This is a genomic window from Metallibacterium sp. (assembly GCF_054637675.1).
Window position 1 is genome coordinate 1 of record NZ_JBTSRB010000013.1, and the last position, 57,482, is coordinate 57,482.

Genomic DNA, 57,482 nt, shown 5'->3' on the forward strand with positions numbered 1-57,482 from the left:
GCCCGGCGGCAATTTTCCCGGTTCGTCCAAACAGGTGAATCATCATGACTCCACGCTTCGGCCCCGTTCTGAGCTTGATCGTGCTGCTGCTTTCCGTTGCAGCCCATCCTGCGGGGGCTGCCACGGCTCGGCCCAAGGTGCAAAGCCTGCATCCGACCACGGTCAAGCTGGTTGGCGTGCACGGACCGATTGGCTTCGACGACATCCGCTACCTTTCGCGACTGCGGCGGATCGTGGTACCCGCCGGACGCACCGGCAAACTGGTGCTGATCAATCCGGCCAACGGCAAACAGCGGGTAATCCCCGTGCTCAAACCGGTCGCCGCGCATCCGGGCAGTGGCGACCTCGGCACCACCTCGGTGGCCTACGCCGACGGCTACTTCATTGCCAGCGACCACCAGGACCAACAACTGGTCGTGGTCAACGCACGCACTGGCGCCGTCGTCGATCGGGTGCCACTGGCCGCAGGCCCGGACTATGTCCGCAATGTGGCGCCACTGCACGAAATCTGGGTCAGTGAACCGCGCGCTGCCCAGATTCAGCGATTCGCCATACACACCGGCCCGCACACGCTGACCCTGTCGCCCGTCGGCATGGTCGCCGTTCCCAAAGGCCCCGAATCCCTGATCATCGATGCCACCAACAATCGCGCCTACACCAACCAGTGGCGCGGGAAGACGGTTGCAATCAACCTGCGATCAGGCCGCATCGTGGCCCAATATGCCAACACCTGCCATGGCGCCAGTGGCTTGGCACTGGCGGCGAAACGGGGGCTGCTGTTTGTCGGCTGCAAGGAAGGCCGGGTCGTCGCCTTGGACCTGGATCACCAAGGCAAGATCGTGGCCAGTGCGCCGACCGGACATGGCGTGGACATCATCGCCTGGAACCCCGTGCTTGCACAGTTGGCCGTTCCAGCTTGGGGCAGTGCAAACTTGACGGTACTCGGCCTCGGTGCGGATGACCGTCTCTCGGTGCTGGCCCGCGGGCCAGCCGAGCACGGCTCACATTGCGTTGCCGTGGCCCCGACGACCGGCGCGATCTACGTGTGCGATCCGCATCAGGGCACGCTGCTGCGTTACCACATCCGAAACTAATCGCCTGGTTTTCAACTATCTAATAAGTGCCAAGCTCATGTGTGCGAAGAAAGCCGTGATCATGGTGATGGATTCCTTTGGCATCGGTGCTACTGAAGATGCATTTCGATACGGTGACGAAGGGGCTGATACGTTGGGCCACATCGTTGAATGCGCTCATGCGGGGCGTGCGGAAGGATTGATGAATGGCCGCCACGGCGATCTTAGGCTGCCTTGTCTCGACTCCATGGGTCTATCAAAGGCAGCATGCCTGAGTCGAGGTGGACGCTGTTTAGCGTCATCCCTGAGCTCGGAAAAAAAGCTGATGGGAGCGTATGGTTATGCGGTACCGCGGAGCGTTCCCAAGGACAGCACTGCGGGCCATTGGGAGATTGCTGGGCTGCCAACGCTCGTCGATTGGGGTTACTTATGTACGCAAGGAGAAAAAACGTTCCCCAAAGCTCTGACTGAAGCACTGATTCAACAAGGCGGATTGCCTGGGTTGATCGAATGTGGCCATGCTTCCGGGACCGAAGTAATCAAGCAGTTTGGCGAAGAACACATCAAAACTGGTAAACCAATTGCATATACTTCGGCAGATAGTGTTTTCCAAATAGCTGCGCATGAGGATACTTTTGGCTTGGATCGGCTGTATGAATTGTGTGGAATCGCCCGCAAGCTGGTTGACAGATACCAGATAGCACGTGTTATTGCACGACCTTTTGTTGGCACTTTGGCTGAAGATTTCAGTAGAACACATAATCGAAGAGATTTCTCAATGCCGCCAAACGATGAGACGTTGCTCGATGCTTTATCTACGAGCGGTGTGCAAGTGATTGGCATCGGCAAGATATCGGATCTTTTTGCGGGGCAAGGCATAAGTAATTCAATAGATTCCACAGAATTAGATTTGGTGGTGGATGCGGTTATAGAGAACTTGAGTCGGGTGAACGATACATCACTAATATTTGCAAATCTAACCGATTTTGATTCCAAATATGGCCATCGCCGCGACGTTATTGGTTACGCCACTGAATTGGAGCGTTTCGACCGGCGCCTGCCTGAAATCATCAATGCTCTAGGTAAGAATGATATTTTAATCATAACGGGCGACCATGGCTGTGATCCGACGTATAAGGGCACTGATCATACTCGCGAACACGTCCCTGTTCTAGTTGCAGGCAATGGGGTTGCCAATCGTTGCATGGGCCAGTTTGCATCATTCACTGAAATTGGCAAGTTGGCGGCAGTTCATTTGGGTATGACAGCCCGAGATTTGGATAAATTCTTCGAGATGAAATGAAATGAGTGTTGATGACAAGAGGCAGTATCATACAGGCCTTGAACGTTCTCAGATCGGCAATGCAGAGTTTGCCATACTACCGGGGGATCCCGGTAGGGTTCCGGAACTTGCCAAAGCGCTTGACAAGAATGCCAGAGCAATTCACATGCATCGGGAATACAATTCGTGGATGGTGATCGTTGATAGTGTTCCGGTTTTGGTATGCTCAACTGGCATCGGTGGCCCGTCTACCGCGATTGCGGTTGAGGAATTAGCGCAACTTGGCGTCAAGAATTTCATTAGGGTCGGCACGACTGGATCAATACAAAAGGATATTGAATTCGGTGACATTGTGATCAGCTTGGCGGCAGTTCGCCTAGACGGGGCATCGACACATTATGCGCCCATTGAATACCCTGCCGTGGCTTCGCTGTGGCTAACGAATGCCTTAGTTAACGCAGCTGAGAAATTGAAAATCCCCTTTCATGTCGGAATTACAGCGTCATCGGATACATTTTGGCCAGGACAAGAGAGGTATGACAACTATTCAGGTTACGTGTTACGCCGATTCCAAGGCTCTGTTGAGGAGTGGCGTAAGCTAAATGTCACTAATTTCGAGATGGAAGCAGCAACCCTGTTTACAATGTGCAGTGCCTTCGGGCTTTCAGCGGCATGCCTCTGTGGTGTGATTGCGAAGAGAACGGAGTCAGAAGAGGTAAATCTTGAAGCTTACGCGGTGGCGTTTAGTCGGTTGGCAAAAATTATTAGAGGTGCAATCATAAATCATCCTGATTACCCATAAGTCGCATCCGCAGTTGGCAGCTGCTACGGCAGCGGCGAGGTGTGGGTGCGGCATTGATCAGGCGCGGAATCAGCTCCTCAAGCGTGATGCGGTGATTGAAGCGGTCTCTTTGGGGGACTGCCGTTGCTCGTAGCAGAACTCGTAGAGGTAGCAATGCAGGTATTTCGGCTTGAGCGCGTGGCAGGTGCCATACAAGGCATCCTTGACGCCGCCGAGCGCGGTGTGGACTCGTTTGGAGGTGGGCTCCGCTGGCGGGGTTGCCAACAGAAACCAGACACCGTTCGTCTTACCCGACTGCGCCGCCGCCTGCTGGCCTCACATCAACCGGAACACGGCCACCCGTTTACCGGAATATGCAATGATCATTGCGCCATCGCGATTGCGCTTTGCGTTTAGCGTGTTGGCGTAATCTCCACGGAAGCCCGATCCGCGTATGAAAACCACCAAGCTGCGCCTCGTCGTCATGAACTTCCTGGAGTTCTTTGTCTGGGGATCCTGGCTGACTACCCTCGGTGCGTACTGGTTTCTCACCAAACACTGGTCGGCCAGCGATTTCGGTGCGGTGTTCTCAACCATGGGCATCGCCTCGCTGTTCATGCCCTCGCTGATGGGCATCGTCGCCGACAAGTGGATCAACGCCGAACGCCTGTACGGCATCTTGCATCTGCTCGGTGCCTGCATGCTGTTCGTGGTGCCGCTAATCGACAATCCCACGACGTTGTTCTGGGTGATGCTGCTCAATGTGTGCTTCTACATGCCGACCATCTCCTTGTCGATCACGGTGTCCTACAACGCGCTGAAGAACGATGGTGCGGACGTGGTCAGGGATTTCCCGCCGATTCGCGTGTGGGGCACGATCGGCTTCATCGTCGCCATGTGGACCATCAGCTTGCTGCACATTGAGAAGAGCGCCAGCCAGTTCTACGTGGCCGGCATATCCGCCGTGCTGCTCGGCCTGTACTCGTTTAGCCTGCCGCGTTGCCCGCCTCGCGACGTGCGTCGCGATTCGCTGATCGATGCCTTGGGCCTGCGCGCGTTCAAGTTGCTGAAGAACTACAACATGGCCGTGTTCTTCCTGTTCGCCATGGCGCTGGGGGCCTCGCTGCAGCTGACCAATGCTTATGGTGATACCTTCCTGCACAGCTTCGCCAACGTACCCGCCTATCGCGGCCTGCTCACCGTGCGCTACCCGAACATCGTGCTGTCGATCTCGCAGATGTCGGAAACCGCGTTCATCCTGACCATCCCCTTCTTTCTCAGACGCTTCGGCATCAAGACTGTGATGCTGATGAGCATGTTTGCCTGGGTGCTGCGTTTCGGCCTGTTCGCCTACGGCAACCCCGACGGACTGCTGTGGATGATCGTTCTGTCCAACCTTGTCTACGGCATGGCCTTCGATTTTTTCAACATCTCCGGTTCACTGTTCATCGAAGGACAGGCCGATCCCAGTATCCGCGCCAGCGCGCAGGGACTGTTCATGATGATGACAAATGGCTTCGGCGCAGTGCTCGGCAGCTCGATCAGCGGGCTGCTCATCAGCCGTTACTTCACGCTAGCTGATGGCCAACTCGATTGGCATGGCATCTGGCTGACGTTCGCCGCCTACTCCCTGGTCGTGGCGGTGTTGTTCGCAATCCTGTTCCGCTACAAGCATGTGCGAAATGACCTGGCTAAGACTGTCGACCTTTAAGACATTAGCAAGCTGTCAGAGAGCTCCACGGGTGCGCTGTGATCATAGATGACGCGGATCGTGGAGGCGTGGAATCGATGCGCAGTGTGGACGTGCAGCAGATGGGGATGTTTGCGTATATATCGGTGGAGGATCGGGTACCCCCGAGCGCGATCATCCGATCCGCGAGTTGCGCGTGTTGGTGGACACGATCCGGGCGAATTGGGTGACGTGTGGGCCGCCTATATGGTGGGTGGACGGGGCCATTTCATTTCTTGAGAGGAAGGAGCTTCCTCGACAGTCTGTCAGCTTGGACGCTTGAAAAAAGATTACTGCTCGAAAATAGAAATGGTCAGAGTAGATAAATTCATTTTGATGAGTCAGCTTGTGTAACAAACAACAGTTAAAGGACAAGGCCCGTGACAGCATTACATCTGAACGCGGCAAGCGGTGATATTGCTCCGTTAGTTTTCTTGCTAGGAGATCCGATAAGGGCAAAGAGAATGGCGAGTATGCTTTCTGGAGCGAGAGAAGTTTCAAATATTCGTGCAATGCCATGTTTTACAGGAATGCTGCACAATGGAATGGAAGTTTCTGTGCAGGCAACAGGCATGGGCATACCGTCACTGCTGATCTATGCAAATGAATTAATTGACAGCTATTGTGCAAAAACGTTGATCAGGGTGGGCACATGCGGCACGACAAATGAACATGTGGCTCTGGGTGATTTATTGGTCCCAACCAGTGCGGTGTCAGACTCAGGTATTCTGCCAGCCCCAGCACCCGCTTTTGTCACTCCATCTGCCCATGAGTTGGTTGCAAAAATCTATTCCTGTGCAAAAATGATGACTGATAAAACTCCATCACGTGTTCACAAAGGGAAAGTTTTTTCTACGGATTTGTTTTATAAATGGGATGACAAAGAGATGCTGGACTTTGATAGCGATGTCCTTGGAATAGAGATGGAGTCTGCCGGATTGTTCTGGTTAGGGAACATAAAAAACGTATCGACAGCAGCATTGTTAACAGTCACGGATAAAATAAATGTAAATGAACATTGGCCACCAGCCATGCGTGCAACCGGTGTAGACACAATGCTTGCTATTGCGTTAGAGGTTGCTTCTTCTGTCTAATCAGGTCTTCTATTGGGTGGAGGTCAGATTCAACCATGTCTCGATACCAGAGGCCAATGTTCGTCCTGATTACCCAGATGCTGCAGCCCGTGACATGCGCGGGTCGTAGCGTGCAACCGTCTGCAACGAGCAGTTTGAAGAACCCGTTTTGAATCCACCGCACGCAGTTTGATCAAGTTCGTGGCTCGGCGCGTCGGTAGTTGGCCCCAAGTTCCGCAATTCACACGCTAATTTTGATGAGTTGGGCGTGCGAGGGTCTGTGAAATCAAAGAATTGGCGTGATCGGAAGGGCCGATCACCCAAGTTCGACATGACTTCAGCGTGATTGCGCGCGGTATAGTGCGGGATCAAGGGGTTACCTGATTCGCGTCGAAGTTCAGCAGCAAAGGCCCCTCCCCCGCCGGGAGAGGGGTTGCGGGTGAGGGTTCGGCGGTTCAATCCTCACTATGAATTTGGCAACGCCATGCTCCGTCCCGTCCCCTTGTATGTTTTTGCAGTTGTCGTTGCTGAAGTTGTAGTGGTGCCCGGTGCAGCCGCAGGCCGTCAACCCTCTGCACGCGCTGTGGCACAAGCTGGCGAGCGCCTGGTGCATGGACCCGCTACGACTTTGCTGTAGCACCGATCAGGTTCCTTCATTGGCTTCATAACTGGCGATGGTCACCCTATGGGCTTGGGCATAGCGATGCAAATAGGCCATGAAATGGTCGTAGCTCCTGACCCCTTTGCTCGCGATCCACTCCTGCTTCAACTGCTCAGGACCACTGACCTTGAGCAGCGAAGTGGGGGTGTAAGCATTTTTCTGCACGACGGGGGCCAGATGTCGACCATGGGCATCCGTATGCGCCTTGAGCCAGGCGGGGGTAAGGATATGGCCTGTGGCTCCCGCCTCCCGGCGCAGGAGGAAATGCTCCGTACACTTGCCTATGTTGAAGGCCACGGGTACACGGATGGGCAGTACGGTTGGCGTCAGCGCGAAGTCAGGATGGTTGGTCCAGACCCCTGAGAGCACCGCTGCGCTCTCGTCCCACTGGGACATGGGCGGCAGCCCTAGGGTTGCCTCGATGGTCTTGACGATGTTGACCTGAGAGTAGAGGTGGGTTTCCAAAGCCCCCTTTTTGACCCAGGGACCCATGGCCAGTGCCAAGGTCCGATGCGCATTGATGTGATCCGCCCCCGACTGGGCATCGTCCTCAGTCAGAAAGACCACCATGTGCTTCCATTCCGGGGTGGTGGACAGATAATGGATGAACGTCGCCGTCGCATAGTCATTGTTGGCGACGAAATAATCAGGCGTGTAATAACAAGGAGCCAGTCCCGCAGTGTGGTCATCCGGCAACCAGATGTACACAAAATGCGGGAACTTAGCGCCCGGATGCTTCTTGAGCCAGTCGATGGCCAGCTTGGCGCGGTCGGTGTCAAGAATCATACGATCCCATGATGGATAGCTCTTGGCAACGTGCGACTTGAGGACTGAGCGGATCACCCCATCTCTGGCACGAGTGGTGTCCTCTCCAAAATCCTCGAAACTTACTTGGTTTTGCAGGAGATTATTGAAGAGATAGAGTCGTTCCGGATAGCTGATCCATGGATTAGTGAAGTCGCCCAACTTTTCGTAATAATGGTGGGGATTGTGGGCACCTGGCGCTTGGGGCTTCAAAGAAGCTGATCCGCCGGGTCCGGCATTCCAGAGCAGGCCCCGATTGGAGTAATACTCAGGCCACAGACGCTGAACAACATCAGAGTCGGAGGCACCGTCCACCCATTGATGCCCTTGAGCAGTTACTTCCCCATCAGCCATGAAGTTGACGAAGAGCGCATAGTGATGGGCGAGGCTGTAGAGATTAGGCAGTTCTTTCTGGTTATAGAGATCAAAGTGGGAGTCCGCCCACTTCCCGGCCGCTGAGTAATCTCCGAGATCCTCATCGAAGGACTTGTTCTCCCGCAGGATGAAGACCACATAGCGGATATGTTTTTTAAGAAAGGTGGTAGTTCGGGCATCCTGCGTGTGCCGCGCCGTACGCTGCGCCTGGGTGAATCCATCGTTGTGAAGGGATTCCTGGGTCCACTGAGCGAGATGCCTTGGGAGTTCAGACAGATTCACCTTTTGCAGAACCCCATGCATCATGTTGCCAATATACTGCCACTGCAGGTTGGGACCGGAACCCAGGCCCTTGGCGCAAGTTACATAGAGGGCGCCATCGTTTACTGCCAGTGCTGTGGGATACCAGGCGGTGGGGATCAGTCCCAAACGCTCGCCGGTATGAACGTCGTAAACGGCAACATCATTGTTCCCGGAATTGGCAACGAAGAGTTCGCCGTCGGCGATGGCGAGAGCGTCGGGATAGCTGCCGGGCGGGGCGTTGTGGTAAGGACTATCATCGATGACACGCAAAGGCTGCATCGTCTGGGTATCCACTTCCACGACTTTGTCTACATTGGCGTCGGCGACAAAGACGTCAGGGCTATCGGGCAAGACGGTCATGGCGGTGGGGTGCACTCCGGCCGCAATCGTTGCGGGATCTTCGGCGGGCCCGGTGGCGATGTGACCAATGACGTGGAAGGTGGCGCGGTCCAATACCGTGACGCCATTGCCGCCCCAGTCGCTCACGACGAGTCGCTGTCGCTGATCCGCGAGCATTACCGCAAAGGGATACGCGCCCACATTGACATAATCGGTCTCGCCCGTGGCGATATTGACGCGAGCCAGGCTATTGGACAGCATACCCGTGACGTATAGGTGATGATTCGACGGACCCACCACCACGGAGTCTGGGTAAAAAAGATGCTTCTTTTGGTGATCGCCCTGATACTGGTAGGGATATTGATCCTTGGGAAAAGATTGCCACTGCAGCGTGTACTGATGGAGTACCTGCACCTTGCCATGCACGCCGCGCAGGGCGACGACGTTGTCGGAATCGCCGCCTGTGGCATAGAAGATGCCGTCAGTTCCCGCTGTGAGGCCTTGAAATAAATCACTGTGCGAAAGCAGAGCCGTCGGAATCGGATTCGGATTGCTCTCGACTGCCAACGTGGCTTTGGCCTGCCTGATTTTCAAAGCAGCATTTTCCTTCGGTACATACACAACCCCCGCCGCTCCAGCATGCTCGGGATTCAAGGCGGTGCCATTACCACCCGAAGTAGCCCAGGCCATCGGCTTGGTGGGCGCCACCTTGGCGAAGGCAGCAAGGCGATCTAATCGTTCTAGACTGTTACGACTGTAAAACGTGATCGTTTGGAAGGGGGTCGCGCCATTGGCCAGAACAGCTATGAAGCCACCCTGTGCAGCCACCATGGTGGGGAAATTGGGGGTACCGTTAATTACACCGACCGGCGTCACTATGCGGCCCGTGGGCAAGGTGGCCGTGTAATTTGCTACATTTTGTGAATCAAGTTGAACCGAACTCAAAACATGTCGATTCAGGGGCATGGCCAGAGCCGAAGGTAAGTAGCACAATGATCCTGCAGCTATGGCGCTGGTAACTGCCTTTCTAATCATATTATTCATTGATCTGACTCCTAAAAACGCAGATTGGCCGAAACGAATACCTGAAACTCGCTACAACGCATCCGTCGCAGCAACGAAGACTGCATGTCCATCAGAACGCGTGCTGGCGCGACTTCCTGCCGCTGGTTGCTGAGATTCGAGGCTGATCGGGTCGTCCCTTGGGGACTTCCGTTGATCGTGCGTCAGGTGGCCACTTTTGCGTGGATCGCGATCCCCGGTGCGCATCGATTGGCCGGAACATCGCCCACGGCACGATCGTGTTCAGCGCCACCGGTGGATCACCTAGCGCCTGCAGCTTGCGCGGCCGAATTTCCTGATCGAACAATCCCAGCGGGCGAGCAGTCATCCGGCAACTCCAAGCGGGTCACTGCACTTCGACACCGGCAACGAGCGGAGGTTTCGCAAACTGCTTCGTGCAGCGACGCGACAGGAACCCTCGCGTCTTCTCGCGAACGCGCAAACCCCGCTTTTTTCCGGAACAAGGCGCACATCAGGGCATTCCTGGATTGCGCTTTCCGACCTGCTCGGATTCGATGCAACTGGATTGGCTCAACTCGCTTTGAGTTTGAATGCCACTCCGTTGTCCGCCTAACTATTGGACCTTCGGATCTGCTGGCACCCATGGCTTGCGGCAAGTTTTGCATGAACCAGCCGGCCGGCCGGCCATTTGGGGGTTACTTGAATGCTGACGCCTTTCACCGTCGTCAACACCAAGTCGCAAGCCCGCACAAACTCACCGAAGAGCACGCCTGTATCTGCAGGCAGCGCCGTGTCGAGATAACCTGCCATTCTGCTTTCTATTTTGTAAAGTGCGCTGGCTTCGATCTTGCTTCAATCTCCGGATCGCGCCCACTTGGGCGAATGACTTGGTCTTCGCCCGCCGTGAACCACTGGACCGCTGCCATCGATCCTATTCTCAGTCGTGCGCTGAAGGCGCACGATGCATCCATCGCGGAGCATTGCGATCGCGTCGCGTCGCTGGCCGTCCTGCTCGGGAAGGCTGTCGGTCTTCTGCAGCACGATCTCGCCGTGCTCACTCTGTCCGCGCACCTGCACGATATCGGAAAGATGGACATCCCTGATGCCATCCTGCGCAAAGCGGGGCCGCTGGATGCCATGGAGCGGGCTGTCATGCAGACCCACAGCGTCCGCGGCGAGGGGATCATCCTGGCGCACCGCGATCTTTCCTTTCGCAAGGAAATTGCAACCGTGGTTCGACATCATCATGAGCACTGGAATGGGGGTGGCTATCCCGATGGCCTGCGAACCGGGGCGATCCCTTTGCTCAGTCGAATCTTGTCAGTGATCGACAGCTACGACGCGATGACTTCCCCGCGTCCCTACCATCGGGTCAGAACCCATGCGGCAGCTCTTTCCACGCTCGATGCTGAGCGTGGCGTCAAACACGACCCCGCCCTCCTGGATGCCTTCCTGGCGTGCAGATTCAAGTAGGGGTTGCGCTGTACGCGCTCAGCGCGGTCGCCTGGCGGGTTTGCCCAGCTTCACCGATACCACCACCACGAGCAGCACCAGCAGCAGCGGCAGCAGCATGCCGAGGCCGAACACCAGCACCTCGGGGCTGCGCACGCTGGCCACGGCCACTGGATAGGCCACCGTGGCCAGCAGCAGCAGGGCCTGGGGCAACAGCAGCCGGCGCCAGCGCCAAGCCATGCCCAGCAACAGCAGCATGCCGGCGAGGTAGGCCGGGCCGTGCCACCACGGTGTCCAGCCGATCATGCTGATGCCGAGGAAAAAACCGGCCCATGCCGAGATCACCACCCCGGCGAACAAACCGATCGCCAGATGCGTGGCGGGCGCAGACGAGGGCGTGGTACTCACACCTGCTCGTATCCGCCCATATACGGGCGCAGCACCTCGGGCACGGCGATGCTGCCATCGCCGTTCTGGTAGTTCTCCAGCACCGCGACCAGCGCGCGACCCACGGCTACGCCGGAGCCGTTGAGCGTGTGCACCAGTTCGGGCTTGCCGGTGTCTGGATTGCGCCAGCGCGCCTGCATGCGCCGCGCCTGGAAATCGGTGCAGTTGGAGCAGGAGCTGATCTCGCGATAGGTGTTCTGCGAGGGCAGCCACACTTCCAGGTCGTAGGTCTTGGCGGCGGCGAAGCCCATGTCGCCGGTGCACAGCAGCAGGCGCCGGTAGGGCAGACCGAGTTGTTCCAGCACCACCTCGGCGCAGCGTGTCATGCGCTCGTGCTCGGCGGCGCTGTCGGTCGCGCGCACGATGCTGACCAGCTCGACTTTCTCGAACTGGTGCTGGCGGATCATGCCGCGCAGGTCGCGTCCACCGCTGCCGGCCTCGGCGCGAAAGCACGGCGTATGCGCGACCATGCGCAGCGGCAGCGTGTCAGCCTCGACGATGGACTCGCGCACCAGATTGGTCAGCGCGACTTCGGCGGTGGGGATCAGATAGCGCCGCGTGTCGCCGACCTGTGTCGCGAATAGATCCTCCTCGAACTTGGGCAACTGCCCGGTGCCCTGCATCACCTCGGGGTTGACCAGCAGCGGCACGTTGCATTCGAGGTAGCCGTGCTCGCCGGTGTGCAGATCGAGCATGAACTGCGCCAGCGCGCGGTGCAGGCGCGCGATGCCGCCGCGCAGCACGGTGAAGCGCGCGCCTGACAGTTTCGCGCCAGCCTCGCCATCGAGGCCGCCATCGCGCGCGCCGATCTCGACGTGGTCGCGCACGGCAAAATCAAACCCGCGGGGCGTACCCCAGCGGCGTTGCTCGACATTCGCGGTTTCGTCCTTGCCGTCCGGCACCGAAGCCTCGGGCAGATTGGGGATGCCCAAGGCGATCCCGGCCAGCCGATTCTGGATATTGGTGAGGCGCTGCTCGTTGTCCTTGAGTTGATCGCCCAACCCGGCGACCTCGGCCATCAGCGCCTCGACGCTCTCACCCCTTGCCTTGGCCTGGCCGATGGCCTTGGAGCGCGTGTTGCGCAGGTTCTGCAGCTCCTGCGTGGCGGTCTGCACCTGCTTGCGCTCGACTTCCAATGCGCCCAGCACCGCGGTTTCCAGCGCAAAGCCGCGCCGTGCGAGCTGCGCCGCTGTGGCATCAAGCTGCGCACGCAGCAGTACCGGATCAAGCATGGAATCTCCGAATCAGAACGGTGGCGCCCGCACGGAACACCTTGCGGGTTTCGTCATGCCCGCGCAGGCGAGCATCCAGAAGCGTCCTGCGACTGGCTTCCCGCCCTGCGCGGGAGTGATGGCTGCAGGCCTCTCGCGTCGATTATCGCGAGCGCCGCCCGCGCAGCGCAAACCTCAAGCCAATGCAAGATGCCGCGGGCGCACCCAGAACAGCAGCAGCAGCGCCGCCAGCAGCGCGCAGCCGGAACTGAATCCGAACGCCACCAGCGGCGCCAGGTGCTGCCACAGCCAGCCGAACAGCACCGAGGCCGGCAGCAGCATCAGACCCACCACGAGGTTGTACCAGCCGTAGGCGGTGCCGCCGCGCTCGCGCTGCGCCAGGTCGCCCACCAGCGCTTTCTCGGCGCCTTCGGTCGCGGCCAGGAACAGTCCGTAGAACGCGAACATCGGCCACAGCAGGATGGGGTGTGCCGGCAGCAGGCCGAACAGCAGGTAGAAGCCGGCGTAGATCACCCAGCCGGCACCGATCACGCGGGTGCGCCCCAGCCGATCGGACAGGCTGGACAAGTGCGTGGAAAATAGCGCCGCCACGCCCGACATCAGCGCCCACAGCAGCGGGATCTGCACGTCGCTGACGCCCAGATCGTGCGCGCGCAGCAGCAGAAACATGTTCGAGGAATTACCCAGGGTGAACAGCGCCAGCACCAGCAGATACCGGCGCAGCGCCGGGCTTTGCTCGCGCAGGCGCCAGTCGAACGGCACCGACTTGAGCGCCGGCTTCATGTCCGGCTCGGGAATAGCCAGCGCCAGCGCGATCACTACCAGCGCGGGGATGATGGCGAGATAGAAAATGTGCGCGATCGGCATGCCCAGCGCCAGCAGTCCAGCCGCCGCCAGCGGGCCGATCACCGCGCCCAGATTGTCCATGGCGCGATGAAAACCGAACGCCAGGCCGCGCTGCGATGGCGCCACGCTGGCGTTGAGCAAGGCATCGCGCGGCGCGCTGCGCAGGCCCTTGCCCAGACGATCGGCAAAGCGCAGCACTAGCACGCCTGGCCAGCTCGTGGCCAGGCCCAGCAGCGGACGCGCGACGGCCGCTAGGCTGTAGCCACCGACGACCCAAATGCGCATGCGCCGCATGCGATCCGCCAACACGCCTGCGACCAGTTTGACCAGGCTGCTGACCGCCTCGGCCACGCCCTCGATCAAGCCCAGCGCGCGCGGCCCGGCCATCAGCACCGTGGCCAGATACAGCGGCACCAGCGGATACACCAGCTCGCCGGCGCTATCGTTGAACAGGCTGATCAAGCTCAGCAGCAGCACGGTGCGCGGCAGCGCGCGCAACAGCTTCCTCATGCCTTGTCCCCGCCGCGTGCCTGGGCACGCGCCGCGCGCAGGGCATCGAGTTTTTCCTTGATGCGCAATTCAAGACCACGCTCGACCGGCGTGTATAGTTGCAACCCGTCCAGCGCGTCGGGCAGGCATTGCTGATCCAGCGCCACGCCGCCGGCGCGATCGTGGTCGTACTGATAGCCCTTGCCGTAACCCAGCTCCTTCATCAACTTGGTGGGCGCGTTGCGCAGATGCATCGGCACCTCCAGCGTGCCGGTTTCGGCGACCACGCGCCGCGCCTCGCCCAGCGCGCGATACACCGCGTTGCTCTTCGGCGCCACGGCCAGATACACCACCAGTTCGGCTAGGCCCAACTCGCCCTCGGGGCTGCCGAGGCGCTCGTAGGTATCCCACGCATCCAGCGCCATGCGCCATGCACGCGGATCGGCCAGACCGATGTCCTCGACGGTCATGCGCAGCGTGCGCCGCGCCAGATACAGCGGATCACAGCCGCCATCGAGCATGCGCGTCAGCCAGTACAGCGCGGCATCGGGATCGGAGCTGCGCACCGACTTGTGCAGCGCCGAGATCTGGTCGTAGAACTGCTCGCCACCCTTGTCGAAGCGGCGCGTACGCTCGGCCAGCACGCGCGTCAGCGTATCGCGGTCGATCACGCCCGCGCGCGCCAGTTCGCTGGCGATTTCCAGAAAGGTCAGCGCGCGGCGCACATCACCGTCGCCGGCCTGCGCGATCGCCTGCAGCGCGTCATCGTGCAACTTGAGATGCAATGCGCCGAGGCCGCGTTCGTCATCGTCCAGCGCCTGCTGCAGCGCGACCACGATGTCATCGGCCGAGATCGCCTCCAGCACATGCACGCGGCAGCGCGAGAGCAGCGCCGAGTTCAGCTCGAAGGACGGGTTCTCGGTGGTGGCGCCGATGAACACGATGATGCCGCGCTCGATCGCGGGCAGGAATGCGTCCTGCTGCGCCTTGTTGAAACGGTGCACCTCGTCCACGAACAGCACGCTGCGCAAACCCTGCGCGTAGCGCGCCTCGGCCAGCGCCAGCGCGGCGCGCACCTCGGCCACGCCGGATAGCACCGCGGAAATCGCCACGAATTCGGCTTCGGCGTAGTGCGCCACCAGCCGCGCCAGCGTGGTCTTGCCGCAACCGGGCGGCCCCCACAGCACCATCGAGTACACCTTGCCCGCCTCCAGCGCCTGGCGCAACGGCGCATCCGGCGCCAGCAGACGGCGCTGGCCCACCATTTGCTCCAGGCGTCGCGGGCGCATGCGCTCAGCCAGCGGCTGCAACGCGGTGGACTCGGGCAGCAGCGAGGGTGTGACGGGGGAAGGCTTGCGCGGCATCGGGCGATGATAAGGCCGCGGCCATCTCTGTTGGGCGGTTTGAAAAACCGCTCCGGCACAATGATGTGCCGCCGCGATGAGCGCGTCCGCGCTTGTCGCGACAAAAGTGGCGCAGCTTCGCCGCGACCGTTTGCTTGCACATAATCGTTTTGAATCAGGTGGCAGGATGCCCGGTTTTGCAAATTGAGTTAGTTCTTGAGCGGGTAGGCCTCGGCCGTCGGCACATCGCCGATCACATCGGCACCGGGCGGCGGGGTGAAGCGGAACGTATCGGCGGGCAGCTTCGCGTTACGTTGCCAGTCGCTGAAACGGATGGTGGTGCGATCGCCCAGCAAATCCTCGAATACCATGGTCTGCAACTGGTTGTCGGCAAAACCCAGCTCGGCGTACTTGAACTCGGCGTGGTCGTTGTTCGGGCGCAGCTTCAGCCACGCCTGGCCGTCGTGCGCGCCGTCCTCGCTGACCTTGAACTGGCGGTCGAGCAATTTGAGATCGGTGAGCACGTTGAGCGGGCTGTGCGCCTCGGCGCTGTTTTGCGCGCGCACCGTCACCTGTTGCAAATCGGGGTCGTACACCCACACGCGCTTGCCGTCGGCGACGATGATCTGGTGGTAGGGACTGCTGACCTGCCAGCGGAACAGTCGTGGCGCGGCCAGTTGCAGCGTGCCGGTGGCGTTGCGCCCGGGATTGCCGTTGGCATCCACACTCATCTGGCTGAAATGCGCGCTGACCGATTGCAGACCCGCCGCGAAGGCATCGAGCTGCGCGCGCGCGCTACCCGCGGCCTGCGCCAGCGCCGGCAAGGACAAAACCGCCACGCACAGCATCACGAGGATGCGGTGAATACGGGCATGACGTGAAGCATGGGAATTCTGAATGTTCATGCAAACCGTGGAGGAATAGTTGAACTGGACTGCACGCAGCATGCCGTCACCTCGCTGCATCGCGATGAAATGGCGAAACCGGGTTACTCCCGCGGCGCTGGCGCCAGCACGCTGCGGTTGCCATTGTGCTCGGGCGGGCTGACGATGCCCTGTTGCTCCATCATCTCGATCAGGCGCGCGGCGCGGTTGTAGCCGATGCGCAGGTGCCGCTGCACGCCCGAGATCGAGGCGCGGCGGCTGCGCACCACGATATCCACGGCCTTGTCGAACAGCGCGTTGTCGCTGCCACCCTCGCCTTCGGCATCCTCGGGCAGGCCGGATTCACCGATCACCTTGCCATCGCCCAGCACCTGCACTTCTTCCAGCACACCGGCGATGAAATCGGGGCGGCCCTGCGCGCGCAGCCAATCGACCACGCGGTGCACCTCGGCATCATCGACGAAGGCGCCATGCACGCGCTCCGGCGTGGCGGTGCCCGGCGGCAGGTACAACATGTCGCCGTGACCGAGCAGGGTTTCCGCGCCGGACTGATCGAGAATGGTGCGCGAGTCGATCTTGCTGGATACCTGAAACGCGATGCGCGTGGGGATGTTGGCCTTGATCAGGCCGGTGATCACGTCCACCGAGGGCCGCTGCGTGGCCAGCACCAGATGCACGCCGGCGGCGCGCGCCTTCTGCGCAAGCCGCGCGATGAGCTCCTCGACCTTCTTGCCGACGATCATCATCATGTCGGCGAATTCGTCGATCATCACGACGATGGAATACAGTGTCTGCAACTGCGGCGGCGGCGCGTTGGGCGCGCTGGCATCGGGCTTGAACAGCGGGTCCAGCAGCGGCTGCCCGGCGGCCCGTGCCTCGCGTACCTTCTTGTTGAAACCGGCCAGATTGCGCACACCCAGCGCCGACATCAGCTTGTAGCGCCGCTCCATCTCGGCCACGCACCAGCGCAGCGCGTTGGCGGCTTCCTTCATGTCGGTGACCACCGGCGCGAGCAGATGCGGGATGCTCTGATAGACCGAAAGCTCCAGCATCTTCGGATCGATCATGATCATGCGCACATCGCTGGGCGCGGCCTTGTACAGCAGGCTCAGCACCATCGCGTTCAGCGCCACCGACTTGCCCGAGCCGGTGGTGCCGGCGACCAGCAGATGCGGCATCTTGGCCAGGTCCACCACCGCGGGGCGTCCGCCGATGTCCTTGCCCAGCGCCAGCGCCAAGGGTGACTTCTGCGCGTCGTACTCCTTGGAGCGCAGGATCTCGGACAGATACACGATTTCGCGGTGCGCGTTGGGGATCTCGATGCCGATCACGCTCTTGCCGGGGATCACATCGACCACGCGCACGCTCTGCACCGACAGTCCGCGCGCGATGTCCTTGTCGAGGCTGGAGATCTGGCTGCCGCGCACGCCGGCGGCGGGTTCCATCTCGAAGCGCGTGATCACCGGGCCGGGAAACACGCTGACCACGCTGGCCTCGATGCGAAAATCGCGCAGCTTGGCGGTGAGTTGCTCGGACAGCACCTTGAGCATTTCCTGCGACCAGCCCTTGTTGATGGACGGCTTGGCCTCATCCAGCAGCGACAGCGGCGGCAGTTGCCCCGGCATGGTCGGGCCGACGAACAGCGGGATCTGGTTCTCGCGCGTGGCGCGATCGCTTTTCTCGACCATGGGCGCCGGCGGCGGCTCGATGCGCACCGGCTCGCGCTCGGACTTGCGCTTGCTTTCGATGCGGCGCACTTCCTCGCGCTCGATGCGCTGGCCGCGCGCGGCCAGCACCTCGGGCGCGCGCTTGAGGTGCGCGCGCAGCCAGTCACCGACGATCAGGGTCAGGCGTCCGGTGCGGTCCATCACCGCGAACCAGGACAGGCCCGTGGCCAGGGTCACGCTGACCAGAAACACCGCGAACAGCAACAGCGTGGCGCCGGGCAGACCGAAGCCGCCTTGCAGCGGATGCCCGATCAGGCGTCCGAGGATGCCGCCGTAACCGGCGGCGAGGTCCGTCGCGGTGCCCAAACGCAGCGCCGCCAGCGCCGCGCTCGAGGCCACGAAGCCGACGAAACCGATCAGGCGCAGCGTGGGCTCCAGCGGCGAGCGCGGCACGCTCGCGCGCTCACGCAGCACATGCAGCGCCAGCGCCGCCAGCAATACGGGAAACGCGTACGCGGTGATGCCGAAAAACCACAGCAGCGCATCGGACAGATACGCGCCGATCAAACCGCCCCAATTGGCCACGCCCAGTTGCGGACCGGAGTGCGACCACGACGGATCGTCGCGGTTGTGCGTGAGCAGGCACACCAGCACATACAAAGCGATGGGAAACAGCAGCAGCGCGCCGGCTTCGCGCAGCAGGCGCCGCGCGCCCTCGCTGAGCGCGATCTTGCCGTTCGTGCTGCTCGTCTTGCCGTTGGCCGCCACCGTCATCCTGCTTGCCGAAATCCTGCGGCAGATTACACCAGCAAGTGCTCGCGCTGGCATCGGGAACCAGTGGCGCGCAGCGCTCGGGCGCTCGGCAGCGCATGATCCGCCCGCGGCAAATCATCAACGCACCGCCTCACCCCGGCGCAATGGACAGCAGCGAAGCGCGCGATGCCCCTCAGACCACGCCCTGCAGCGCCGGATGCACGATCTTGCCGGCCTCGATGTTGATGCCGACGCGCAGCGGCTCGTGCCTGCGCCACTCGGCGCTTGCCGCCAGACGCTGCACGTATGGCAGGATCGCGGCCGAAATCGCATGCGATGAAGTCTGCGGCACGGCGCCCGGCATGTTGGTCACGGCGAAGTGGGTGACGCCGTGCACGCTGTAGGTGGGTTCCTTCCACGTGGTTGGACGCGAGGTCTCGAAGCAGCCACCCTGATCGATGGAAATATCCACCAGCACGCTGCCCTTCTCCATCGACTTGACCATGGCCTCGGTGACCACGCGCGGCGCCTTGGCGCTGGGGATCAGCACCGCGCCGACGACGATGTCGGCGCTGGCGACTTCCTCGGCCACCAGCGACTCGTAGGCATACAGCGCGGTGACGTTGGCGCCCATGGCCATCATTTCGGCCAGGCGATCGGGGCGTTTGTCGAACACCACCACGTTGGCGCCGGCGGCGGCGGCCAGCGCGGCGGCGTTGCTGCCCGCGGCGCCAGCGCCCAGCACCACCACCTTGCCGCGCGGCGTGGCCGGCAGGCCGCCCAGCAGCTTGCCCTTGCCGCCTTGCGGCTGGTGCAGCAGCGTGGTGCCCACCTGCGTGGCGATGCGTCCGGCGATCACCGACATCGGCAGCAACAGCGGCAGGCCGCCATTGTCCTCGACCGACTCGAAAGCCACGCCGGTCAGGCCGATCTCCAGCAGTTTGCGCGTCAGCTCCGGCTCGGCGGCCAGATGCAGATAACAGAACAGCAGGTGGTGTTTTTTCAGCAGCGCCAGATCGCCGGCGATGGGCTCCTTGACCTTGACGATCAGCTCGCCCTTTTCGTACAGCGCCGCGGCATCGGGAACGATGTGCACGCCGATACGCGTGTAGGCGTCATCGCTGAAGCCGCTCTTGAGTCCGGCACCGGACTGCAGATGAACCTCGTGGCCGTGCCGCACCAGATCGGCGCAGGCAGCGGGCACCAAGGCCACACGGCCTTCGAGCGTCTTGGTTTCTGAAGGAATGCCGATACGCATGGGGAATGACCTCGCAGGGGATGAGTGTATTCGTCGCGCGGCTTGATTCGAGCATCCGCCGTCCCCATGCTGCGGCACTTCAGGCCTGTCGCGATGGGCGCGTCCAGCGACGCGTGGCAGGCCGCGTTTTCGCCGCAACCAACTGGAAATGATACATGAGCCCCCCTCGCCACAGCCGCGTGCTGATCCTCGGTTCCGGCCCTGCCGGCTACAGCGCCGCGGTCTATGCCGCGCGCGCCAACCTCAAACCGCTGCTGATCACCGGGCTGCAGGCCGGCGGCCAGCTCACCACCACCACCGATGTCGATAACTGGCCTGGCGACGTGCAGGGCGTGCAAGGCCCCGAGCTGATGGAACGCATGCAGCAGCACGCCGCGCGCTTCGCTACCGAGGTCGTGTTCGACCACATCCACGAGGCGCGCCTGGGCTGCCGCCCATTTCGCCTCGTCGGCGACAGCGGCGAATACACCTGCGACGCGCTGATCATCGCCACCGGCGCCAGCGCCAAGTACCTGGGCCTGCCCTCCGAGCAGGCGTTCGCCGGCAAGGGCGTGTCGGCCTGCGCCACCTGCGACGGATTTTTCTATCGCGGCAAGGACGTGGCGGTGATTGGCGGCGGCAACACCGCGGTCGAGGAGGCGCTGTACCTGGCCAACATCTGCAGCAAGGTCACGCTGGTGCATCGGCGCGACAGCCTACGCGCGGAAAAAATCATGCAGGACAAGCTGTTCGAAAAGCAGCGCGCGGGCAAGATCGAGATTGTCTGGAACAGCGGTGTCGACGAGGTGCTGGGCGATGCCAGCGGCGTCACCGGCCTGCGCATCAAGAGCACGCAGGACGGCAGCACGCGCGAAATCGCCGTGCATGGCGTGTTCATCGCCATCGGCCATAGCCCCAACACCGCTATCTTCAAGGACGAGCTGAGCATGCGCGAAGGCGGCTACCTGGTGGTGCACGGCGGACTGCAGGGCAATGCCACGCAGACCAGCATCCCCGGCGTGTTCGCCGCCGGCGACGTGGCCGATTCGATATACCGCCAGGCGGTCACCAGCGCCGGCACCGGCTGCATGGCCGCGCTGGACGCCGAGAAATATCTCGACGGCCTGGGGCACTGAGCGGCACCAGGCGATGACGCTGGCGCTGCGCACCCTCGAGCGGCTGGACACGATCGCCGCCGCCAAGTGGGATGCGCTGCGCCCCGATGACAACCCCTTCCTCAGCCATGCTTTTCTCGCCGGGCTGGAGCAACACGGGTGTCTGCGCGCCGACTGGGGATGGCAGGCGCGGCATCTGGGTGTGTTCGAGGACGACCGGCTGGTGGCCGCCGCGCCGCTGTATCTGAAGTTCAACTCGCATGGCGAATTCGTGTTCGACCACGCCTGGGCGCAGGCGCTGGAGCGCGCCGGTGGCGACTACTACCCCAAGCTGCTGTGCGCGGTGCCGTATTCGCCCGTGGTCGGGCCGCGCCTGCTGGTCGGCGCTGGCGCGGGTGCGGATGCGCGCCGCGCCGCACTGCTGGCCGGCCTGCGCGAGCTGATGCAGAGCGCACAGCTCAGCTCGACGCACCTGCTGTTTCTCGAAGCCGACGATCTCGCCGCTTGTGCTGCCGATGACGCGCACTGGCTGGCGCGCAACGACGTGCAGTTCCATTGGATCAACCGCGGCTGGCACACGTTCGAGGATTTCTTGTCCGCGCTCAAGCACAAGAAACGCAAAAACATCCGCGCCGAACTCGCGCAGGTGGCCGCTTCGGGTCTGCACATCGAATGGCGCGCAGGCAGCAGCCTCGATGCGCACGAGTGGACGGCGGTGCATGCGCTGTACCTGGACACCTTCGCTGCGCACGGCAACCTCGCCGCACTCAACTCGGAATTTTTCGCGCGCCTCGGCGCTGCCCTGCCCGGCCATGTGTGGCTGGCGCTGGCGCGCGCGGGCGATGTCATCGTGGCGATGGCGCTGTTTCTGAGTTCATCGAGCACGCTATACGGCCGCTACTGGGGCAGCCGCGTGCAGGTGCCGGGCCTGCACTTCGAGCTGTGCTACTACCAGGGCATCGAGCACTGCCTGCGTACCGGTCTGCAGCGCTTCGAGCCAGGCGCGCAGGGCGAGCACAAGCTGGCGCGCGGCTTTCTGCCCACGCTGACGCACTCGCGCCACGCCATCGCGCATGCCGGGCTGCGCCACGCCGTCGTGCAGTATCTCGCGCATGAGCAATTGCAAGTGCAGGCGTGGCGTGCCGAACTGCTGACGCATTCGCCCTACGCGCAATGAGTGCGCGTCGTTGATTGCTCACGTGCACGCGCATTACGGACACACACCCGCGCCGCCCGTACGATGCACCCATGACCACCGCCCAGCCCTACCTGCTGGCCCCCGACGACACGCGCTTCCCGCCGGTCGCGCGCGCGCATGCATCCGGGCTGCTGGCCGTCGGCGGCGATCTGCGTCCCGAACGCCTGCGCGCGGCGTATGCGCACGGTATCTTTCCCTGGTACAGCGCGGGCGCGCCGCTGCTGTGGTGGTCGCCCGATCCGCGCTGTGTGTTCGACACGGCGCACACGCGCCCGCAACGGCGCTTCGCACGCACGCTGCGCGCGCTGCCGTGGACGCTCAGCGTCGATCGCGCTTTTGATCGGGTGATCGCCGCCTGCGCCGCGCCGCGCGCCGGCCAGCGCGGCACCTGGATTACCCCGGCGATGCGCCGTGCCTATGTGCGGTTGCACCAGCTCGGCCACGCGCATTCGTTCGAGGTGTGGAATGGCACGCAGTTGGTCGGCGGCCTCTACGGCGTGGCCAGCGGCGGCATGTTCTCGGGCGAATCCATGTTCAGCGCGCGCAGCGGCGGTTCCAAGGTGGCGCTGTACGCCGTCTGCCGCGCACTGGCCGCATGGCGCATGCCGCTGCTGGATGCGCAAGTCGCCAACGCGCACACGCTGGCGCTGGGTGCCATCGAGATGCCACGCGCGGCGTTCATCGCCACGCTGCAAAGTCTGGCCGATGTGCACGCGCCCGGCGATTGGGATGCCGCGCTGCCGCTGCGCCACGCCGTGGAACTGATCACCGAAGTTTGAGCGTTTCGTGGCGCAGTGTGCGCGCCAAAGTTCGGCAGCAGCCGGACCGCGTAGCCATCGCCACGGCCCGTTGAACGCCGCTCAGCGCCGCTGCAGCTTGCCCAGCAGGCTGAGGATTTCGATGTACAGCCACACCAGCGTGACGGTCAGGCCGAAGGCGCCGTACCACTCCATGTTGCGTGGTGCGCCGGCGGCGGCGCCGCGCTCGATCATGTCGAAATCGATCAGCAGATTGAACGCCGCGATGCCCACCACCAGCAGACTGAAACCGATGCCCAACGGGCTGGCGCTGTTGATCAGGCCGATCTGCGAACCGAAGAAGCCCATCACCATGTTGATGAGGTACACCACCATGATGCCGCCGGTCGCCGCGACGATGCCCATGCGCAATTTGTCGGTCACCTTGATGATGCGGCTGCTGTACAGGAACAGCATCACCGCCATCACGCCGAAGGTCAGCGCCACCGCGGTGACCACCACGCCGGGGTAGCTCAGATCGAAGATCGCCGAGATGCCGCCGACCACGAAGCCCTCGGCGATGGCATACAGCGGCGCGGTGATGGCGATGAAGCGCTTGGCGAACACCGATACCAGCGCCAGTACCAGGCCGGCGATCAGCCCGCCCATGAGGAACGGCGCGACCGCGGCCATGGCGGCGGCGGCCGCATCCTTGCCGCCGACGGCCAGCGCCGCGTCGAAGCGCAGCCAGGTCCAGCCCGCGGAGACGCAGACCAGGATCAGCATGATCGCGGTCTTGCCAATGGTGCCGTTGACGGTCATGCGCTCGCCGCCGATGGCGAGGCCTTCGAAGTTGGACGAACGCAGCAGCGGATTGCCGGAAGCCATGACGGAGCCCTGATTGAGAGAAGAATGTTGCGAATGCGCAGTGCTATGACCGCGACCGCGCACCGATGTTCCCGGCGCGTTGCAGCGCGCACGATACACCGCGCGTAATGAAACCAGGCACAACCGCACGATTGCGATTTCGTAAACTCTCGAGCCTGCGGCGGCCTTCACGTGTGCGCCGGGGGAACTGCCTTCCTTGTGCTGCGCGACAAATCCGCTGAGCATTGCACCGATGACAATCACCAGCTTCCAGCAACTCGCCAACTTCATCTGGTCCGTCGCCGACCTGCTGCGCGGCCCTTATCGCCCGCCGCAGTACGAGCGCGTGATGCTGCCGCTCACCGTGCTGCGTCGCTTCGACGCCGTGCTGGCGCCCAGCAAGGAGGCCGTGCTCAAACGCCACATCGAACTCAGCGCCAAGGGCATCGCGAACATCGATGCCATCCTCAATAACCTGGCCAAGGACGAGGATGGCAAGCCGCTGGGTTTCCACAACCACAGCCAGCTCGATTTCCAGAAGCTCAAGGGCGACCCCGACAACATCGGCCGCCACCTGGCCGACTACATCGCCGGCTTCTCCGAAAATATCCGCAAGATCTTCGAGCGCTTCGAGTTCGAGAAAGAAATCGAGAAGCTTGAAGAATCCAACCGCCTCTATCAGGTGGTCGCCCAGTTCGCGGAGATCGACCTGCATCCGCGCGCGGTCGACAACATCACCATGGGCCTGGTGTTCGAGGATTTGATCCGCCGCTTCAACGAAGCCGCCAACGAAACCGCCGGCGACCACTTCACCCCGCGCGAAGTCATCCAGCTCATGGTCAACCTGCTGCTGGAGCCGGATACACAGGTGCTGACGCAGGCCGGCGTCATCGTCACCATCTGCGACCCGGCCTGCGGCACCGGCGGCATGCTGGCCGAGGCACAAAACTGGATACGCGCCCACAACGAGCAAGCCACGGTCAAGGTCTTCGGCCAGGACTACAACCCGCGCTCCTACGCCGTCGCCGCTTCCGACCTGCTGATCAAGGGCCACAAGGACGGCCAGGTGGTGCTGGGCAACACCCTCACCGACGACCCGTTTCCGGACCAGCGCTTCGACTACCTGCTGGCCAACCCGCCCTTCGGCGTGGACTGGAAGGCGGAGAAGAAGATCATCGACCGCTGGCCCAACTTCAGGGGCTACAGCGGCAAGCTGCCCCGCATCAACGATGGTGCCTTGCTGTTCCTGCTCTACATGATGAGCAAGTTCCAGGACTACGCGCCCGGGAACCGCGAAAAAACCGGCTCGCGCACCGCCATCGTCTTCAACGGCTCGCCGCTGTTCACCGGCGGCGCCGGCAGCGGCGAGAGCGAGATCCGCCGCTGGATCATCGAGCGCGACCAGCTCGAAGCCATCGTCGCCCTGCCCGAGCAGATGTTCTACAACACCGGCATCGGCACCTTCATCTGGGTGGTCACCAACCGCAAGGCCGACCACCGCAAGGGCAAGATCCAGCTCATCGACGCCCGCAGCCGCTACACGCCGATGAAGCGCAGCCTGGGTGACAAGCGCCGCTATCTCGACCTGGCCGCGCTCGACGCCATCACCCGTGAACACGGCGCGCTGGAGAACGGCCAGACCAGCCGCGTCTTCGACAACACCGACTTCGGCTATCGCCGCATCACCGTGCTGCGCCCGTTGCGCCTGCGCTTTCAGATCACCGAGGAGGCGCGCGAGCGCTTCCTCAACACCTGCCCCGAGCTGTTCGATGCCCTGCAGGCCGTGCAGGACGAACTGGGCAGCGAACCGCTGCTGGACTGGAACCAGGCCTGGGATGCCGTGCAGCAGGTGTTCAAGGACCTGCACGACGATATCGAGGGCTGGGCCAAGGGCGCCAAGGGCACGGCGCAGACAAAATCGCCCGGAGCGATTTTGGACAGCCGAAGGCTGGCCCGAGCGAGAGCGAGGGCGAACCCCATGGACGGGGTTCGCAAGAAGATCTTCCGCGACTGCTTCACCACCGTGGACCCCGAGGCCGCGCCGGTGATCGCCAGGCAGCACAGGGGCGATCCGCTGGTAGGCGCCGGCGCGCTGTTTCCAAATCAGACACTCCCACAGTCGCTGACCACACGCGATCTGTACTCGCTGCTCGGGCTCGGCACACTCCCCTCGCCCACCGGGAGAGGGGCCGGGGCCAAGGGCTGGCACATCGAGTACGAACCCGACCCGGCGCTGAAGGACGCCGAGAACATCCCGCTGAAGGAAGACATCGTCAGCTACTTCCTGCGCGAAGTACGGCCCTATGTGGCGGATGCCTGGATCGACCGCGAGACGCTGGACGAGCAGGACGGCGGCATCGGCAAGGTGGGCTACGAGATCAACTTCAACCGCGTGTTCTTCCAGTACCAGCCGCCGCGACCGCTGCACGAGATCGATGCGGAGCTGGCCGGCGTGGAGCAGCGGATTCTGAAGTTGCTGCGGGAGGTGACGGAGTGATCGCTGATGAATGGATCAAGGAATCCATGCCGACCGATTGGAACGTGGCAAGGGTCAAAGACCACGCGAGAGTCATAAACGGCTACCCCTTTGACTCGAAGTTGTTTGCGACGGACGCAGGCCATCCTCTCGTGCGCATCAGAGATATCTCGAGCTCGGAGACTGTTGTTCGCTACGACGGGGACTGGATACCTGAAGCCGCGATTGCCACGGGCGATATCCTTGTAGGGATGGACGGTGATTTCAATGTCGCTCGTTGGAAAGGTAGCGATGCATTGCTCAACCAGCGGGTCTGCTGCATTCGAACGGCCGACAGCATTGACCCCGGTTATCTTTACTACACCTTGCCGGCGCCCCTGCGACTGATCAACGAGTTCACCTACTCAACGACCGTAAAACACCTCTCGTCGTTTGATGTTCTTGACATTCGTCTTCCATACCCTCCAATCGAACAGCAGAGAATCATCGCCAACTACCTCGACCGCGAAACCGCCCGCATCGACGGGCTGATCGCCGAGAAGGAACGCATGCTGGCGCTGCTGGAAGAAAAACGCGCCGCCCTCATCAGCCGTGTCGTCACCCGCGGCATCAATCCCGATGTCACGTTCAAACCTTCCGGCTTGGAGTGGCTAGACGAGATTCCGGCGCACTGGCAAGAGCCACGGGCCAAGGGTCTATTTCGGGAAGTCGATAGGCGAACGGAGACAGGCGAAGAGACGCTGCTCTCTTTGCGGATGGGAAAAGGGCTTGTGCCTCACAACGAAGTCTCAGAAAAGCTTCTGGAAGCGAGTGACGTCACTGGGTTCAAGAAGATCGAGCCGGGTCAAATGGTGGTTAATCGAATGCGTGCGGCCAGCGGGCTGATTGCAGTAGCCACAGAATCTGGATTGGTCAGTCCTGACTACGCAGTGTTCGATGTTGTGGACCAAGATCTATCCATCGAGTACTTCCTCGAACTGTTCAAGACTTCACTTCTTCAAGCAGTTTTCAGATCCTCGTCGAAAGGTCTGGGTACGGGTGAACAAGGATTCCTGCGCCTATACACAGATGCTTTCCTGTCTCTCCATTTCCCGTATCCACCGGTTGCCGAACAACGCGCTGTCGCGTCGTTCATCGAGCAACAGCGTTCGGAGATGCTGCAAATGGAAAACCTACTTGGTCGTTCAATTGACCTTGCCAAGGAGCGCCGCGCCGCGCTGATCTCGGCCGCCGTCACCGGCCAGATTCCGCTGGAGGGAATGACCGGATGAAACCGGAAAGCCCCACCTGCTGGATCATCGCCGGCCCCAACGGCGCGGGCAAAACCACCTTCGCACTGGAATACCTGCCGCAGGTGGCGGGTGTCGCGCATTTCATCAACGCCGACCTGATCGCCGCCGGGCTGTCGCCGCTCGCACCGGAACGCGAGCTGCTGGCCGCGAGCCGCATCTTTCTGCACGAGCTGGAAGCGCGCATCGGAGCGCGGGAGAGTTTTGCCTTCGAAACCACCCTGGCCGGACGCGGTTATCTGCGCCTGGTGGACCGCCTGCGCGGCGACGGCTGGCGCGTGGAACTGATCTATCTCGCCCTGCCCAGCGCCGAAATGTCCCGCCTGCGCGTGGCCGAGCGCGTGGCGCACGGCGGCCACGACATTCCTCTGGCCGATATCGAACGTCGCTTTCCGCGCAGCCTGCGCCATCTGCTGGACGAGTTCGGCCACCGCGTGGATCGAAGCACCTGCTTCATGAACGACGGTGACAGCCCGGTGCTGGTGTTCGAGCAGCAGGGCGACGGGCGCGACGTGGTCCACGAAGGCTACTATCAACGCTTGTTGAAGGAGGCAAAGCCATGAACACGAGCCACGAGGCGGCACCCTCCGCCGATGGCCGGCGCATGCTGGAAAGCCTGCGGCAGGCCGTCGGCAAGGCCCTCGAGCGCAAGCGCCGGCTGGGCCAGTACGCCGTGGTGTGGCGGCACGGCAAGCCCTGGGTGATCAACGCCGATGCCTCACGCGTGGCGGAAGAGGCTGCGCCCTGGCGGACAGAGCGCTGAAGTGAAGTCGACTTCCGAGGCCGCGTTCGAAACCGCCATCGAAGCGGTGTTGCAGGGTGATGGCTACGCGCGCGTCGATGGCCGGGGCTTCGACCGCGAACGGGCGATCTTCCCCACCGAGGCGCTGGCCTTCATCCAGGCCACGCAAGCCAAGGCATGGGAAAAGCTGGAAGCTCTACACGGTGAACAAACCGGCGCGCGCGTGCTGGAAGCGCTGTGCAAGTGGCTGGATACCTACGGCACGCTGGACACGCTGCGCCACGGTTTCAAGTGCTTCGGCAAGACGCTGCGGATCGCGTTCTTTCGCCCGGCGCACGGGCTCAACCCGGAGCTGGAAGCACGCTACCAGGCCAATCGCCTCGGGCTGACCCGACAACTGCATTTCAGCCCGCGCTCGGAACAGTCGCTGGATGTGGTGCTGTCGGTCAACGGCATCCCGGTGGTGACGCTGGAGCTGAAGAACCCGCTCAGCGGCCAGACCGCCGCCAACGCGATCCACCAGTACCGCCACGACCGCGATCCGCGCGAACCGATCTTCGCTTTCAGCAAGCGCGCGCTGGTGCACTTTGCCGTCGACACCGAGGAGGCGCACATGAGCACGCGCCTGGCGGGTTCGTCCACGACCTTCCTGCCCTTCAACCGGGGCCTGGACGGTGCTGCAGGCAATCCGCCCGACCGCGAAGGGCGCAATTACAAGACGGCCTACCTGTGGGAAGAGGCGCTGCAGCGCGACAGCCTGCTGGACCTGCTGGCGCGCTTTCTGCACCTCGACGTGCAGGAGAAAATGACCGAGGACGGCAGGAAGGTGCGCAAGGAAAGCCTGATCTTTCCGCGCTATCACCAGTTGCAGGCGGTGCGGCAGATGGTGACCAGCGCCGCCATGGAAGGCGTGGGGCACAACTATCTGATCGAGCATTCGGCCGGCAGCGGCAAGAGCAACACCATCGCGTGGCTGGCGCACCGCCTGTCCAGCCTGCACAACGCGCGCGACGAGCGCCTGTTCGACAGTGTCGTGGTCATCACCGACCGCGTGGTGCTGGACCGGCAATTGCAGGACACGATCTACCAGTTCGATCACCGTCAGGGCGTGGTGCAGAAGATCGACGAGGATTCGCGCCAGCTCGCCGAGGCGCTGGAAACCGGCGTGCCGATCATCATCACCACGCTGCAGAAGTTCCCGTTCGTGTCCGGGCAACTGATCAAGCTCGCCGAGGAGCGCGGCGGCCCCTCTCGGGCGTCCAGCCCTCCGGGGCATAAGCCCGTCCCTGGGCAAAACGGCAGCAAGAGCCATCTGCCCACGCGCAGGTACGCCGTGATCATCGACGAGGCGCACAGCTCGCAATCGGGCGAGACGGCGACCGAGCTCAAGGGCGTGCTGGGCGGCGCGGAGCTGCGCCGCAAGGCACAGGCGATGGCCGAGGAGGAGGGCGAAGCCGAGCTGGAGCGCCTGTTTCGTTCCATGGCCAAGCGCGGCCATCAGCCGAACATGAGTTTTTTTGCCTTCACCGCCACGCCCAAGCACAAGACCCTGGCGATCTTCGGCCGCAATGGCGAGCCCTTCCACCGCTACACCATGCGCCAGGCCATCGATGAACACTTCATCGAGGACGTGCTGAAGAACTACGTCAGCTACAAGACCTACTACAAGCTGATCAAGAAGGCCGAGGCCGATCCCAACGTCGAGCGCAAGAAAGCCGCTCAGGCGCTGGCCCGCTTCATGCGCCTGCACCCGCACAACATCGGCCAGAAAACCGAAGTGATGGTCGAGCACTTTCAGCACTTCACCCGGCACAAGATCGGCGGCCACGCCAAGGCGATGGTGGTCACCGGCTCGCGCATGGAGGCGGTGCGCTACAAGCTGGAATTCGACCGCTACATCCTTGAGAAGGGCTACCCGATCAAGAGCCTGGTGGCGTTCTCGGGCACCGTGGAAGACGACAAGATTCCCGAAAAAACCTACACCGAGGTCGGGATGAACGGAGGCCTCAAGGAAAAGGAACTGCCCGACACCTTCGCCAAGCCGGAATTTCGCGTGCTGCTGGTGGCCGAGAAATACCAGACCGGCTTCGACCAGCCGATGCTGCACACGATGTATGTCGACAAGCGCCTGGGCGGCATCCAGGCGGTGCAGACGCTGTCGCGCCTGAATCGCATCCACCCGCTGAAAAACGACACCTTCGTGCTCGATTTCGTCAACGATCCCGCCGAGATTCAGGAGGCCTTCCGCCAGTACTACGAAGGCGCGGTGATGGGCGAACAGGTCGATGCGGACAAGCTGTACGAGGTGAAATCGGAACTCGACGCGTCAGGCATCTACCTGCAGACCGAAGTGACGGAGTTCGCGCGCGTGTTCTTTGCGCCCAAGCGGCGGCAAAGTCCCGGCGACCACAGGGCGATGAACGCCCTGCTCGATCAGGCCGTGGCGCGCTTCGCGCGGTTGCAGGGCAGCGATGAGGACGAGGCTGAACTGTGGCGCGGCAAGCTGCAAGCCTTTCGCAACCTGTACGGCTTCCTGAGCCAGGTGATCCCCTACCAGGACAGCGACCTGGAGAAGCTGTTCACCTACCTGCGCCACCTCGCACTGAAACTACCCAAGCGCAAGAACGGGCCTGGCTATCAGTTCGACGCCGAAGTCGAGCTTGACTACTACCGGTTGCAGAAAATCAGCGAAGGCTCGATCAGCCTTGACGAGGGCTACGCCAAGCCGCTCGACGGCCCGCGCGAGGTCGGTTCGGGCATGGCGCGCGAGGAGCGCGTTTCGCTGTCGCGCCTGATCGACCTGATCAACGCGCGCTTCGGAAGCGAGCTGAATGACGCGGATCAGTTGTTCTTCGACCAGATCGCGGAAGCGGCCAGCCAGAACGAATCGCTGCGAAAAGCCGCCGAAGTGAACTCCCTCGACAAATTCCACCTGGTGTTCCGGCAGGTGCTGGAGTCGCTCTTCATCGAGCGCATGGAATTGAACGAGGAGCTGTTCACCGACTACATGGGCAAGCCGGAGATGCAGGAACTGGTGTCGAAATGGCTGGGCGGCAGGGTCTACGATAAGTTGTCGGCGAAGAGCGGCGCTGATTCCGCGTAATAGGTTCAGCCAGCCGCATGCGCACGCCGCGCCAGCAGCACGGGCTGGAACAGCACGTCATCACGGCGCTGCGCATGGACAAAGCCGGCTTCACCCAGCAGCGTCAGCAGCCGTGCGATGCTCACGGCGTAGTAGCGGCTGGTGAGCACCTGCGTCGTGCAGGCGCCCGTGGGCGATTCGGTGGTCAGGTAAACGCGCAAGTCGTACTGATCGCCGTCCCACTCCCACACCTGCACGGCGAGAAACCGGCTGCCCGCTGCATGGCGCATGCCGTAGGGCCGCACGTCCGGGTTCACGCGCACGATGCTGGCGTAGTCGCGCACCGAGAAAATCGCGACACCGCCCGCGCGCAGGCAGCGATGGCAACTGCGCAAGGCTTGCAGCAATTCGGCGTCCGACAGCAGGTGCGGAAGGCTGTTGTCGCAGGCGAGTACCACCGCCATGCTTTCCGATTCGACACCGCGCAGCGTGCGCAGATCATCGACCTGCACGCAGGCGCGCAGGTCACGGCGGACGAGTTCATCGCGCAGCCGCGCCACCGCGCCCGATGAAATATCCGAAGCCGTCAGCCGATAACCGTGCCGCGCCAACCCGATACTCTGCGTGCCGATGCCACAGGCGGCATCGAGTATCGGCGCACCCGGTGCGATGCCCTGCGCCGCGAACAGATCAGACAAGGCATCGCCCTGGTGCGTGATCGCGGCTTCCCAGTCACCGTAGAGCAAGTGATAGTAAGGCGCGAGCCGGTCATAGAACGTGGCGGTCATGCGCTGATCGTGCCACGTCACGGCGCGGAGTGAGCATCTTCGCCATGTCGTATGAGCGCGTCACGACTGGCATCAACTGGATTCCCGCCTGCGCGGGAATGACGTTGACAGAGTCGAGAGAAATGATCGTGGAGCAGTAACGTCCACTACGCTAGTCATTCCCGCGCAGGCGGGAGGCGCTTCACCGTCAGCGAAGCTGGTCATCCAGAAGCCGCATATCGAAAGGCAAGCTCTGACCAGATTGCAGATAAATTCAGATCTGCCTACTTCGGCCCCAGCGCCGCCGCGATCCGCTGCCGCCGGCAGTACCACTTGCGGCAGCGCTCGCCCCTACAGCGTGCGCCGCATCCGACATCCATCCTCGTGCAGGTGTCGACCACAAAGCGAATGGCGTGCGGCGATGCACCGATGTATTCAGGCCGATGCCGCCATCATGCCCAGCATGTGGTCGATAACCTTGTTGTGTTCGTCCTGTGGACTGAACAGGATGACCTCGGCGGCGTCAACAACGCTCACGCTATGCCCGGGCGGCCAGTAGAAAAGATCGCCGCCGGTGATTATCTCTTCCTGCTTGTTGGCGTAGCTAACGATGAGCTTGCCCTGCAACAGGTAGCCCCAGTGCGGGGATTGGCAGAGGTCACCTTTCAGCCCCTTGAGCAACGGCGCGATGTCGGCGCCAGCGCCCAGGGAAAAATACTCGCCGCTGAGCTTGCCGCAGCCGGAGGCATCGCCGAAGTCCATCTTTTGGCGAGCCACCGCGCCGGGCGCGTCGATGCGCACAGGGATGTCGTTTTTGGCGATGTGCATGGTTGTTTCTTCTCGCGTGTACGGCGGACTCAGGGACGCGCTTCGTAGACCAGATTGAACGGCGTCTCGGTGGCGCGGCGGAAGCGCTTGAAACCGCCATCGCCGACGACCTTGTGCACACGCGTCTCGCCGGCCTGCGCGCCCAGGCACAAGCCGATCTCCTGCGCGCGCGATGCCGGCGTGCAGACCAGCGTCGACACCGAGTAGAAGACGCGCCCGACCGGGTTGATGTTGTCCTCCAGACGGTCATTGGCGAACGGTTCGACGATCATCCAGGTGCCATCGGGCTTGAGGCTCTCGCGGATATGGCCTGCGGCGCCTACCGGGTCGCCCATGTCGTGCAGGCAGTCGAACACCGTCACGAAGTCATAGTCCTTGCCGGGGTAGTCCTTCGCCGTCGCGACCTCGAACTTCACGCGGTCGCTGACGTCAGCGCGCTTCGCGGCCTTGCGTGCGCGTTCGATCGACGGCGCGTGGTAATCGAAGCCGACGAAGCTCGATTTCGGGTACGCCTGCGCCATGATGATGGTCGAGGCGCCGTGGCCACAGCCGATGTCGGCGACCTTGGCGCCGCGCCGCAGCTTGGCCTCTACCCCATCCAGGGCCGGAATCCACTCCTGCGCCAGATGCGCGTTGTAGCCCGGCCGGAAGAAACGCTCCGTGCCATGGAACAGGCCGGCGTCATGTTCGTGCCAGCCCAGGCCCTTGCCGTTGTGGAAGCGCTCGATCATGTCCGGCACCGCCCGCAGCGAGGCGGTGGCCAACTCGAACGCGCCGGGAATGTAGCCCGGGCTGTCCTCGTCGGCGAGCGCGAACGCCTGTTCCTCGGTCATGCTGAATCGCCGCGTCGCGGCGTCGTACTGCACGTAACCACCCGCCGCCTGCGAGCTCAACCACTCGCGCACATAGCGCTCGTCGGTATCGGTGCGCTGCGCCAGCTCGCCTGCCGTCATCGGCCCGGTGGCGAGCGCCTTGTAGAGTCCGAGCGAGTCGCCGATCACCACCATGCCGGCATGCAGCGTCGCGCCGAGATCGGTCACGAAGTGGCCCATGAATGCATCGAGTCTTGCCATATCGATGGACATCAGTCATCTCCCGGGTTTCATCGCCAGGCGGGATTACCAGCAACGTATCCACTTTGTAATAATTCAACGCGGGTAGGACAATACGTAAAGCCACGTAGCAATCGAGAACCAACATGGCCCGCCCAGGCAATCGTCAACAGTGCACTGCACTCGATGTATTGCATGCGATCGGCGCGGCCTGCGTCGACGGCAGGGATTTCGCCCGGCATGGCGCAATTGAGCGCCCGCGGCTGGCCGCCTCCGGATCCTGGCGGTCGCACTGCCCCCTCGACGCTGGCGACACCGAGGCTACGCCCAGGCATCGCAATCCACCGTTGACACGGCGCGAACGCGAAGTGCTCGACTGGGTCTGCGCCGGCAAGTGCAACCGCGACATCGCGGCGATCCTCGGCGTCAGTCGGCGCACGGTGGAGAAGCACCTTGAACACATCTACATCAAACTCGGCGTCGAAACGCGCACTGCGGCGGCGATGCGGGGAATGCAGAGGAGCCGCCACGGCTGAACGCAAGTGTCGATGGCGACTCGCGATCGAAGTCCGCTGCCGGACCCGACCCGCGATGCAATCGCGCATCAGCCGTGCATGTGGTCACGGGTGCCAGTCACCGCTGAGCAGGTGGTCGTGTGGCGCTAGCTGTCATGGAACACCGTAGTCATGGACTTGCGTTGTCACCTCAGGCGCTGGCGTGAGCGACTTCGCCATGTTGTGCGAGCGCACCGCGTAGCCCAATTCCGCGTATAGGGCGATGGCGGCGACGTTGAACGTCCAGACCTCGAGACGAGTCTCGCTAGCACCGCGCGCTTGCGCCCAAGTTTCCGCCGCGCGCATCAACGCACGACCGAGCCCGAGGCGCTGATGTGATGGCGCGATTCCGATCGATCCGATGCGGCCGAATCGCAGGGGCTGCAAAAGACTATGCGACTCCTCGACAAGGTCGACGACGGCATATCCAAGCACGCCGCGGGCGTCGACTGCGATGAAAGTCGTGGCATGGCCGGAAGCAATGAATCGCACCCAGTGCGCGCGGTCGCGATGTGCTGGCGCGGCAGGCGCGAATACATGCGGCCACGCCTCGTGATGGATGGCGTTGACTGCGGCGCCGAGCGCGCAGATGCCGTCCAGATCAGCACCCGTTGCTTCGCGCACGGCGGGCATGTCGTGGTCCAAAGTCGCGCCGGCCATGGGCGCCCTACTTCAACCCCAGCCCCGCCGCGACGATGTCGTGCTCGCCCGGCAACACCAGGAACGCCGCGCCGGCCAGCGGGGTGTAGGTGTCGGCGCCGACCACGCGCGCCAGTGGCGTGGCGCCCAGCCCGGCTTCGACGAGCGCGGTGATCACGCCTTCGCCGACGCCGGCGCTGTGGCGGCCCTCGTCGACGATGAGGATGCGCTTCGCACCTTTGGCCTGCGCGGCGATGTACGCCGCGTTGAGCGGCACCAGCCAACGCAGATCGACCACGCGGATCTTCCAGCCACGTTGCTTTTCGAGTTCGCGCGCGGCGCGCAGGCTCATCGGCACGCCGTTGCCGTAGGTGAACATGAGCAAGTCATCGCCGGCACCGTACACGCGCCCCTCGCCCAGCGTCATGGCCTGATCCAGCGCGGGATAGGCGAACTGCCACTGGCCATCGCCGGGCGCGTATAAATCCTTGGTCATGTACAGCGCGATGGGCTCGAGGAACACGCTGACGCGGCCATCGACCTTGGCCAGCGCCATCAGCGTGCGCAGCATGGTGGCGGCATCGTCACCGCGCGCGGGACAGCCGACGACCAGACCGGGGATGTCGCGCAGCGCGGTGATCGAGTTGTCGTTGTGGAAGTGCCCGCCGAAACCGCGCTGGTAGCCTAGCCCGGCGATGCGCACCAGCATCGGGTTGCGGTACTGGCCGTTGCTGAAAAATTGCAGGCTGGCGGCCTCGCCGCGAATCTGGTCGCAGGCGTTGTGGAAATACGCCAGGTACTGGATCTCGGGCATCGGCAGCAGGCCCATGTTGGCGTAGCCCTGCGCCAGGCCGAGGATCATGGTTTCGTCCAGCAGGGTATTGAACACGCGCTTGCCGGTGAACGCCTTGAACAGGCCTTTGGTCACCGTGTACACGCCGCCTTTCTGCGCCACATCCTCGCCGAACAGCAACGCCTCGGGATACTTGATCAGCAGGTCGTGCAGCGCGGCGTTGATCTGCAGCGCGAGATGTCGCGGCGGCTGTTGCTCGGGCAGTTTGTCGACGCCGCCGAACACGGCGAGGCGCTGCGCCGGGTCGGGCACGCGCGCGGCTTCCGCGGCCACGGCGGCCGGCGTGTAGGGCGCCAGCGGTGCGATCACCGCGGCCAGTGACTCCAGCTTGGGGCGACGATCGGCTTCCTCGGCGGCGGCGAAGCAGCGCTTGCGCGTGGCCTCGTAAAGCTCCAGCAGCGCCTGCGGCGTGTACACGCCGGACTCCAGCGCGATCGCGGCCGAGCGCAGCAATGGATCGCTGGCCTCGACATTGACCAGTTCCTCGACGCTGCGCCACTCGATCTCGAAATCGGTGCCGGCGTGGCCCATCACGCGCGTGGTGCGCAGATGCAGGAAGGTGGGCCGGCGTGTGCGTCGGCAGTGCTCGACGGCGCGCGCCACGTCGCTGTAACCGGCGGCCAGGTCCAGCCCGTCGGCGTAAAAATAATCCAGGTCGCGGCGCCCGCTGTAGTTGGCGCTGATCCAGTCCGCCGGCGTTTTCACCGAGATGCCGATACCGTTGTCCTCGCACACGAACAGCACCGGCGCGCGCAGCTTCTGGTATGCCGTCCACGCCGCGGCGTTGAACGCGGTCTGCGCGGCGGCGTGATTGCTGGAGGCATCGCCGAACGAGCAGATCACGATGCTGTCGTCGGGGATCGGCAGCGCATGACCGATGCGCCGCGCCTGCTCGATGGCGATGGCGGTGCCCAGCGCCTTGGGCAGGTGCGAGGCGATGGTCGAGGTCTGCGGCAGCACCCACAGCGGCTTGCTGCCCCACACCTTGTGGCGCCCACCCGAGGCCGGATCGTCCTTGCTGGCGGCGAAACTCAGCGCCGAGTCCATCACCGGATCGAGCTTGCTCGAATCGGTGCCGGGCAACTTGCGAAACCGCTCGGCCATGAACGCGCCGGAGCGGTAGTGCAGGAACGCCGGATCGGTGTGCCGCGTCAGCCGCGCCAGCATGGCGTTGCCCTCGTGACCGCTGGAGCCGATGGTGTAGAACACCTTGTTCTTGACGCGCAGCACGCGCGCCATCAAGTCGAGGTGACGCGAAATCAATTGCGACTCGAACAGCTCGCGAAAGCCGCGTGCATCCAGCGCGCTGCCGGGCAGCACGGCGTCATCGTCGTGTGGCGTCGGCTGCGCTGCGCCGCGCCAGTTGTGCACGAACTCGATGAAGTTCCGGTCGACGATCTCGGCGCGATTGAAGCCCTTGTGGCGGGCGGCGATGGGGGGCTGAGTGGACATGGCGATTTCGTGTGAAAGGTGATGGTGTGTGCGGCTGATGCTTGAACAATCAGTGCGGGTGGCGATCCCTCGCCTGGTCGATCAGAACACGCGGGTATGCAGCGCCTTGAGCAATTCCGCACGCAGACGATCCTTGGAGCGTCCGAAACTTTCCAGCACGCGAATCTGCTCGGCGATCGACGGAATCGGCACGACCACGCTTGCCACTCGTACGTGGACGAGCTCGTCCACGCGTACGGGCACCCAACCATCCGCTTCGCGCAACTCCAGCCCCCCCATCACTTCCACCGGCAATTCGCCAAAATGGAAGCGCGCGAAACGCGAGCGGAAGCGCGAGTCGTCGGCCGGCACGTAGTCAACATCCCGATGCGCCTGCCAATGTTCGGCCATGATTTCTGCATCGCGCATGCTGGTCAACACGTCGAGATCGGCCACCGTCACCGCGGCGCCGGCCAGGTATGCCGCCGCGCTGCCGATCACCGTCCACGCATCACGGCAATGAGTGCGCAGACTAGGCACCACCGCGATCAGGGCATCGGTCACGCAAGCCGACAAATCGATGGAGCTGCCCGGCATCATGGTTTCACGCGGCGCTGGCCGGACAGCGCCTGCGCCATCGGCGAGCGCCAGATGTTGCCGGTGCACACGATCAGGATCGCGCGCACGACCACGGCGCCAGCCTTGCTCAACGCGCCTTGGGCTGGTAGCTGCAGTACGACTCGACCGCTGCGATTTGCGGAATGTCGTGGCTGATGCACGACCATTTCACCGTGTCGCCCGCGCGTGTCGGCGTCAGCCAGACGCCGCTGAGATCGGGGCTGACCGCGCTGGTGAAATGCACTTCCAGCACGCCGCCCTTGTGCACGGTGATGCTGCTTATCTCGTTGCTGGTGAGGTAATCCGGCTCGCCGACATGCGCCGCGGCATTGCTGTCCGGCGCCTTGCCGCGCTTGATGGCATTCTCGATCGCCATCTTGGTCGCGGCCAGCAGCAGGGAACTGAGCGCAATGTGCAACTCCTGCGGGTTGATCTCCGGTCCCTTGACGGTGGTAGCCGTTGGTGCGGCGCTGTTGGTGGCGGGCGGCGTGGCCAGCGCGGTGGCGCTGAGTAGGGTCAGCAGGCCGGCGAGCGGCAGAACGAAACGACGCATGATAGTGTCCTCAGAACGCATTGATGCCGGTGACTTCGCGGCCGACCACGAGCTGGTGCACGGTTTCGGTGCCCTCGTAGGTGATGACCGATTCCAGATTGAGCGCGTGGCGGATTGGCGAATGCTCGGTGGTGATGCCGGCGGCGCCGAGCAGTTCGCGCGCCTCGCGGGCGATGTCGATGGCCATGCGCACATTGTTCCATTTGGCCAGACTGACCTGGGTCGGGTGCAGCGTGCCGGCATCCTTGTGGCGGCCGAGCTGCAGCGACAGCAGTTGCGCCAGGGTGATGCGCCGCGCCATGTCGGCCAGCTTTAGTTGCACCGCCTGATTGGCGGCCACCGGGCGTCCGAACAGGATGCGCTCGCGCGTGTAATCGACGGCCTCGCGAAAGCAGGCGATGGCCGCGCCGATCGGCCCCCAGGTGATGCCGTAGCGCGCCTGCGTCAGACAGCCTAGCGGGCCCTTGAGACCTTTCATGCCGGGCAGGCGGTTGGCGTCGGGAATGCGCACGCCGTCGAGAAACAGCGCGCTGGTCACCGAGGCGCGCAGCGACATCTTGCGGTGGATGTCGCGCGTCTCGAAGCCCTTGCTGCCGCGCTCGACCAGAAAGCCCTGGATGCCGTCGTCGGTCTGCGCCCAGACGATGGCCACGTGCGCGAGGCCGCCGTTGGTGATCCACATCTTGGCGCCATCGATAATCCAGTCGCTGCCGTCGCGGCGCGCGCGCGTTTTCATGTTGGCCGGATCGGAACCGCCGTGCGGCTCGGTCAGGCCGAAGCAGCCGATGACCGCGCCGCGCGCCATGGCCGGCAGCCAGCGCTGGCGCTGTTCCTCGCTGCCGTAGGCGTAGATCGGATACATGCACAGCGAGGTCTGCACCGACACGAAGCTGCGCATGCCGGAATCGCCGCGCTCGAGTTCCTGGCAGATCAGGCCGTAGCTGACGCCGTTCATGCCGGCGCAGCCGTACTGCTCGGGAAAGTAGCTGCCCAGCAAACCCAGCTCCGCCATCTCCGGGATGAGCTCGTGCGGAAACTCGCCCTTGTCGAAGTACTCGCCGATCACCGGCAACACGCGCTCGTCGGTGAAGCGCGCCACGGTGTCCTGCACCATGCGCTCCTCGTCGCTGAGCTGGCCGCGGATATCGAACAAATCGTACGGGTTGAGGCTGGCGGGCATGACGCTGACCGGTGGGCGAAAGCAGGCATTTTACCCGAGCGCGGTGTCGCGCCCGCGTGCTCAGGGGCGCGGCACGTGTCCGGTGGCCACGTGGCGTCGCGCCGAATCGACGTTGGCCTGGGAATCATCGAAGAAAATATCCGCGCCGAAAGCCTGCAGGAATGGCCCCTTGTCGCGCCCGCCCAGAAACAGTGCCTCGTCGATGCGCACACCCCAGTGGCGCAGGGTCAGGATCACGCGCTTGTGCGCCGGCGCCGAGCGCGCCGTGACCAGGGCGATGCGCAACGGCGAGTCCTCGGCTGGGAACGCCGCCTGCAGACGCTGCAGCGCGGCCAGAAACCCGCGGAACGGGCCGCCTTCCAGCGGCTCCAGTTGGCGTTCGCGCTCGTGCTGGTGGAACGCCTCCAGACCCTGTTCGCTGGAAATGCGCTCACCTTCCTCGCCGAATAACACGGCGTCGCCATCGAAGGCGATGCGCAACTGCTGCGAGTTTTCCTGCGCTGCCGCCGATGGCAGGATGGTGGCCGCGGCCACGCCGGCACGCAGCGCGCGCGCCACGTCCTCGGCGTGCGCCGAAAGAAACAAGTCGGCGCCGAAGGGGCGTACGTAGCTGGCCGTGGGCGCGCCGCTGGTGAAGGCCGCGCGCACGATTTCCATGCCGTAGTGCTGGATCGAATTGAAGATGCGCAACCCGGTATCGCCCGAATTGCGCGACAGCAGAATCACCTCGACGCGCGGTGCCGAGGGCGCCCGCGCATTCAGTCGCAGCAGCTTTTGCACCAGTGGAAATGCCACGCCGGGCGCCAGCACCTCGTCCTCGTGCGCGATCTGGAACTGGCGGTACGCCTCCAACCCGTCGCGCTCGAACAGCGCGTGGCTGTCACCCAGGTCGAACAGCGCGCGCGAGGAGATCGCCACCACCAGGCGGTCATCGGTTGCGGCGTGCGGGTCATGGGCGTTGGGCATGCGGGGTGTTTCAGATCGTTTTCTGTATCACGTGCCAGCCAAGTGTCAATCAGCATGGCATCGATCAACATCCTACCCTCTGGCCGCTACCGCGCACGAATCCATCGCGATGGGCGGTTCATCGCAGCAAGAGGCAAGCAGGTGCGCCCTGCCGGGCGCACCAAAAAAAACCCCGCCGCAGCGGGGTTTGAATCGTTTCATGCCGATCAGGTTTTGATCAGGCGTCGGCGATGGCCACGTTGGCAGCCTGGGCGCCCTTGGGCCCCTTGACCGTTTCGTAGCTGACGCGCTGGCCTTCCTGCAGCGAGCGGAAACCCTTGGAGGTGATCGCCGAGAAATGCACGAATACGTCCTCGCTGCCGTCCTCGGGCGAGATGAAACCGAAGCCCTTGGCATCGTTAAACCACTTGACCTTTCCGAAGCTCATTGCCTTCAACCCCTCAACAAAAATGGACCAATGTGCATGTTCGCGCCGCGGCAAATCAGGCTTGTCATGCCCCACGGTACCCTGCACGGGCGGGATTTTTGGCACGAGTCGGGTTGATGTGCAAGTCGGACGTGCTTTTAGCTGCGTGATTGCCACCAGGAAAAGAGTCGATTCTGCCGTGGTTTCAGACTGCCCCACGGCGCGGCGCAAGCGTCCAGAACCACGCGACGCACCGTTTCTCAAGCCCCTTGCAGGAACTGCGCGAGCAACAGTCCCAGAGCGGCGCTGGCGGCGCGCACGTTGGCCTGCACTTCTTCCAGCGTGACGGCGTGCGGCTCGGGATCGCAGCCGGCGGCCCAGTTGGCCAGCACCGCCACGCAGGCGTAGTCCAGTCCCAGCTCGCGCGCCAGCGCGGCCTCGGGCATGCCGGTCATGCCGACCATGGCGCAGCCGTCGCGGCGCAGGCGCGCGATCTCGGCGGCGGTTTCCAGGCGCGGCCCCTGCGTGCAGCCATAGCAGCCACCTGCGCGCAGATCCACGCCAGCCGCGCGTGCGGCGGCGAACAGCCGCGCGCGCAAGGCGGCGCTGTACGGCTCGGCGAAATCGATATGGCGCACGGGCGCGCCCCGTTCGCCACTGTAAGTGCCGGCGCGGCCCCAGGTGTAATCGATGATCTGCTCCGGCAGCGCCAGCGCGCGCGGCGGCAGATCGGCACGGATGCCGCCCACCGAGTTCACCCCCAGCACCGCGTGTGCGCCCAGTTGCTGCAAGCGCCACAGGTTGGCGCGATAGTTCACTTCATGCGGCGCCAGCGTGTGCCGCGCACCGTGGCGCGCCAGAAACAGCACACGCTGCGCGCCGTAGCGGCCGATGACCACCTCGCCGCTGGGCGTGCCCCAAGGCGTGTCCGCAGCCGGCACGCGCGATTGCACCGCCAATCCGTCGAGCTGGTACAGCCCGGTGCCGCCAATGATCGCCAGCATGCTGTTGATTGCGCTCATGCGTCCCTCAGGGCATAGATGGCGGGCAGGTTGCGGCCCTGCTCCTGGAAGTCCATGCCGTAGCCGAATACGTAACGATCGGGCACCAGCAGACCGTTGACGTCGCTGTGCAGCCCCGCCACGCAGCGTCCGTGCGATTTGCGGCACAAAGTGGCGATCAGCACCTCGGCGGCGTTCTCGGCGCGGCACCAGTCGCGCAGCGCGGCCAGGGTATGGCCTTCATCGAGGATGTCATCGACCAGCAGCACGATGCGCCCGTTCAGCGACGTGCCCGGGCGCTGCTTCCACACCAGCTCGCCGCCCGTGGTCGCGCCGCGATAGCGCGTGGCGTGCACGGTGTCGAAGCGTAGCGGGCTGCGCATGGCCAGCGCGAGCTGTCCGGCGAACGGCAGCGCGCCGTGAAGCACGGTGAGCATCAGCGCCTCGCGCCCGGCCAAGCGCGCATCCAGCGCGACGGCCATGTCGTTGATGGCCTGCGCGATGACGGAGCGGTCGTGGATCAGATCGCTGACGGCCAGCGCTTCGATCAGCGTTTGTGAAAGTGGACTCATGCGGATCCCTGCGGGCTCAACGTGGCCAGATCGGCGAGAAAACGCGCGCGCTGCGGGTTGTCGTGCAGTGCCGCCCAGGTCGGGGCCACCTGCCCGGCCAGACGCGCCAGATCGCAAGCGGGTGGATCGCGCAGCGCGCGCGCGGCAGCCAGTGCCTCGGGCACCAGTGCCGGCGTGCAGGCCAGCACCACGTGGCAGCCGGCCGCGTAGTGCGCCGCGACGCGAGCGCCCACGCCACCGGCGCTGGCGGCCGCGACCATGCCCACGTCGTCGCTGATGACGATGCCGGCAAAACCCAGTTCGCCCTGCAGGATCTCCTTGATCCAGCGCCGCGAATAACCAGCCGGCAGCGCATCGATGGCGGGAAAGGTCACGTGCGCCATCATCACCGCCTCGGCGCCGGCGGCGAAGGCGGCCGCGAACGGGCGCAAGTCGGCGTCCAGCAATTGCGCCAGCGTGCGCGGATCGCGCGCGCCCTCGTGGTGGGTGTCCTCCAGCACCGAGCCATGCCCCGGAAAATGCTTGAGCGTGGCGGCCATGCCCGCCAGGCGCATGCCGCGCACGTAGGCCTGGCCCAGCATCGCCACGACCTCGGGATCGGCGTGCAGCGCGCGCGCGCCGATGGCGCGATTGCCGCGCGCCAGGTCCAGCACCGGCGCGAACGACAAGTCCACGTCCATGGCGCGCAGCTCGCTGGCCATGACCCAGGCGTGCTCCTCGGCCAATGCCACGGCGCGCGCAGGGTCGCGATTGCACAGCGCGCCGAGGGTATCCAGCGCCGGCAGGCGCGTGAAACCGTCGCGGAAGCGCTGCACCGGGCCGCCTTCCTGATCGACCGCGATCAACAGCGGCGCGGCGCGCGTGCCACGTAGTTCGTCGATCAATCGCGCCAGTTGCACGCGATCGGCGTAGTTGCGCGCGAACAGGATCACCCCGCCCACCTCGGGCGCGGCCAGCCACGCGCGCTCTGGCGCGGACAGTTGCAATGCTTCGATGCCGATGATCAGCATGCTTCATCTCCGGCGCGTTCGGCTGCGCTCCACGTGCAATACGGATGCGCGATCAGGTTGACATTGAAATAGCGCAGCCGATCGCTGACCTCGCGTCCCAGCCACGGCGGGCGCGGAAACGGCGCATCCTCCGCGGGCAGTTCCAGCTCGGCCACGATCAGGCCGGCATTACTGCCGAGAAACTCGTCAATCTCGAAATGCACGCCTTCCACTGGCACCACGTGGCGCCGCTTTTCGATCACGCCATTGCACAGCGCGTCGAGCATGCGCTCGGCGTCCGCGAGTGGGATCTCATAGTCGTACTCGTCGCGCGCGATGCCGGTGCGCGCCGCCTTGATGTTGAGCCAGGCCTGATCATCTTGCCGGCGCACGCGCACCGAGGCGCGCGCCAACCCGGAGGCCAGCGCCGCGGCGTCGATCACGTAACCCTGCCGCAGATGCAGCGTGCGCATCACGCCAGAGCGCCAGGCATCGTCGTGCAGCAGAAACTTGCGTTCGATCTCGATGCCCATGCGGCCTCTCAGTCGCGCTCGAACAGCGCGATGGATTCAACGTGCGCGGTATGCGGAAACATGTCCATCGCCCCGGCCGCGGCCAGCCGGAATCCGTGGCGCTGCACCAGCGTGCCGGCATCGCGCGCCAGCGAGCCGGGATGGCACGACACGTACACCACGCGCCGCACCGTCTTGCCCGGCAGATAGTCCAGCAGCTCGGCGGCGCCGGCGCGCGGCGGGTCGAGCAGAATCTTGTCCCAGGCTTCACGCGCCCACGGCGCCTGACGCTGATCGGCGAACAGGTTGGCGGTGTGAAAACTCACATTGCCCAGTCCGTTTTGCGCCGCGTTGTCGGTGGCGCGCGCCACCAGCCCGGCCTCGCCTTCCACGCCTGTCACCGCGACGGCGCGGCGCGCGATGGGCAGGGTGAAATTGCCCAACCCGGCGAACAGATCGAGCACGCGCTCGTGTGCCTGCGGCGCAAGCAGATCCAGCGCCAGCGCCAGCATGCGCCGGTTCACGCCGGCGTTGACCTGGATGAAATCCAGTGGCTGGAATGTGATTTCGATGGCATCGTCGTCGATGCGGTAGGCCAGCGCGCGCGCATCCTCGGCGCGCAGCGGGTGCGCGCTGTCGGGTCCGCCCGGCTGCAGCCACAGCGTGATCGCGTGCTGCTGCGCGAAGTCCGCGAGCCGCGCGCGATCGGCGTCGCCCAGCGGACGCATGTGGCGCAGCAGCAGCAATGCCGCATCATCGCCGCGCGCGAATTCGATCTGTGGAATATCGCGGCGCGCGTCCAGCGTATCCAGCATCGCGGCCAACGGCGCGATCAACGCACCGAACGGCGGCGCCAGCACCTCGCAGCCACGCAAATCGGCCACGAAACGCGGGTTGTCCTCGCGAAAGCCCACCAGCACGCGGCCTTTCTTCTCCACCCAGCGCACCGACAGCCGACCCTTGCGCCGATACGCCCACGGCGCATCGGCCAGCGGCGCCAGCCAGCGCTGCGGCGCGACCTTGCCGATGCGCTCGAGGTTTTCCGCCAGCACGCGCTGCTTGGCGGCCAGTTGCGCCTGCGGCTGCAAGTGCTGCAGCACGCAGCCGCTGCAGCGCCCGAAGTGCGGGCATGGCGGCACGGCGCGCTGCGGCGAGGGCGTGAGCACTTCGAGCAGTTCGGCCTCGTCGAAATGCCGGTGGCTGCGACGCCGCCCCAGACGCACACGTTCGCCAGGCAGCGCGCCGCTGACGAAGATCACCTTGCCATCGGCGCGCGCCACACCGCGGCCGTCATGGCTGAGGTCGAGGATGTCGGTTTCAAGGTCGCTCATGCGCAGAAAACAAACGGCCCGGGCGCTGCGCCCGGGCCATGTGGCCACAAGCAGCGCGTGCGGCGAACTACTTGCGCTGCCACGCGCCGGAACTGTCGCGATAATACCAGCCGGGACGCGCTTTTTGGATCCAGGTTTGCGCGAACACGGCGCGGATCTTGGGCTCCCACTCGGGATGGCCGTTGGCGCTCGCGATGGCGGCATACAGGTCGGCGCGCTCGCGGTTGGCGCTGGCCACGGCCTGACTGACCCCGGCGCGCTGCGGCAGCGAGGCCGCGTTGAGATCGCGCACGGCGACGTTGCCATCAGCGGTGAATCCGATCACCCCAGCTTTCAGCAAGGGTTCGAGATTTTGCTCGAAATTGGCCTTCATGCGCGCTTCGATGGCCTGGATCTCGGGTGTCGAAACATCCATGTTGGGCGCGGCCGCGGCGGCCGGCGGGATGATGAAATCCAGCACCGCGACGCCGAGGCCACCGCCACCGCCGCTCGAGCTGGCGCTGCTCGGCGCGCTGCTGGCTGGTGCCGGGTTGCTGCTGGCGGGCGCCGAACTGGTCGCGGAACCCAGCACATTGCCGACGATCTGCTGCGCGGCCTTCTCGGCCGCGGCGGCAGGAAAATACACGTTGATGGTCACGCAACCGGCGAGCAGGGTCAGGCAGGCGGCGAGCAGGGTCAGCGGCTTGAGCATGGCGATTCCTTCAGCGAATGACCGGGCCCTTCCCGGTGGTGGCAGCTTGCAGACGCGACAGCAGCGTGGGCCAGTCTACCCGTGTCTGATGACCGATGATGTGGATGTATGGCAGGCCATCGCCTTCGACAATGCTGTAGCCACCGCCCTCCGCAGGCTTGATGCCGCCCATGGTGCAGATATCGTTGGCCAGCGTGCACGACAAGCCAATGCGCTTATACGGGAATGTCCTGAACAGACGCAGCACCGCGCCCTCGATGCCGCCAGCCAGGCCGCCGCCACCGACCGAGGTAAGGTTTTTCACCGCGCGCTGGCTGATACGCCCACCGCCCGTGGTATGCAGCTCGGCCTGGAACGCCACCGGATGCCACGAAACCAGGCGCAGCCCCCGCACGTTGCCACCGAGCTTGCCGGTGATTTCGCCGAAGTTGAACACGCTGGTCAGCGGCGCCAGCTCGATGTCGCGCAAGCTCAGGTCGGCGCCCAATTCCGGCGCCACACCGAACAAATGCGCCAAGCTCATCCGTGTCACTTCGACGTAGCCGCCGAACACCTGCATGCTGAGTCCGCCCTGCAGCACGGCACGGCCATTCTGCCAACGCAAATCGGGAATCGCGCCGCCCAGCGTGCCGCGAAACGCCGGCCAGCCCAGCGCGCCGGACAATTCGCCCAGAGACACGCCGACGAATGCCAATCCGGTACTCCAGCGCGTGCGCTGGGTGCCGGTCGGATCAAAGCTGAAGTGCTGCGCCAGCATGCTTCCTCCCAGCAGCGGAATCTGCGCTGGCGCGGTCAAGGCGAGCAAGCCCTTGTCGTCGCGCAGATGCAGTTGCGCCGTGCCCAGCGGCAGGTGATAGATACTGGCCGCGCGCCAACCCAGCGTGGTCGGCGCCAGCGTGGCGCCGCTGCGCCAGTCCAGCGCACCGTTCAATCCGGCGATGGCGAAGCGCCCGCTGGTATCGGCCATGTCGACATTTTGCAATCGCACCTGCAGCGCATTGAGCGCGCCGCGCCGCCAATCCAGCGCCACGTGCGCCTGGCCCATGCCCTGCAAGCCGGGCAGACCGTGGCTTTGCAGCCATGTGCTGGCATAGCGCGGAATCGCGCGTGCCAGATCGATGTTGGCGTGGTTGACCACCAGACTGTCGAGCGCGCCCTTGGCGCTCAGCGCCATGCTGGCGTTCAGCGCCACGGCCGTGCCGTCCTGATAATCGAGGCGCGAAATGCGCAGCGCGCCCGCGGCATCGCGGCTCAGATTCACGTCCAGCGGCGCATCGCGCGCTGGCAACTGCGCATAGAAACTTCCCGCCAGCAGCTCACCACCGCGCAGCGCGCCGTCAAAATCAAGCCGCGTGACCTGCGCATCGTGCTGCAGGTTGAAGTCGCCGCGCAGACCAAAACCCTGCGCCGCCACGCTGCCGCCCTGCGCGAACGCGGCCAGTCCTTCCACACCCAGACGCCCGGACACGCGCACGCTACCGCCATCGGCATCCAGCGCCACGCTGCCGTTGGCGCTGCCGTTGCGGATACTGGCGCCGGGCGAGGCCGCGGCCAGCGCGCCGCCCAGCCAGCTCAACGGCAGCGCGGTCAACTGCAATTGCACGTGCAGCGGCGCATCCATCGGCAGCGCCGCATCGATGCGCGTGGCGCCCTGACTGATGACGATCACGGCGGTATCGCTGAGCGGATCCAGCGTGACCTCGATTTGGGCGTCGCGCAGTGCGCGCCCCGGCGCGCCGCGCAACTGTAGCGGCGCCTGCATGCGCCAGCGGCCGTCGCTCTGGCGCTGCAGCGTGCCGGCCACGCCCAGGCCAACCTGCTTCCAGCCGAGCGCGGGCACGGCCACGGCGGCGGCCGACAGGCGCAGCGCGAACACGCCCGGCTGCGCCATCTCGGGCGCCAGCACCACGCGCACGTCGCGCGCCGCGATGCCGGGCGCATCGAGCACGCGCGCGTGCAACGTGATCGCGGCGTGCACCGGAAGCGCGGCCAGCACCAGCAACAGGCCACACAGGCGCGGGATGCTTGCAATCACTCTCATTGCCGGCGATTCTGCCAGTGCAGCCGGGGAATGGATATGAATACCGCGCTAACGCGGGACTTGCAGGTCTTGCTGGCGGAGGACGATGCGGTTTCGGCGTTGTATCTCGCCGATGCCATGACCGCGCTCGGCTGCATCGTGCAACACCACGCCGATGGCGCGGATGCGCTGCATGCCGCGCGCAACACGCGCTTCGATCTGCTGCTGCTCGATCTGCACCTGCCGCGCTGCAATGGCGCCGAATTGCTGGCCCGGTTGCGTGCCGATGTCGCGTCAGCCAGCCGCGAAACCGTCGCCATCGCCACCTGCGCCGGACTCGAAGCGGCGCAGCATGCGCAACTGCTGGCGCAGGGTTTCAGCGATGCACTGCCCAAGCCGCTGAGTCTGACCCTGCTCGCGGCAACGCTGAACACCTATGCCGCGGGCGTGCAACTCGACGAGGCGCGCGGCCATGCCGCCACCGGCAGCGCGGCCACGCTGGCGGCTCTACGCGGCCTGCTGGTGCTGGAGTTGGCGCAGTTCTCGGCGCAGTTCGAGCAACTGCTGGCGCGCGATCGACAGGCGCTGTGCGCGCGCCTGCACCAATTGCGCGCCGGCTGCGGATTTTGCGGCGCGGGGCAATTGCAGGACGCCGCGGCCGCGCTGCACGACGAACTGCACCAGGCCTGCGCGCGTGAGGCCACGCTGGCACGCCTGCGCGCGCTGCTCGGCGCGACGCGGCTCAGCCTGCTGCGGGCGGGTGCGATCGTGCCAGCCCCGCCAGCGACCACGAGGCCAGTGCCCGACCGCCCAGATGCACGCTGATCAGCTCACGCAACAGGCGGCGCAGGTCCGGCAAGTCTTGCGTCGCGGGTGGCTGGTCCTGCGCCAGCGCCAGCAACGCCGCACCGCTCACGCCACGCCCGCCAAATTGCGGCTGCCAGCGCAGCGGGCCGCGTTCGGGCACGTAGGTGTAGCGCAACCCGGCCTGCACCGGCACACCACTTTCGGCTTCGCATTCGAGCAACGGCGCGTAACCCATGGCGCCAAGCAGATCGCGCTCGAAACGGCGCAGCAGCCAGGCGCTGGCGCGCGCGTCGACGAGCTGCTCCAGCAGCGTCTGGTATTGCGCGAACAGGCGCGCGTGCGCGTCCTCGCGCGCCAACAGGCGCACCAGCAATTCGTTGACGTACAACGCCGCCAGCAAGGTCTCGCCGCTGAGTGCGTGAATCGCCACCAGCTCGGCCGCATGCAGACGCCCCATCTCGCCCTGCTGGCTGTAGCTCAGGCGCAGCCGGCGCAGCGGCTGCAGATCGGCACGCGCGGTTTGCGTGCGCGCGCCGCGCACACCGCGCGCGATCAGGCCGATGCGGCCGTGTTCGGGGGTGAGGCATTCGAGCAGCAGCGAGGTTTCGCGCCACGGTCGCGCGTGCAGCACATAGCCCGATTCGAGGCTGACGACCGGCGCGGGCATGCCGGCGCCTAGTCGGTATAGCCGAGACGTTTCAACTCGGCCTCGTTGTCGCTCCAGCCGGCGCGCACCTTGACCCAGGTTTGCAGAAACACGCGGCGGTCGAACAATCGCTCCATGGCGCGGCGCGCGCCGCTGCCGACTAGCTTGAGCATGGCGCCGCCGTCACCGATGACGATCGGCCGCTGGCCTGCGCGCTCGACCCAGATTACCGCATGCACCTCGGCCAGGCCATCCTCGCGCTCGCTGAACCGTTCGATCTCGACCGTGGTGGAGTAAGGCAATTCATCGCCCAGGCGCAGCATCAGTTGCTCGCGCACCATCTCCGCGGCCAGGAAGCGCTCGCTGCGATCGGTGATGTCCCCGGCATCGAACGTCGGCGCACCCTCGGGCAGGCGCTGCAGCAACTGCTCGCGCAGTACGTCCAGCCCCTGCCCACGCAGCGCCGAGGCATACAGCACCGCGTCATAGTGATGATCCTGCGTCAGCTTGGCCACGAACGGCAGCAGTTTTGACTTGTCGCGCTGTCGATCGATCTTGTTGATCACCAGCACGCGCGGCAAGCGCTCGCCGGTGATCGCCGCGTACACGGCGGCATCCTCGTCGGTCCAGCGCCCGGCCTCGATGACGTGCGCGATCAGATCGACCTCGATGATCGCCGCATGCACGGCGCGGTTGAGGCTGCGATTGAGCGCGCGCCGCGCGCCGCGATGCAGGCCCGGCGTGTCGACGAATGCGATCTGTCCCGCATCCAGCGTGCACACACCGAGGATGCGATGGCGCGTGGTCTGCGGTTTGGGGCTGACAATGCTCAGATGCGTGCCCAGCAGGGCGTTGAGCAGCGTCGATTTGCCGACATTCGGCCGCCCCACCAGAGCCACGCGCCCGCAGCGGCTGGCATTCGCGCTCATGCGCGGCGCTCCAGCACGGCGGCGAGCGCGTGCGCGGCGGCCTCCTGCTCGGCGGCGCGGCGACTGCTGCCGGCACCGTTGAAGTGCCGCGGCTCGGGCAGCGGCAGCACGCAATCGACCTCGAAATGCGGCGCGTGATCGCTGCCGCTGCTGTGCACCAGTTCGTACTGCGGCAAGCCCAGCGCGCGCTGCTGCAGCCATTCCTGCAATCGCGTCTTGGCGTCCTTGGCGGATTTTTCCAGCATGGCGACGCGCGTTTCGAACAGCGTGCGCACCAAAGCACGACAGGTGTCCAGACCGGCATCCAGATATACCGCCGCGAGCAGCGCCTCGAAGGCATCGGCCAGGATCGAATCGCGGCGCTGGCCGCCACTTTTCATCTCACCCGGACCCAGATGCAGGCGCGGGCCGATGTCCAGCTCGCGCGCCAATTGCGCCAGTGCCTGGCCATTGACCAGCACGGCGCGCTGGCGCGTGAGCTCGCCTTCGTCCGCACGCGCGAGGTGCTCGAACAGCAACTCGGCGACGAAGGCATTGAGCAGTGCATCGCCGAGAAACTCCAGGCGCTCGTTGTTGGGCCGCCCCGCACTGCGATGCGTCAGCGCCAGCTCGGCCAGCGCCGGATCGCGAAATTCATGCGCCAGATGCACGGGCTCAGCCAGCCCCTTGCGTGTTCATCGGCGCCGAGGTCTTGAAATGCAGCAAAAAGCTGATGTTGTACAAAAACGGAATGATCTTGTTGTAGCTCATGGTCAGCATGGGTGTGCTGCCGCCGGTGACAATGCTCAGCTTGGCGTCGCTCAAGGTGCTGTTGTCCACGTACTGGAAGCTGCCGGTGAACGACATGTCATCGCGGATCTGCGCCAGCGGCTTGCTCATCTCGCCCGGCTTGGCCGCGGTTTCCTTGACGGTCTTGACCACGCCCATGTACTCGGCGTAGGCCGGCACCAGTTTCATCGCCATGAAGGCGAAGAACCCGGCGATGATCAGGATGAACACGAACCCGATCAGGGTCATGCCTCGATGCTGTGTTTTCATTGCCCCTCCCGTGCGCCGATTGGCGCCTAGCAGATTGTTGAGAAAGTGCCTTCCGGGCACTTTCTCAAATCGCGAGTCCGGTGCAGGTCCGTACTCGCTCCCGCCGCACCAAGCGCGCAACGCGCGCTTGGTGCGCGAGCGGGACATTCTCCTGTCCCGCGCTAGCAGGGTGTTTCTCAACACCCCGCTAATGAATCATCGTGCCGATGCGCTTGAAATCGACGCCGTGCGGCCCGCGCCAACTGAACCAGATCATGAACGCCTTGCCGACCAGATTGCGCTGTGGCACGAAACCCCAGAAGCGGCTGTCGGCGCTGTTGTCGCGATTGTCACCCATGACGAAGTAGCTGTGGGGGGGCACCTTGCAGGTGCCCTCATGGGTGTTCGCGAAATGGCAGGTCGGCGTTTGATAGGTACCGCTCTCGTAAACCTGTGGCATTTCCGCGATATCGTTGGTATGCGCGCCCAGTTCCTCGCGATACACCATGGCGCCATTGGCTTCCAGCAACCGGCTCTCGCGACCATAACCGCCCTGGTAGGGGCCGACCAACTGCGTCGGCACCAGCTTGCCGTTGATGTAAATCCGTTCGCCACGAATCTGGATGGTGTCACCGGGCAGCCCGATCACGCGCTTGATGTAGTCCTCGCTGGGATTCAGCGGGTAGCGAAACACCACCACATCGCCGCGCTGCGGCTCGCCGGTGGACAGTATTTTGCTGTGGAACACCGGCAGGCGCAGGCCATAAGCGAACTTGTTGACCAGGATGAAATCGCCCACGCGCAGCGTCGGCATCATCGATCCGGACGGAATGCGAAACGGCTCGGCGATGAACGAGCGGAACAGCAGCACCGCCGCCAGCACCGGAAACAGCGAGCGCGAGTAATCCACCGTCCACGGCTCGCGCGCGGGCAGGCCCTCGACGCCGGCGCGTGCCTTGCGGCGCTTGCGCAAAAACGCCACATCGAACAGCCAGACTAGGCCGCTCAACACGGTCAGCAGCAATAGAATCAGCGAGAAGTATTGCATCGCATATCCTTGAAATGGCTCGGTGAGCCGCCTATTTGTTGTCGACCTTCAATACCGCCAGAAACGCTTCCTGCGGGATTTCCACGCGGCCCACCTGCTTCATGCGCTTCTTGCCTTCCTTCTGCTTCTCCAGCAGTTTTTTCTTGCGCGAGATGTCGCCACCGTAGCACTTGGCCAGCACGTTCTTGCGCATCGCCTTGACCGTGGCGCGCGCGATCACCTGCGCGCCGATCGCCGCCTGGATGGCGACATCGAACATCTGACGGGGAATCAGATCCTTCATGCGCTCGACGAGTTCCCGACCACGCCGATCGGCGTGGGTGCGGTGCGAGATCATGCTCAGCGCGTCCACGCGATCGCCATTGATCAGCACGTCGACACGCGCGAAAGGGCCGGGCTGGAAACGCTCGAAGTGGTAGTCCATCGAGGCATAGCCGCGCGACACCGATTTCAGCCGATCGAAGAAATCCAGTACCGCCTCGGCCAGTGGCAGCTCATAACTGATCTGCACTTGCGTGGCGAGATACTGGATGGAGCGCTGCACGCCGCGTTTTTCCTCGCACAGCGTGATCACGTTGCCGACGTAATCGGGCGGCGTGAGGATGGTGGCGAGAATGATCGGCTCGCGGATCTCCTCGATCTGCGTCAGCGCCGGCAGCTTGGCCGGATTGTCCAGACGCATCACGCTGCCGTCCTTCAGCGCCACCTCGTAGACCACCGTGGGCGCGGTGCTGATCAAGTCCAGGTCGTACTCGCGCTCCAAGCGCTCCTGCACGATCTCCATGTGCAGCAGGCCGAGGAATCCGCAGCGAAAGCCGAAGCCCATGGCCTCGGAGGATTCCGGCTCGAAAAACATCGCGGCATCATTGAGCTTGAGCTTGTCCAGCGCCTCGCGCAGCGCGTTGTAATCGTCGGCCTCGCTCGGAAACAGCCCGGCGAACACGCGCGGTTGCATCTGCTGGAAACCGGGCAACGCCTGCGCCGCCGGGCTCGACGCCAAGGTCAGCGTGTCGCCTACCGGCGCGCCGTGCACGTCCTTGATGCTGGCCGTGACCCAGCCCACCTCGCCCGGACCCAGCCGCGCCTGCGGCTTGCGCTTGGGCGTGAACACGCCGACCGATTCGACTTCGTGCGCGCGCCCGGTGGACATCACCAGAATCTTGTCGCGCGGCTTGATCTCGCCCTGCATCACGCGCACCAGCGAGACCACGCCCATGTAGTTGTCGAACCACGAGTCGATGATCAGCGCCTGCAGCCGATCGGTGTCGCGCGGGCGCGGCGGCGGGATACGCGCGACGATGGCCTCCAGCACCTCGATGACGTTGAGCCCGGTCTTGGCGCTGATCGCGATGGCGTCCTCGGCGTCGATGCCGATCACCGCCTCGATCTCGGCCTTGACGCGCTCGATGTCGGCGGTGGGCAGGTCGATCTTGTTGAGCACCGGCACCACGGTCAGGCCCTGCTCGACCGCGGTGTAGCAGTTGGCCACCGACTGCGCCTCCACGCCCTGCGCGGCGTCGACCACCAGCAGCGCGCCCTCGCAGGCGGCCAGTGAGCGGCTGACCTCGTAGCTGAAGTCGACATGGCCGGGGGTGTCGATGAAATTGAGCATGTAGGTGCGGCCGTCGCGCGCCGTGTACGGCAACGACACCGACTGCGCCTTGATGGTGATGCCGCGTTCGCGCTCGATCGGATTGGAGTCGAGCACCTGCGCCTCCATCTCGCGCGCCTCGAGACCGCCGCAGAGCTGGATGATGCGGTCGGCGAGCGTGGACTTGCCGTGGTCGATGTGGGCGATGATGGAGAAGTTGCGGATGTGATCCATGGCCTGCACGGTGCGTGGACGGCCTGGGCGCACCGCACACAGCCGCGCGCCGCCCACGGGCGGCGCTGTTCCGAGGAATATTGACGCCACCCGCAGGCAGCGCGTGGCGATTATGGCAGAAGGCCGGCGCGGCCGGGGCGGCAAGCGCAGCCGCAGGATGAATCCTGCGGCTGCGCTGCAGCCATACTCCGCGCGTCATTGCTTGCCGGCACCGGGCCTCGGCACCGGCACGGCCACGAATTGGCTCACTTGGCCGCGGCGCACCAGCAGGATCGCGACCTGACCCGGCTTGTAGGCTCGCACGGCGCTCTCGAACTGGGTCACGCTGCCAACGCGCTCCTGGCCCACCATCAGGATCACATCACCCGGCTGCAAACCGGCATCGCGCGAGGGGCCGCTGGCCGTGCTGATCTGCACGCCCTCGCCCACCTTCAGGCCCAACTGCTGGCGCTGGCCGGCGCTGAGATCCTTCACGCTCAGGCCGAGCCCGTTGCCGGAGATCGCCTGCTCCATCTTCGCCAGCGCATTCTTGCCACGCGGTGCCTGCTCGACCTTCACATTCAGATTCAGCGTCTTGCCGAACCTCACCACCGTGACCCTGGCAATACTTCCAGGCGGGGTCATGCCAACCATCGGCGGCAAATCCTTCACCGAGTTGATTGTCTTGCCGTCATAGGCCACGATCACATCGCCGGGCTTGATGCCGGCCTTGGCCGCCGGGCTGCCGGGCTCCACACTGGCCACCAGCCCACCTTCGACGCGGCTCATGCCCAGAGCCTTGGCGGTGTTGCGTGTCACGGGTTGCATGGTCACGCCGATCATGCCGCGCTCGACGTAGCCCTTGGTCTTGAGCTGCTGTACCGCGTTCATCGCCACATCGATGGGAATGGCGAAGGACACGCCCATGTAGCCGCCGGTGTTGGAGAAAATCTGCGAGTTGATGCCGATCACCTGGCCGTCCATGTTGAACAGCGGGCCACCGGAGTTGCCGCGATTGATGGGCACATCGGTCTGGATGAAGGGCGTGAACTGCTGATCCTCCGGTCCGAAACTGCGACTCACCGCACTGACGATGCCGGCGGTCACGGTGTGATCGAAACCGAATGGCGAGCCGATCGCGAGTACCCACTGCCCGGGCTTGAGCGCATTGGAGTTGCCGATCGCGACCGTGGGCAGGTTCTGCGCATTGATCTTCAACAGCGCGATGTCATAGGTGGCATCGGCGCCCACCAGCTTCGCGGTGAACTCGCGGTGATCGGCCAAGGTCACGCTGATTTTCTTGGCGCCATCGACCACGTGGTCGTTGGTGAGGATGTAGCCGTCGGGCGAGATGATGAAGCCCGAACCCATGGAGATTTCCTCCTCGGGTTGCATCTGCTGCGGTGGCGGCACTGGAAAGCCGAAGAAACGGAAAATATCCGGTACCTGCGCCTGTTGCTGGCCGCCGGGGCCGCGACTGAACGGGCTGGGCTGGGTGATGTCGGCGCGGACATTGACTACCGTCGGGCCGTATTTCTCCACGATCGAGGTGAAATCAGGCAGGCCGGCTGTGGCGGCCACGCTGACCAGCGGCGTCGCCACGAGCAGGGCGAGGGCTGCGAGCTTGAGCAGCGTCCTTTTCATCGAGCAGTCTCCAGAGCAGTGGGTTGAATGGATACCGTAGCGCGGTGCAGGTTTCGATGACCTGGGGCCAGCCGAGTTCAGCGCCGCGCGGGCGCTCGTTCAGCTTCGCTTCGGGCGCGCGCCGGCGCCTCGGCCGGAAGTCATGGCGCCACGCAAGCATTGCCGGGTGTTTCAGGCTCGGGCCAGACCATGCGTCAGCGCACGAGCGTCCATCTCCGCCATCCGCTGCGCGCCACCGCAACATCAGCGGGAGCACCCTCAAGAGGTCGCAATCTACAACGCCCCATCCGCCGCGCCCGCCGGCAATACGCGCTTGAGGTCGTAAATCACCGCGCCGCCGCGGCCGAGTGCGCGGATGCCCGCCGCGCCCAGATCGCGAAAACGCTGGTGCGCCACGGCCAGCACGATGGCGTCGTAGCGGCCGGCTTGCGGCTGCGGCACTACATCCAGACTGTATTCCGCGTGCGCCAGCGCGGCATCGGCCCAGGGATCGTGCACATCCACCACGGCGCCGGCCTCGCGCAATTCGCGGATCAGGTCCACGACCTTGGTGTTGCGCAGGTCCGGGCAGTCCTCCTTGAAGGTCAGACCCAGCACCAGCACGCGCGCGCCGACCGCACCGATGCCGTGACGCGCCATCAGCCGCAGCACCTGATTGGCGACGTAAATGCCCATCTTGTCGTTGATGCGGCGTGCGGCCAGGGTCAGCTCGGGGTGGTAACCCAGCGCGGTGGCCTTGTGCGTGAGGTAATACGGATCGACGCCAATGCAATGCCCGCCCACCAGGCCAGGACGAAACGGCAAGAAGTTCCACTTGCTGCCCGCCGCCGCCAGCACCTCGGCGGTGTCGATGCCCATCTTGTTGAAGATCATCGCCAGCTCGTTGATCAGCGCGATGTTGACGTCGCGCTGGGTGTTCTCGATGACCTTGGCGGCCTCGGCCACGCGGATCGAGCTGGCGCGGTGCGTGCCGGCCGGAACGATGCGCCGGTACAGCGCATCGACGAACTCGGCGGCCTCGGGCGTGGAGCCAGCGGTCACCTTGATGATGGTTTCCAGGCGATGTTGGCGATCGCCCGGATTGATGCGTTCGGGGCTGTAGCCGCAAAAGAAGTCGCGGTTGAATACCAGACCGGAGACGCGCTCCAGTGTCGGGACACAGACTTCCTCGGTGGTGCCGGGATACACCGTGGATTCGTAGATCACCACCGCGCCGGGGCGCAGCGCGCGGCCCACGGTTTCGCTGGCCGCGACCAGCGGGCGCAAATCGGGGCGCTGCGCTTCGTCCACCGGCGTGGGCACGGTGACGATGAACACCTCGCGCC

General features: G+C 64.1%; 50 protein-coding genes (1 of these 50 running past the window's edge). 16 read left to right on the forward strand and 34 right to left on the reverse strand.

Features of this window, described 5'->3' with window-relative positions:
* Positions 1–44: 44 nt before the first annotated feature.
* From ACYDAT_RS06275 to ACYDAT_RS06295, 5 genes are all read left to right on the forward strand, one after another.
* The gene (locus ACYDAT_RS06275) at positions 45–1,094 is read left to right on the forward strand and encodes a YncE family protein (protein ID WP_461449051.1); all 1,050 of its coding nucleotides are present in this window, start codon (positions 45–47) and stop codon (positions 1,092–1,094) included.
* A 55-nt stretch (positions 1,095–1,149) separates the two neighbouring features.
* Entirely contained in the window at positions 1,150–2,376 is a 1,227-nt protein-coding gene (locus ACYDAT_RS06280; RefSeq protein WP_461449053.1) for a phosphopentomutase, read from the forward strand.
* Between the two features lies 1 nt (position 2,377).
* Positions 2,378–3,157, forward strand: a complete 780-nt coding sequence (gene udp / locus ACYDAT_RS06285) for a uridine phosphorylase (protein ID WP_461441592.1) — start codon at positions 2,378–2,380, stop codon at positions 3,155–3,157.
* Between the two features lie 433 nt (positions 3,158–3,590).
* Positions 3,591–4,847 (forward strand): nucleoside permease, encoded by a 1,257-nt coding sequence (locus tag ACYDAT_RS06290; RefSeq protein WP_461449055.1) that lies wholly within the window; start codon positions 3,591–3,593, stop codon positions 4,845–4,847.
* A gap of 398 nt (positions 4,848–5,245) precedes the next feature.
* Complete coding sequence (locus tag ACYDAT_RS06295) at positions 5,246–5,959, forward strand: phosphorylase family protein (protein WP_461449057.1); 714 nt, start codon at positions 5,246–5,248, stop codon at positions 5,957–5,959.
* Positions 5,960–6,581: 622 nt separating this feature from the next.
* Here the strand turns inward: ACYDAT_RS06295 and ACYDAT_RS06300 are convergent.
* Positions 6,582–9,464: a bifunctional YncE family protein/alkaline phosphatase family protein gene (locus ACYDAT_RS06300; RefSeq protein ID WP_461449059.1), complete on the reverse strand. Its 2,883-nt coding sequence runs from the start codon at positions 9,462–9,464 to the stop codon at positions 6,582–6,584.
* A gap of 642 nt (positions 9,465–10,106) precedes the next feature.
* Here ACYDAT_RS06300 and ACYDAT_RS06305 point away from each other — a divergent pair.
* Positions 10,107–10,916 carry an HD-GYP domain-containing protein gene (locus ACYDAT_RS06305; protein ID WP_461449061.1) on the forward strand — a complete coding sequence of 270 codons (810 nt, stop codon included), beginning with the start codon at positions 10,107–10,109 and terminating at the stop codon, positions 10,914–10,916.
* Positions 10,917–10,934: 18 nt separating this feature from the next.
* On the opposite strand, the gene ACYDAT_RS06310 is transcribed toward ACYDAT_RS06305, so the two are convergent.
* The 7 genes from ACYDAT_RS06310 to ACYDAT_RS06340 all read right to left on the reverse strand — a co-directional run bounded on the left by ACYDAT_RS06310 (position 10,935) and on the right by ACYDAT_RS06340 (position 19,814).
* Positions 10,935–11,303 carry a hypothetical protein gene (locus ACYDAT_RS06310; RefSeq protein ID WP_461441587.1) on the reverse strand — a complete coding sequence of 123 codons (369 nt, stop codon included), beginning with the start codon at positions 11,301–11,303 and terminating at the stop codon, positions 10,935–10,937.
* Positions 11,300–12,574, reverse strand: a complete 1,275-nt coding sequence (serS, locus tag ACYDAT_RS06315; protein ID WP_461449063.1) for a serine--tRNA ligase — start codon at positions 12,572–12,574, stop codon at positions 11,300–11,302. The genes ACYDAT_RS06310 and serS overlap by 4 nt, the downstream gene beginning before the upstream one ends.
* A gap of 174 nt (positions 12,575–12,748) precedes the next feature.
* A complete protein-coding gene (locus ACYDAT_RS06320; RefSeq protein ID WP_461449065.1) occupies positions 12,749–13,930 on the reverse strand; it encodes an MFS transporter in 1,182 nt (393 codons plus the stop codon).
* Positions 13,927–15,273 carry a replication-associated recombination protein A gene (locus tag ACYDAT_RS06325; RefSeq protein WP_461440076.1) on the reverse strand — a complete coding sequence of 449 codons (1,347 nt, stop codon included), beginning with the start codon at positions 15,271–15,273 and terminating at the stop codon, positions 13,927–13,929. The genes ACYDAT_RS06320 and ACYDAT_RS06325 overlap by 4 nt, the downstream gene beginning before the upstream one ends.
* A gap of 188 nt (positions 15,274–15,461) precedes the next feature.
* Positions 15,462–16,118, reverse strand: coding sequence for an outer membrane lipoprotein chaperone LolA (lolA, locus tag ACYDAT_RS06330; protein WP_461441605.1), 657 nt, complete (start codon positions 16,116–16,118; stop codon positions 15,462–15,464).
* Positions 16,119–16,240: 122 nt separating this feature from the next.
* Positions 16,241–18,577 carry a DNA translocase FtsK gene (locus ACYDAT_RS06335; protein WP_461449067.1) on the reverse strand — a complete coding sequence of 779 codons (2,337 nt, stop codon included), beginning with the start codon at positions 18,575–18,577 and terminating at the stop codon, positions 16,241–16,243.
* Positions 18,578–18,749: 172 nt separating this feature from the next.
* Positions 18,750–19,814, reverse strand: a complete 1,065-nt coding sequence (locus ACYDAT_RS06340; protein ID WP_461440078.1) for an alanine dehydrogenase — start codon at positions 19,812–19,814, stop codon at positions 18,750–18,752.
* A 155-nt stretch (positions 19,815–19,969) separates the two neighbouring features.
* Between ACYDAT_RS06340 and trxB the strand changes: the two genes are divergently transcribed.
* The 3 genes from trxB (at position 19,970) to aat (ending at position 22,885) form a co-directional block, all read left to right on the forward strand.
* Complete coding sequence (gene trxB, locus ACYDAT_RS06345; RefSeq protein WP_461440079.1) at positions 19,970–20,929, forward strand: thioredoxin-disulfide reductase; 960 nt, start codon at positions 19,970–19,972, stop codon at positions 20,927–20,929.
* Between the two features lie 13 nt (positions 20,930–20,942).
* On the forward strand, positions 20,943–22,085 hold the full coding sequence (locus ACYDAT_RS06350) for a GNAT family N-acetyltransferase (RefSeq protein ID WP_461449069.1): 1,143 nt from the start codon (positions 20,943–20,945) through the stop codon (positions 22,083–22,085).
* 71 nt (positions 22,086–22,156) lie between these two features.
* On the forward strand, positions 22,157–22,885 hold the full coding sequence (gene aat, locus ACYDAT_RS06355) for a leucyl/phenylalanyl-tRNA--protein transferase (protein WP_461449071.1): 729 nt from the start codon (positions 22,157–22,159) through the stop codon (positions 22,883–22,885).
* 81 nt (positions 22,886–22,966) lie between these two features.
* Here the strand turns inward: aat and ACYDAT_RS06360 are convergent, their stop codons facing one another.
* A complete protein-coding gene (locus ACYDAT_RS06360; protein WP_461439144.1) occupies positions 22,967–23,731 on the reverse strand; it encodes a Bax inhibitor-1/YccA family protein in 765 nt (254 codons plus the stop codon).
* Positions 23,732–23,963: 232 nt separating this feature from the next.
* Here ACYDAT_RS06360 and ACYDAT_RS06365 point away from each other — a divergent pair, with 232 nt between their 5' ends.
* From ACYDAT_RS06365 to ACYDAT_RS06385, 5 genes are read left to right on the forward strand one after another with little or no spacing between them, the layout of a single operon-like run.
* Positions 23,964–26,207 carry a type I restriction-modification system subunit M gene (locus tag ACYDAT_RS06365; protein WP_461449073.1) on the forward strand — a complete coding sequence of 748 codons (2,244 nt, stop codon included), beginning with the start codon at positions 23,964–23,966 and terminating at the stop codon, positions 26,205–26,207.
* The gene (locus tag ACYDAT_RS06370) at positions 26,204–27,457 is read left to right on the forward strand and encodes a restriction endonuclease subunit S (RefSeq protein WP_461449075.1); all 1,254 of its coding nucleotides are present in this window, start codon (positions 26,204–26,206) and stop codon (positions 27,455–27,457) included. The genes ACYDAT_RS06365 and ACYDAT_RS06370 overlap by 4 nt, the downstream gene beginning before the upstream one ends.
* On the forward strand, positions 27,454–28,038 hold the full coding sequence (locus ACYDAT_RS06375; protein WP_461449077.1) for an AAA family ATPase: 585 nt from the start codon (positions 27,454–27,456) through the stop codon (positions 28,036–28,038). The genes ACYDAT_RS06370 and ACYDAT_RS06375 overlap by 4 nt, the downstream gene beginning before the upstream one ends.
* On the forward strand, positions 28,035–28,238 hold the full coding sequence (locus ACYDAT_RS06380) for a hypothetical protein (protein WP_461449079.1): 204 nt from the start codon (positions 28,035–28,037) through the stop codon (positions 28,236–28,238). Before ACYDAT_RS06375 ends, ACYDAT_RS06380 begins: the two co-directional genes overlap by 4 nt.
* Position 28,239: 1 nt before the next feature.
* Positions 28,240–31,320 (forward strand): type I restriction endonuclease subunit R, encoded by a 3,081-nt coding sequence (locus tag ACYDAT_RS06385; protein WP_461449081.1) that lies wholly within the window; start codon positions 28,240–28,242, stop codon positions 31,318–31,320.
* A 5-nt stretch (positions 31,321–31,325) separates the two neighbouring features.
* Here the strand turns inward: ACYDAT_RS06385 and ACYDAT_RS06390 are convergent, their stop codons facing one another.
* From ACYDAT_RS06390 to ACYDAT_RS06400, 3 genes are all read right to left on the reverse strand, one after another.
* A complete protein-coding gene (locus tag ACYDAT_RS06390; RefSeq protein WP_461449083.1) occupies positions 31,326–32,087 on the reverse strand; it encodes a class I SAM-dependent methyltransferase in 762 nt (253 codons plus the stop codon).
* A gap of 414 nt (positions 32,088–32,501) precedes the next feature.
* The gene (locus ACYDAT_RS06395; RefSeq protein WP_461449085.1) at positions 32,502–32,894 is read right to left on the reverse strand and encodes a cupin domain-containing protein; all 393 of its coding nucleotides are present in this window, start codon (positions 32,892–32,894) and stop codon (positions 32,502–32,504) included.
* Between the two features lie 29 nt (positions 32,895–32,923).
* Positions 32,924–33,934 (reverse strand): class I SAM-dependent methyltransferase, encoded by a 1,011-nt coding sequence (locus tag ACYDAT_RS06400; protein ID WP_461449087.1) that lies wholly within the window; start codon positions 33,932–33,934, stop codon positions 32,924–32,926.
* A 158-nt stretch (positions 33,935–34,092) separates the two neighbouring features.
* On the opposite strand from ACYDAT_RS06400, the gene ACYDAT_RS06405 reads away from it, so the two are divergent.
* Positions 34,093–34,482 carry a helix-turn-helix transcriptional regulator gene (locus ACYDAT_RS06405; RefSeq protein WP_461439155.1) on the forward strand — a complete coding sequence of 130 codons (390 nt, stop codon included), beginning with the start codon at positions 34,093–34,095 and terminating at the stop codon, positions 34,480–34,482.
* 132 nt (positions 34,483–34,614) lie between these two features.
* Here the strand turns inward: ACYDAT_RS06405 and ACYDAT_RS06410 are convergent, their stop codons facing one another.
* The 14 genes from ACYDAT_RS06410 to ACYDAT_RS06475 all read right to left on the reverse strand — a co-directional run bounded on the left by ACYDAT_RS06410 (position 34,615) and on the right by ACYDAT_RS06475 (position 48,283).
* Positions 34,615–35,160, reverse strand: a complete 546-nt coding sequence (locus tag ACYDAT_RS06410) for a GNAT family N-acetyltransferase (RefSeq protein WP_461449089.1) — start codon at positions 35,158–35,160, stop codon at positions 34,615–34,617.
* A gap of 7 nt (positions 35,161–35,167) precedes the next feature.
* Positions 35,168–37,444: a thiamine pyrophosphate-dependent enzyme gene (locus ACYDAT_RS06415; RefSeq protein ID WP_461449091.1), complete on the reverse strand. Its 2,277-nt coding sequence runs from the start codon at positions 37,442–37,444 to the stop codon at positions 35,168–35,170.
* Between the two features lie 81 nt (positions 37,445–37,525).
* A complete protein-coding gene (locus ACYDAT_RS06420; protein ID WP_461449093.1) occupies positions 37,526–38,023 on the reverse strand; it encodes a hypothetical protein in 498 nt (165 codons plus the stop codon).
* A 106-nt stretch (positions 38,024–38,129) separates the two neighbouring features.
* Positions 38,130–38,594 carry a pilin gene (locus ACYDAT_RS06425; protein ID WP_461439159.1) on the reverse strand — a complete coding sequence of 155 codons (465 nt, stop codon included), beginning with the start codon at positions 38,592–38,594 and terminating at the stop codon, positions 38,130–38,132.
* Positions 38,595–38,604: 10 nt separating this feature from the next.
* Positions 38,605–39,774 (reverse strand): acyl-CoA dehydrogenase family protein, encoded by a 1,170-nt coding sequence (locus ACYDAT_RS06430; RefSeq protein WP_461439160.1) that lies wholly within the window; start codon positions 39,772–39,774, stop codon positions 38,605–38,607.
* Between the two features lie 60 nt (positions 39,775–39,834).
* Positions 39,835–40,740 (reverse strand): 5'-nucleotidase, encoded by a 906-nt coding sequence (locus ACYDAT_RS06435; protein ID WP_461439161.1) that lies wholly within the window; start codon positions 40,738–40,740, stop codon positions 39,835–39,837.
* Positions 40,741–40,957: 217 nt separating this feature from the next.
* Entirely contained in the window at positions 40,958–41,167 is a 210-nt protein-coding gene (locus ACYDAT_RS06440; protein ID WP_081127675.1) for a cold-shock protein, read from the reverse strand.
* 239 nt (positions 41,168–41,406) lie between these two features.
* Entirely contained in the window at positions 41,407–42,168 is a 762-nt protein-coding gene (locus ACYDAT_RS06445; RefSeq protein WP_461449095.1) for an S-methyl-5'-thioinosine phosphorylase, read from the reverse strand.
* Complete coding sequence (locus ACYDAT_RS06450) at positions 42,165–42,719, reverse strand: hypoxanthine-guanine phosphoribosyltransferase (protein WP_461449097.1); 555 nt, start codon at positions 42,717–42,719, stop codon at positions 42,165–42,167. The genes ACYDAT_RS06445 and ACYDAT_RS06450 overlap by 4 nt, the downstream gene beginning before the upstream one ends.
* The gene (gene nagZ / locus ACYDAT_RS06455; protein ID WP_461449099.1) at positions 42,716–43,729 is read right to left on the reverse strand and encodes a beta-N-acetylhexosaminidase; all 1,014 of its coding nucleotides are present in this window, start codon (positions 43,727–43,729) and stop codon (positions 42,716–42,718) included. Before nagZ ends, ACYDAT_RS06450 begins: the two co-directional genes overlap by 4 nt.
* Positions 43,723–44,241 (reverse strand): CYTH domain-containing protein, encoded by a 519-nt coding sequence (locus ACYDAT_RS06460; RefSeq protein ID WP_461439285.1) that lies wholly within the window; start codon positions 44,239–44,241, stop codon positions 43,723–43,725. The genes nagZ and ACYDAT_RS06460 overlap by 7 nt, the downstream gene beginning before the upstream one ends.
* 8 nt (positions 44,242–44,249) lie before the next feature.
* Positions 44,250–45,551 (reverse strand): 23S rRNA (uracil(1939)-C(5))-methyltransferase RlmD, encoded by a 1,302-nt coding sequence (rlmD, locus tag ACYDAT_RS06465; RefSeq protein ID WP_461449101.1) that lies wholly within the window; start codon positions 45,549–45,551, stop codon positions 44,250–44,252.
* A gap of 67 nt (positions 45,552–45,618) precedes the next feature.
* Positions 45,619–46,242 carry a YdbL family probable chaperone protein gene (locus tag ACYDAT_RS06470; RefSeq protein WP_461439283.1) on the reverse strand — a complete coding sequence of 208 codons (624 nt, stop codon included), beginning with the start codon at positions 46,240–46,242 and terminating at the stop codon, positions 45,619–45,621.
* 10 nt (positions 46,243–46,252) lie between these two features.
* The gene (locus tag ACYDAT_RS06475; protein WP_461449103.1) at positions 46,253–48,283 is read right to left on the reverse strand and encodes a translocation/assembly module TamB domain-containing protein; all 2,031 of its coding nucleotides are present in this window, start codon (positions 48,281–48,283) and stop codon (positions 46,253–46,255) included.
* Between the two features lie 36 nt (positions 48,284–48,319).
* Here ACYDAT_RS06475 and ACYDAT_RS06480 point away from each other — a divergent pair, with 36 nt between their 5' ends.
* Positions 48,320–49,087 carry a response regulator gene (locus ACYDAT_RS06480; protein WP_461439281.1) on the forward strand — a complete coding sequence of 256 codons (768 nt, stop codon included), beginning with the start codon at positions 48,320–48,322 and terminating at the stop codon, positions 49,085–49,087.
* Here the strand turns inward: ACYDAT_RS06480 and recO are convergent.
* The 8 genes from recO to ACYDAT_RS06520 form a co-directional block, all read right to left on the reverse strand.
* Entirely contained in the window at positions 49,005–49,736 is a 732-nt protein-coding gene (recO, locus tag ACYDAT_RS06485; RefSeq protein ID WP_461449105.1) for a DNA repair protein RecO, read from the reverse strand. The two genes, ACYDAT_RS06480 and recO, sit on opposite strands and share 83 nt — an antisense overlap.
* A gap of 8 nt (positions 49,737–49,744) precedes the next feature.
* The gene (gene era / locus ACYDAT_RS06490) at positions 49,745–50,644 is read right to left on the reverse strand and encodes a GTPase Era (protein ID WP_461449107.1); all 900 of its coding nucleotides are present in this window, start codon (positions 50,642–50,644) and stop codon (positions 49,745–49,747) included.
* Positions 50,641–51,294 carry a ribonuclease III gene (rnc, locus tag ACYDAT_RS06495; protein ID WP_461439278.1) on the reverse strand — a complete coding sequence of 218 codons (654 nt, stop codon included), beginning with the start codon at positions 51,292–51,294 and terminating at the stop codon, positions 50,641–50,643. The genes era and rnc overlap by 4 nt, the downstream gene beginning before the upstream one ends.
* A 4-nt stretch (positions 51,295–51,298) precedes the next feature.
* Positions 51,299–51,661 carry a DUF4845 domain-containing protein gene (locus ACYDAT_RS06500; RefSeq protein ID WP_461441563.1) on the reverse strand — a complete coding sequence of 121 codons (363 nt, stop codon included), beginning with the start codon at positions 51,659–51,661 and terminating at the stop codon, positions 51,299–51,301.
* Positions 51,662–51,869: 208 nt separating this feature from the next.
* Positions 51,870–52,709 (reverse strand): signal peptidase I, encoded by an 840-nt coding sequence (gene lepB, locus ACYDAT_RS06505; RefSeq protein ID WP_461439276.1) that lies wholly within the window; start codon positions 52,707–52,709, stop codon positions 51,870–51,872.
* Positions 52,710–52,740: 31 nt separating this feature from the next.
* Positions 52,741–54,534 (reverse strand): translation elongation factor 4, encoded by a 1,794-nt coding sequence (lepA, locus tag ACYDAT_RS06510; RefSeq protein ID WP_461439275.1) that lies wholly within the window; start codon positions 54,532–54,534, stop codon positions 52,741–52,743.
* A 195-nt stretch (positions 54,535–54,729) separates the two neighbouring features.
* A complete protein-coding gene (locus ACYDAT_RS06515; protein WP_461449109.1) occupies positions 54,730–56,157 on the reverse strand; it encodes a DegQ family serine endoprotease in 1,428 nt (475 codons plus the stop codon).
* A 273-nt stretch (positions 56,158–56,430) separates the two neighbouring features.
* Positions 56,431–57,482 carry the 3' portion of a nucleotide sugar dehydrogenase gene (locus tag ACYDAT_RS06520; protein WP_461449111.1) on the reverse strand. The gene runs 223 nt beyond the window's last position, so 1,052 of the gene's 1,275 nt are visible here — the last part of the coding sequence; its start codon lies beyond the right edge, outside the window; its stop codon occupies positions 56,431–56,433.

What these genes read in the sequence shown, in the direction of transcription:
- ACYDAT_RS06440 (WP_081127675.1), bottom strand. Translation starts at nt 41,167, where the DNA reads ATGAGCTTCGGAAAGGTCAAGTGGTTTAACGATGCCAAGGGCTTCGGT.
- ACYDAT_RS06425 (WP_461439159.1), bottom strand. Translation starts at nt 38,594, where the DNA reads ATGCGTCGTTTCGTTCTGCCGCTCGCCGGCCTGCTGACCCTACTCAGC.
- ACYDAT_RS06500 (WP_461441563.1), bottom strand. Translation starts at nt 51,661, where the DNA reads ATGACCCTGATCGGGTTCGTGTTCATCCTGATCATCGCCGGGTTCTTC.
- lepB (WP_461439276.1), bottom strand. Translation starts at nt 52,709, where the DNA reads ATGCAATACTTCTCGCTGATTCTATTGCTGCTGACCGTGTTGAGCGGC.
- ACYDAT_RS06435 (WP_461439161.1), bottom strand. Translation starts at nt 40,740, where the DNA reads ATGCCCAACGCCCATGACCCGCACGCCGCAACCGATGACCGCCTGGTG.
- recO (WP_461449105.1), bottom strand. Translation starts at nt 49,736, where the DNA reads ATGCCCGCGCCGGTCGTCAGCCTCGAATCGGGCTATGTGCTGCACGCG.
- ACYDAT_RS06350 (WP_461449069.1), top strand. Translation starts at nt 20,943, where the DNA reads ATGACGCTGGCGCTGCGCACCCTCGAGCGGCTGGACACGATCGCCGCC.
- ACYDAT_RS06395 (WP_461449085.1), bottom strand. Translation starts at nt 32,894, where the DNA reads ATGCACATCGCCAAAAACGACATCCCTGTGCGCATCGACGCGCCCGGC.
- ACYDAT_RS06450 (WP_461449097.1), bottom strand. Translation starts at nt 42,719, where the DNA reads ATGAGTCCACTTTCACAAACGCTGATCGAAGCGCTGGCCGTCAGCGAT.
- ACYDAT_RS06335 (WP_461449067.1), bottom strand. Translation starts at nt 18,577, where the DNA reads ATGACGGTGGCGGCCAACGGCAAGACGAGCAGCACGAACGGCAAGATC.
- ACYDAT_RS06445 (WP_461449095.1), bottom strand. Translation starts at nt 42,168, where the DNA reads ATGAGCGCAATCAACAGCATGCTGGCGATCATTGGCGGCACCGGGCTG.
- ACYDAT_RS06405 (WP_461439155.1), top strand. Translation starts at nt 34,093, where the DNA reads ATGGCCCGCCCAGGCAATCGTCAACAGTGCACTGCACTCGATGTATTG.
- udp (WP_461441592.1), top strand. Translation starts at nt 2,378, where the DNA reads ATGAGTGTTGATGACAAGAGGCAGTATCATACAGGCCTTGAACGTTCT.
- ACYDAT_RS06275 (WP_461449051.1), top strand. Translation starts at nt 45, where the DNA reads ATGACTCCACGCTTCGGCCCCGTTCTGAGCTTGATCGTGCTGCTGCTT.
- ACYDAT_RS06470 (WP_461439283.1), bottom strand. Translation starts at nt 46,242, where the DNA reads ATGCTCAAGCCGCTGACCCTGCTCGCCGCCTGCCTGACCCTGCTCGCC.
- serS (WP_461449063.1), bottom strand. Translation starts at nt 12,574, where the DNA reads ATGCTTGATCCGGTACTGCTGCGTGCGCAGCTTGATGCCACAGCGGCG.
- ACYDAT_RS06410 (WP_461449089.1), bottom strand. Translation starts at nt 35,160, where the DNA reads ATGGCCGGCGCGACTTTGGACCACGACATGCCCGCCGTGCGCGAAGCA.
- aat (WP_461449071.1), top strand. Translation starts at nt 22,157, where the DNA reads ATGACCACCGCCCAGCCCTACCTGCTGGCCCCCGACGACACGCGCTTC.
- ACYDAT_RS06515 (WP_461449109.1), bottom strand. Translation starts at nt 56,157, where the DNA reads ATGAAAAGGACGCTGCTCAAGCTCGCAGCCCTCGCCCTGCTCGTGGCG.
- ACYDAT_RS06300 (WP_461449059.1), bottom strand. Translation starts at nt 9,464, where the DNA reads ATGAATAATATGATTAGAAAGGCAGTTACCAGCGCCATAGCTGCAGGA.
- ACYDAT_RS06365 (WP_461449073.1), top strand. Translation starts at nt 23,964, where the DNA reads ATGACAATCACCAGCTTCCAGCAACTCGCCAACTTCATCTGGTCCGTC.
- trxB (WP_461440079.1), top strand. Translation starts at nt 19,970, where the DNA reads ATGAGCCCCCCTCGCCACAGCCGCGTGCTGATCCTCGGTTCCGGCCCT.
- ACYDAT_RS06340 (WP_461440078.1), bottom strand. Translation starts at nt 19,814, where the DNA reads ATGCGTATCGGCATTCCTTCAGAAACCAAGACGCTCGAAGGCCGTGTG.
- era (WP_461449107.1), bottom strand. Translation starts at nt 50,644, where the DNA reads ATGAGCGCGAATGCCAGCCGCTGCGGGCGCGTGGCTCTGGTGGGGCGG.
- ACYDAT_RS06380 (WP_461449079.1), top strand. Translation starts at nt 28,035, where the DNA reads ATGAACACGAGCCACGAGGCGGCACCCTCCGCCGATGGCCGGCGCATG.
- ACYDAT_RS06305 (WP_461449061.1), top strand. Translation starts at nt 10,107, where the DNA reads ATGAACCAGCCGGCCGGCCGGCCATTTGGGGGTTACTTGAATGCTGAC.
- ACYDAT_RS06375 (WP_461449077.1), top strand. Translation starts at nt 27,454, where the DNA reads ATGAAACCGGAAAGCCCCACCTGCTGGATCATCGCCGGCCCCAACGGC.
- ACYDAT_RS06360 (WP_461439144.1), bottom strand. Translation starts at nt 23,731, where the DNA reads ATGGCTTCCGGCAATCCGCTGCTGCGTTCGTCCAACTTCGAAGGCCTC.
- ACYDAT_RS06420 (WP_461449093.1), bottom strand. Translation starts at nt 38,023, where the DNA reads ATGATGCCGGGCAGCTCCATCGATTTGTCGGCTTGCGTGACCGATGCC.
- nagZ (WP_461449099.1), bottom strand. Translation starts at nt 43,729, where the DNA reads ATGCTGATCATCGGCATCGAAGCATTGCAACTGTCCGCGCCAGAGCGC.
- ACYDAT_RS06480 (WP_461439281.1), top strand. Translation starts at nt 48,320, where the DNA reads ATGAATACCGCGCTAACGCGGGACTTGCAGGTCTTGCTGGCGGAGGAC.
- ACYDAT_RS06320 (WP_461449065.1), bottom strand. Translation starts at nt 13,930, where the DNA reads ATGAGGAAGCTGTTGCGCGCGCTGCCGCGCACCGTGCTGCTGCTGAGC.
- rlmD (WP_461449101.1), bottom strand. Translation starts at nt 45,551, where the DNA reads ATGAGCGACCTTGAAACCGACATCCTCGACCTCAGCCATGACGGCCGC.
- ACYDAT_RS06460 (WP_461439285.1), bottom strand. Translation starts at nt 44,241, where the DNA reads ATGGGCATCGAGATCGAACGCAAGTTTCTGCTGCACGACGATGCCTGG.
- ACYDAT_RS06430 (WP_461439160.1), bottom strand. Translation starts at nt 39,774, where the DNA reads ATGCCCGCCAGCCTCAACCCGTACGATTTGTTCGATATCCGCGGCCAG.
- ACYDAT_RS06415 (WP_461449091.1), bottom strand. Translation starts at nt 37,444, where the DNA reads ATGTCCACTCAGCCCCCCATCGCCGCCCGCCACAAGGGCTTCAATCGC.
- ACYDAT_RS06390 (WP_461449083.1), bottom strand. Translation starts at nt 32,087, where the DNA reads ATGACCGCCACGTTCTATGACCGGCTCGCGCCTTACTATCACTTGCTC.
- ACYDAT_RS06290 (WP_461449055.1), top strand. Translation starts at nt 3,591, where the DNA reads ATGAAAACCACCAAGCTGCGCCTCGTCGTCATGAACTTCCTGGAGTTC.
- ACYDAT_RS06325 (WP_461440076.1), bottom strand. Translation starts at nt 15,273, where the DNA reads ATGCCGCGCAAGCCTTCCCCCGTCACACCCTCGCTGCTGCCCGAGTCC.
- ACYDAT_RS06475 (WP_461449103.1), bottom strand. Translation starts at nt 48,283, where the DNA reads ATGAGAGTGATTGCAAGCATCCCGCGCCTGTGTGGCCTGTTGCTGGTG.
- lepA (WP_461439275.1), bottom strand. Translation starts at nt 54,534, where the DNA reads ATGGATCACATCCGCAACTTCTCCATCATCGCCCACATCGACCACGGC.